The 41,064-nt window shown below is 71.9% G+C and carries 44 protein-coding genes and 1 tRNA gene; 21 read left to right on the top strand and 24 right to left on the bottom strand.

Annotated features, from left to right (window positions below; all coding sequences use genetic code 11):
- The 3 genes from A6Q81_RS08535 to A6Q81_RS08525 all read right to left on the bottom strand — a co-directional run.
- On the bottom strand, nt 1-261 hold a 261-nt coding region (locus A6Q81_RS08535; RefSeq protein ID WP_286690186.1), incomplete at its 3' end, for a hypothetical protein.
- A gap of 4 nt (nt 262-265) precedes the next feature.
- Nucleotides 266-2,233 (bottom strand): acetoacetate--CoA ligase, encoded by a 1,968-nt coding sequence (locus A6Q81_RS08530; protein ID WP_286690185.1) that lies wholly within the window; start codon nt 2,231-2,233, stop codon nt 266-268.
- A gap of 35 nt (nt 2,234-2,268) precedes the next feature.
- Entirely contained in the window at nt 2,269-3,066 is a 798-nt protein-coding gene (locus tag A6Q81_RS08525) for a hypothetical protein (protein WP_286690184.1), read from the bottom strand.
- Nucleotides 3,067-3,262: 196 nt separating this feature from the next.
- On the opposite strand from A6Q81_RS08525, the gene A6Q81_RS08520 reads away from it, so the two are divergent.
- The 5 genes from A6Q81_RS08520 to A6Q81_RS08500 are packed head-to-tail and all read left to right on the top strand — an operon-like array spanning nt 3,263 to nt 8,406.
- Entirely contained in the window at nt 3,263-3,922 is a 660-nt protein-coding gene (locus A6Q81_RS08520) for an HAD family hydrolase (RefSeq protein WP_286690183.1), read from the top strand.
- A gap of 16 nt (nt 3,923-3,938) precedes the next feature.
- Entirely contained in the window at nt 3,939-5,165 is a 1,227-nt protein-coding gene (locus A6Q81_RS08515; RefSeq protein ID WP_286690182.1) for a sedoheptulose 7-phosphate cyclase, read from the top strand.
- Complete coding sequence (locus A6Q81_RS08510) at nt 5,162-6,016, top strand: O-methyltransferase (protein ID WP_286690181.1); 855 nt, start codon at nt 5,162-5,164, stop codon at nt 6,014-6,016. Before A6Q81_RS08515 ends, A6Q81_RS08510 begins: the two co-directional genes overlap by 4 nt.
- The gene (locus A6Q81_RS08505) at nt 6,009-7,349 is read left to right on the top strand and encodes an ATP-grasp domain-containing protein (protein ID WP_286690180.1); all 1,341 of its coding nucleotides are present in this window, start codon (nt 6,009-6,011) and stop codon (nt 7,347-7,349) included. The genes A6Q81_RS08510 and A6Q81_RS08505 overlap by 8 nt, the downstream gene beginning before the upstream one ends.
- Nucleotides 7,342-8,406, top strand: a complete 1,065-nt coding sequence (locus A6Q81_RS08500) for a D-alanine--D-alanine ligase family protein (protein ID WP_286690179.1) — start codon at nt 7,342-7,344, stop codon at nt 8,404-8,406. The genes A6Q81_RS08505 and A6Q81_RS08500 overlap by 8 nt, the downstream gene beginning before the upstream one ends.
- Before the next feature lie 42 nt (nt 8,407-8,448).
- Here the strand turns inward: A6Q81_RS08500 and A6Q81_RS08495 are convergent, their stop codons facing one another.
- From A6Q81_RS08495 to A6Q81_RS08485, 3 genes are all read right to left on the bottom strand, one after another.
- On the bottom strand, nt 8,449-8,847 hold the full coding sequence (locus A6Q81_RS08495; protein WP_286690178.1) for a hypothetical protein: 399 nt from the start codon (nt 8,845-8,847) through the stop codon (nt 8,449-8,451).
- 10 nt (nt 8,848-8,857) lie between these two features.
- Nucleotides 8,858-8,934, bottom strand: a tRNA-Pro gene (locus tag A6Q81_RS08490).
- A 10-nt stretch (nt 8,935-8,944) separates the two neighbouring features.
- Nucleotides 8,945-9,886 (bottom strand): metallophosphoesterase, encoded by a 942-nt coding sequence (locus tag A6Q81_RS08485; RefSeq protein ID WP_286690177.1) that lies wholly within the window; start codon nt 9,884-9,886, stop codon nt 8,945-8,947.
- A gap of 57 nt (nt 9,887-9,943) precedes the next feature.
- Between A6Q81_RS08485 and A6Q81_RS08480 the strand changes: the two genes are divergently transcribed.
- A complete protein-coding gene (locus tag A6Q81_RS08480; protein WP_067853804.1) occupies nt 9,944-10,405 on the top strand; it encodes a GatB/YqeY domain-containing protein in 462 nt (153 codons plus the stop codon).
- 63 nt (nt 10,406-10,468) lie between these two features.
- On the opposite strand, the gene A6Q81_RS08475 is transcribed toward A6Q81_RS08480, so the two are convergent.
- Nucleotides 10,469-12,697 carry a transglycosylase domain-containing protein gene (locus A6Q81_RS08475; protein WP_067853807.1) on the bottom strand — a complete coding sequence of 743 codons (2,229 nt, stop codon included), beginning with the start codon at nt 12,695-12,697 and terminating at the stop codon, nt 10,469-10,471.
- 217 nt (nt 12,698-12,914) lie between these two features.
- On the opposite strand from A6Q81_RS08475, the gene A6Q81_RS08470 reads away from it, so the two are divergent.
- A complete protein-coding gene (locus tag A6Q81_RS08470; RefSeq protein ID WP_067853809.1) occupies nt 12,915-13,172 on the top strand; it encodes a WhiB family transcriptional regulator in 258 nt (85 codons plus the stop codon).
- An 18-nt stretch (nt 13,173-13,190) separates the two neighbouring features.
- Here A6Q81_RS08470 and bagB read toward each other — a convergent pair whose 3' ends face one another.
- From bagB to A6Q81_RS08450, 4 genes are all read right to left on the bottom strand, one after another.
- Nucleotides 13,191-14,396 carry an ArsA family ATPase gene (gene bagB, locus A6Q81_RS08465; protein WP_286690176.1) on the bottom strand — a complete coding sequence of 402 codons (1,206 nt, stop codon included), beginning with the start codon at nt 14,394-14,396 and terminating at the stop codon, nt 13,191-13,193.
- The gene (locus A6Q81_RS08460) at nt 14,393-14,845 is read right to left on the bottom strand and encodes an ArsA family ATPase (protein WP_286690175.1); all 453 of its coding nucleotides are present in this window, start codon (nt 14,843-14,845) and stop codon (nt 14,393-14,395) included. The genes bagB and A6Q81_RS08460 overlap by 4 nt, the downstream gene beginning before the upstream one ends.
- A 110-nt stretch (nt 14,846-14,955) precedes the next feature.
- Entirely contained in the window at nt 14,956-15,348 is a 393-nt protein-coding gene (locus tag A6Q81_RS08455) for an ArsA-related P-loop ATPase (protein ID WP_286690174.1), read from the bottom strand.
- A 73-nt stretch (nt 15,349-15,421) separates the two neighbouring features.
- Nucleotides 15,422-15,967: a hypothetical protein gene (locus A6Q81_RS08450; RefSeq protein ID WP_286690173.1), complete on the bottom strand. Its 546-nt coding sequence runs from the start codon at nt 15,965-15,967 to the stop codon at nt 15,422-15,424.
- 102 nt (nt 15,968-16,069) lie between these two features.
- Here A6Q81_RS08450 and sp36 point away from each other — a divergent pair, with 102 nt between their 5' ends.
- From sp36 to A6Q81_RS08430, 4 genes are read left to right on the top strand one after another with little or no spacing between them, the layout of a single operon-like run.
- Nucleotides 16,070-16,228 carry a Sp36 family protein gene (gene sp36 / locus A6Q81_RS08445; protein WP_144433633.1) on the top strand — a complete coding sequence of 53 codons (159 nt, stop codon included), beginning with the start codon at nt 16,070-16,072 and terminating at the stop codon, nt 16,226-16,228.
- Nucleotides 16,225-16,692: a RidA family protein gene (locus tag A6Q81_RS08440; protein WP_286690172.1), complete on the top strand. Its 468-nt coding sequence runs from the start codon at nt 16,225-16,227 to the stop codon at nt 16,690-16,692. Before sp36 ends, A6Q81_RS08440 begins: the two co-directional genes overlap by 4 nt.
- 8 nt (nt 16,693-16,700) lie before the next feature.
- Nucleotides 16,701-17,516, top strand: a complete 816-nt coding sequence (locus A6Q81_RS08435) for an NUDIX hydrolase (RefSeq protein WP_286690171.1) — start codon at nt 16,701-16,703, stop codon at nt 17,514-17,516.
- The gene (locus tag A6Q81_RS08430; RefSeq protein ID WP_286690170.1) at nt 17,509-18,279 is read left to right on the top strand and encodes an MBL fold metallo-hydrolase; all 771 of its coding nucleotides are present in this window, start codon (nt 17,509-17,511) and stop codon (nt 18,277-18,279) included. The genes A6Q81_RS08435 and A6Q81_RS08430 overlap by 8 nt, the downstream gene beginning before the upstream one ends.
- Nucleotides 18,280-18,417: 138 nt before the next feature.
- Here the strand turns inward: A6Q81_RS08430 and typA are convergent, their stop codons facing one another.
- Nucleotides 18,418-20,289, bottom strand: a complete 1,872-nt coding sequence (typA, locus tag A6Q81_RS08425) for a translational GTPase TypA (RefSeq protein WP_286690169.1) — start codon at nt 20,287-20,289, stop codon at nt 18,418-18,420.
- 194 nt (nt 20,290-20,483) lie between these two features.
- Here typA and A6Q81_RS08420 point away from each other — a divergent pair, with 194 nt between their 5' ends.
- Nucleotides 20,484-20,951 carry a MarR family winged helix-turn-helix transcriptional regulator gene (locus tag A6Q81_RS08420; protein WP_286690168.1) on the top strand — a complete coding sequence of 156 codons (468 nt, stop codon included), beginning with the start codon at nt 20,484-20,486 and terminating at the stop codon, nt 20,949-20,951.
- Nucleotides 20,944-22,527 carry a DHA2 family efflux MFS transporter permease subunit gene (locus tag A6Q81_RS08415; RefSeq protein WP_286690167.1) on the top strand — a complete coding sequence of 528 codons (1,584 nt, stop codon included), beginning with the start codon at nt 20,944-20,946 and terminating at the stop codon, nt 22,525-22,527. Before A6Q81_RS08420 ends, A6Q81_RS08415 begins: the two co-directional genes overlap by 8 nt.
- A gap of 81 nt (nt 22,528-22,608) precedes the next feature.
- Here A6Q81_RS08415 and A6Q81_RS08410 read toward each other — a convergent pair whose 3' ends face one another.
- The gene (locus tag A6Q81_RS08410) at nt 22,609-23,373 is read right to left on the bottom strand and encodes an SDR family NAD(P)-dependent oxidoreductase (RefSeq protein ID WP_286690166.1); all 765 of its coding nucleotides are present in this window, start codon (nt 23,371-23,373) and stop codon (nt 22,609-22,611) included.
- Nucleotides 23,374-23,468: 95 nt separating this feature from the next.
- Here A6Q81_RS08410 and mshA point away from each other — a divergent pair, with 95 nt between their 5' ends.
- Both mshA and A6Q81_RS08400 read left to right on the top strand, forming a co-directional pair.
- On the top strand, nt 23,469-24,740 hold the full coding sequence (gene mshA / locus A6Q81_RS08405) for a D-inositol-3-phosphate glycosyltransferase (protein WP_502692808.1): 1,272 nt from the start codon (nt 23,469-23,471) through the stop codon (nt 24,738-24,740).
- Between the two features lie 6 nt (nt 24,741-24,746).
- On the top strand, nt 24,747-25,256 hold the full coding sequence (locus tag A6Q81_RS08400; protein ID WP_286690165.1) for a type III secretion system chaperone family protein: 510 nt from the start codon (nt 24,747-24,749) through the stop codon (nt 25,254-25,256).
- A 312-nt stretch (nt 25,257-25,568) separates the two neighbouring features.
- On the opposite strand, the gene A6Q81_RS08395 is transcribed toward A6Q81_RS08400, so the two are convergent.
- The 4 genes from A6Q81_RS08395 to A6Q81_RS08380 all read right to left on the bottom strand — a co-directional run bounded on the left by A6Q81_RS08395 (nt 25,569) and on the right by A6Q81_RS08380 (nt 29,782).
- The gene (locus A6Q81_RS08395; RefSeq protein ID WP_286690164.1) at nt 25,569-26,351 is read right to left on the bottom strand and encodes an ABC transporter ATP-binding protein; all 783 of its coding nucleotides are present in this window, start codon (nt 26,349-26,351) and stop codon (nt 25,569-25,571) included.
- Nucleotides 26,344-27,414: a taurine ABC transporter substrate-binding protein gene (locus tag A6Q81_RS08390; RefSeq protein WP_286690163.1), complete on the bottom strand. Its 1,071-nt coding sequence runs from the start codon at nt 27,412-27,414 to the stop codon at nt 26,344-26,346. The genes A6Q81_RS08395 and A6Q81_RS08390 overlap by 8 nt, the downstream gene beginning before the upstream one ends.
- A 1-nt stretch (nt 27,415) precedes the next feature.
- Nucleotides 27,416-28,234 carry an ABC transporter permease gene (locus A6Q81_RS08385; protein WP_286690162.1) on the bottom strand — a complete coding sequence of 273 codons (819 nt, stop codon included), beginning with the start codon at nt 28,232-28,234 and terminating at the stop codon, nt 27,416-27,418.
- A 132-nt stretch (nt 28,235-28,366) separates the two neighbouring features.
- Nucleotides 28,367-29,782, bottom strand: a complete 1,416-nt coding sequence (locus tag A6Q81_RS08380) for a sunset domain-containing protein (protein WP_286690161.1) — start codon at nt 29,780-29,782, stop codon at nt 28,367-28,369.
- Nucleotides 29,783-30,060: 278 nt separating this feature from the next.
- Here A6Q81_RS08380 and A6Q81_RS08375 point away from each other — a divergent pair, with 278 nt between their 5' ends.
- The gene (locus A6Q81_RS08375) at nt 30,061-30,720 is read left to right on the top strand and encodes a DsbA family oxidoreductase (protein WP_286690160.1); all 660 of its coding nucleotides are present in this window, start codon (nt 30,061-30,063) and stop codon (nt 30,718-30,720) included.
- Between the two features lie 74 nt (nt 30,721-30,794).
- The gene (locus A6Q81_RS08370) at nt 30,795-31,541 is read left to right on the top strand and encodes a phosphoglyceromutase (protein WP_286690159.1); all 747 of its coding nucleotides are present in this window, start codon (nt 30,795-30,797) and stop codon (nt 31,539-31,541) included.
- Between the two features lie 91 nt (nt 31,542-31,632).
- Here the strand turns inward: A6Q81_RS08370 and A6Q81_RS08365 are convergent, their stop codons facing one another.
- Genes A6Q81_RS08365 through A6Q81_RS08355 form a run of 3 tightly spaced genes read right to left on the bottom strand, consistent with a single transcriptional unit; the run spans nt 31,633 to nt 33,831 of the window.
- Entirely contained in the window at nt 31,633-31,977 is a 345-nt protein-coding gene (locus A6Q81_RS08365) for a hypothetical protein (RefSeq protein ID WP_286690158.1), read from the bottom strand.
- Between the two features lie 37 nt (nt 31,978-32,014).
- A complete protein-coding gene (locus A6Q81_RS08360; RefSeq protein ID WP_286690157.1) occupies nt 32,015-32,695 on the bottom strand; it encodes a response regulator in 681 nt (226 codons plus the stop codon).
- Nucleotides 32,692-33,831 carry a sensor histidine kinase gene (locus A6Q81_RS08355; RefSeq protein ID WP_067853865.1) on the bottom strand — a complete coding sequence of 380 codons (1,140 nt, stop codon included), beginning with the start codon at nt 33,829-33,831 and terminating at the stop codon, nt 32,692-32,694. Before A6Q81_RS08355 ends, A6Q81_RS08360 begins: the two co-directional genes overlap by 4 nt.
- A 133-nt stretch (nt 33,832-33,964) precedes the next feature.
- Between A6Q81_RS08355 and phoU the strand changes: the two genes are divergently transcribed.
- Entirely contained in the window at nt 33,965-34,615 is a 651-nt protein-coding gene (gene phoU, locus A6Q81_RS08350) for a phosphate signaling complex protein PhoU (protein ID WP_067853868.1), read from the top strand.
- 108 nt (nt 34,616-34,723) lie between these two features.
- Here phoU and A6Q81_RS08345 read toward each other — a convergent pair whose 3' ends face one another.
- Nucleotides 34,724-35,284: a hypothetical protein gene (locus A6Q81_RS08345; RefSeq protein WP_067853871.1), complete on the bottom strand. Its 561-nt coding sequence runs from the start codon at nt 35,282-35,284 to the stop codon at nt 34,724-34,726.
- Nucleotides 35,285-35,466: 182 nt separating this feature from the next.
- On the opposite strand from A6Q81_RS08345, the gene A6Q81_RS08340 reads away from it, so the two are divergent.
- A complete protein-coding gene (locus A6Q81_RS08340; RefSeq protein WP_067853874.1) occupies nt 35,467-35,952 on the top strand; it encodes a CarD family transcriptional regulator in 486 nt (161 codons plus the stop codon).
- Between the two features lie 98 nt (nt 35,953-36,050).
- Here A6Q81_RS08340 and ispF read toward each other — a convergent pair whose 3' ends face one another.
- A complete protein-coding gene (gene ispF, locus A6Q81_RS08335) occupies nt 36,051-36,533 on the bottom strand; it encodes a 2-C-methyl-D-erythritol 2,4-cyclodiphosphate synthase (RefSeq protein ID WP_286690156.1) in 483 nt (160 codons plus the stop codon).
- 17 nt (nt 36,534-36,550) lie between these two features.
- Entirely contained in the window at nt 36,551-37,810 is a 1,260-nt protein-coding gene (locus A6Q81_RS08330; RefSeq protein ID WP_067853877.1) for a C39 family peptidase, read from the bottom strand.
- Nucleotides 37,811-37,902: 92 nt separating this feature from the next.
- On the opposite strand from A6Q81_RS08330, the gene cysS reads away from it, so the two are divergent.
- Both cysS and rlmB read left to right on the top strand, forming a co-directional pair.
- Complete coding sequence (cysS, locus tag A6Q81_RS08325; protein WP_286690155.1) at nt 37,903-39,354, top strand: cysteine--tRNA ligase; 1,452 nt, start codon at nt 37,903-37,905, stop codon at nt 39,352-39,354.
- A 3-nt stretch (nt 39,355-39,357) separates the two neighbouring features.
- The gene (gene rlmB / locus A6Q81_RS08320) at nt 39,358-40,305 is read left to right on the top strand and encodes a 23S rRNA (guanosine(2251)-2'-O)-methyltransferase RlmB (protein WP_286690154.1); all 948 of its coding nucleotides are present in this window, start codon (nt 39,358-39,360) and stop codon (nt 40,303-40,305) included.
- A 300-nt stretch (nt 40,306-40,605) separates the two neighbouring features.
- Here the strand turns inward: rlmB and A6Q81_RS08315 are convergent.
- A partial coding sequence (locus A6Q81_RS08315; protein ID WP_286690153.1) for a GDP-mannose 4,6-dehydratase occupies nt 40,606-41,064 on the bottom strand: 459 nt, incomplete at its 5' end.

Below are 41,064 nucleotides of genomic sequence, written 5' to 3'. Positions count from 1 at the left end.
GAGCAGCACCGCCGCCGCGACGGCGAGCCACTGGACCAGCGGGCTGCCGTGGACCGTCGTCGTGCCCCCGTCGCGGGACACCTCCGGTGGTCGCGTCGCCGGTCGCAGGAGCGGGAGGGGCAGCAGGGCGAGCAGGCCGCCGAGGAGGAGGGTCGCGCCGAGCAGCCGGACGCCGGGGTCGGGGTCGCTGAGCGCCATGGCCGCGCCCACGGGCACGAGGAAGCCGGCGAGCAGCACGCAGGAGACGAGGCCACCGGTCATGGGCTCACCGCTCCCGGGCGATCGCGGCGACGTCGTCGAGCGCCGTGGGGTTCTCGAGCGCGCCGCGGGTGGCGGCCTCGTCGACCGGCACGCCCCGCAGGATCTTCTTCACCGGCACCTCGAGCTTCTTGCCCGACAGCGTGCGTGGCAGGGCACGCACCACGTGGAGCTCGTCGGGCACGTGGCGCGGCGAGAGCCGCTCGCGCAGCTCGCGGGCGACCGTGCGGCGCAGGTCGTCGACGTCGGTGCCGTCGGGGTCGGTGAGGGTGACGAAGAGGAGCAGCGTGCCTGCGCCGTCGCCGCGGTCGTCGTCGGCGGTGTCCTCGAGGTGCACCACGAGGCTGTCGGCCACCTCGGGGAGGCTCTCGACGACGGTGTAGAACTCGCTCGTGCCGAGGCGCACGCCACCGCGGTTGAGGGTCGCGTCGCTGCGCCCGGTGATGGTGCACGTGCCGCGCTCGGTGATCGTGATCCAGTCGCCGTGGCGCCACACGCCGGGAATGTCCTCGAAGTACGCGGCGCGGTACCGCGAGTCGTCGGTGTCGCCCCAGAAGCCGACGGGCATCGACGGCAGCGGAGCGGTGATCACCAGCTCGCCCAGGGAGCCGACGACCGGCTGCGCGTGCTCGTCGTACGCCTCGACGGCGGCGCCGAGGCTGCGGCACGAGATCTCGCCGGCGTACACCGGGACGGTGGGGGAGGCGCCGACGAACGCCGAGCAGACGTCGGTCCCGCCGGAGACGGACTGCAGGTGGACGTGCTCGCCGACCGCGTCGTGGACCCACCGGAAGCCCTCGGCCGGGAGCGGCGCGCCGGTGGAGCCGACCGCTCGCAGTGTCGACGTGTCGACAATGTCCCGGGGTCGCAGTTCCTGCTTGCGGCACTGCAGGAGGTAGGGCGCGGAGGTGCCGAAGTAGGTCACCCCGAGCTCTGCTGCGTCGCGCCAGAGGCGGTCGAGGCCCGGGTGCGCGGGGTTGCCGTCCCAGAGCAGGACGGTGGAGCCCGTCAGCAGGCCCGACACCAGCAGGTTCCACATCATCCAGCCAGTCGTGGAGAACCACAGGAAGACGTCGTCGGGGCCGAGGTCGTGCTGCAGGCCGAGCGCCTTGAGGTGCTCCACGGTGATGCCGCCGTGGCCGTGGACGATCGGCTTCGGCAGGCCGGTCGTGCCCGAGGAGTAGAGCACGTACAGCGGCGCGTCGAAGGGCAGGCGCTCGAACGCGAGCTCGCCGGGCTCGGCGAGGAGCGCGTCCCAGGTGGTCGCGCCGGTGGGCGCGGGCGCGTCGGGGTCGAGGTAGGGCAGCCAGACGAGCGTGCGCACGCTGGGCAGCGCCTCGACGATCCGCTCGACCTCGGCCCGGCGCTCGACGGTCTTGGCGCCGTAGCGGTAGCCGTCGACGGCGAGCACGAGCACGGGCTCCGTCTGCTGCCAGCGGTCGACGACGCTCTGCACGCCGAACTCCGGTGCGCAGGAGCTGAAGACCGCGCCCAGGCTGGCCGCGGCGAGGAGCAGGACCAGCGTCTCGGGCACGTTGGGTGCGTAGGCGGCGACCCGGTCGCCCCGACCGACGCCGGCCCGGAGGAGCCCGGCCCGCGCCCGCGCGACCTGGTCGCGCAGCTGGGCGGCGGTCAGCCGGACGTCGTCCCGCGACTGCGACCGCCCGACGACGACCACGTCGTCGTCGGCGCGACCGGGCAGCCGCAGCGCCGCCTCGGCGTAGTTGAGGCGGACGTCGGGGAACCACACGGCCCCGGGCATCGACGCGTCGGCGAGGGCCGGCGACGGTGACCCGTCTCCCGGGACGTCGAAGAACCGCCAGACGGCCTGCCAGAACGCGTCGGGCTCGTCGACCGACCAGCGCCAGAGGGCGTCGTAGTCGCGTGGGTCGATCCCCACCGACGTGGCGAACGACGCGATGCGCGGGGTGGCGGTGGGGTCGGGGCTCCAGAGCACCTCGGGGGTCTCGGGCATGACGGCGCGGCCTCCTGGACGGCGGACGGGTCGGGTCAGCGGTGGGCGTCGTCGGGCGGCACGTCGGTGGCCGCCCAGACGAGCAGCCGCTGCACGAGCGGCACGGTGACGACCATGAGGCCCGGGACGATCAGCCACGCCCAGGGCCCGTCGACGGGCTCGAGGAACGCGAGCATGACCACGATCGCCACGAGCAGCACCGACAGCGCCAGGACAGGACGCGCCTGCTGGACCCCGAACGCGCGGAGCAGTCGCGCGCCCAGCTCGCCGGCCACGCCGACGACGACCAGGACGGCGAGCAGGCCCCAGAACGCGCCGCCCGCCGACGTGCCGCGGACGGCGCTGAACAGCTCGAGGCACAGCCAGCCGCCGGCGGTCACCAGCAGACCGGCCACCAGCCCGGTGACGACGGACGCCCCGAGCGGCGGGACGGTGGGGACGCGGTAGTCGCGGACGGCCCAGACGGCGTCCTCCCCGCGGTCGCGGACGGCGAAGCCGAGCCGACGGGCGAGCTCGCCGGTGCTGTGGACGGCGTCGCCCACCCGGTCGCGGGCGCGGGCGAGCCCCGCGCCGACGTCGACGGTGGTGCGGGGGCCACGCGGTGCCGCCGGGCTCGGGGGAGCGGGGGCGTCCGCCGGGGCGGCCGCCTTCGCGTCCTTGCCCTTCAGGCGCGAGACGGCGGTCGCGCGCGGCGGGGCGGGACGGGCCTCCCGCGGTGCCGGGGCGGACGGCGCGACGGGCCGCACGACCGTCTTCTTGACGACCTTCTTGACCACGCGCGGCTGGCTGCTGCTGCGCGCCTCGTCCGCCGGGGTCGTGCCCTCCTCGACCATGGCGCCAGTGTGTCACAGGACACCTCCACGGGGGTCCGGCGTCCGCCGTCGAGGACGTCCGGCGCCGACGCGCACATTCGCCCGACCTGTGCCAAGGTCGAGGCATTCCATGCCTCACGGCCCCCGGTAGCCCCAGATGCCGACCGTGGTGCGCTGCCCCGCGCACGTCCGTACTCCCACCCTCCTTAGGACAGGTATGTCTGCGATCCTCTTCGGTTCCATCAGCACGCTCGTCGACAGCTCCGAGCTGCAGCGTCGGGCCTTCAACACCGCCTTCTCCCAGCACGGCCTCGACTGGTCGTGGGACCAGGAGGAGTACGCCGCGCTCCTCACCGGCAACGGCGGGCAGGACCGCGTCGCCGCCTACGCCGAGCAGCGGGGCGACGACGTCGACGCCGCGGCCGTGCACGCCACCAAGTCCGAGGTCTTCCGGACCCTGCTCGCAGAGGAGGCGCCGGAGCCCCGCGCCGGTGTCGTCGAGACGATCCGCGCGGCGAAGGAGGCCGGGCACCGGCTGGGCTTCGTGACCACGACCTCGGCCGACAATGTGGCTGCGGTCCTGAAGGTGCCCGGTCTGTCGGCCGCCGACTTCGACGTGGTCGTCGACGCCGACGACGTCGACGAGCCCAAGCCGGCCGCCGAGGCGTACCGGCACGCGCTGGCCGCCCTGGGCGAGCACGCGTCGGACGCGGTCGCCGTCGAGGACAACACCGGAGGGGTCGCGTCGGCGCGCGCCGCGGGCCTGCCCGTCGTCGCGTTCCCGAACACGAACACCGCCGACCACGACTGGTCCGAGGCGACCGAGCGCGTCGTCGCGCTCGAGCTCGACGACCTGCTGCGGAACGTCGGACGTTGAGGACGGGGAGGACACGATGAGCACCGAGCCCGCCACCCTCAGCGCCACGCCCACCTCCTTCGAGGTGCACGCCACCCAGCGGATCGACTACACGCTGACCTACGTCGACGGGGTGTTCGACCCCGCCCGGCCCGAGCTGGCCGACCACTACCGCGAGTGGGGACGCGCCCTCATGGTCGTCGACGCGGAGGTCCACGCGCTGTACGGCGACGACGCCGCGGCCTACTTCGCCCACCACGACATCGAGCTGACCGTCCACCCCATCGCGATCGGCGAGAAGAACAAGAAGTGGTCGACGGTCGAGGGCATCGTCGACGCGTTCGCCGACTTCGGCCTGCTCCGCAAGGAGCCGGTCCTCGTGGTCGGGGGTGGTTTGACGACCGACGTGGCGGGGTTCGCGTGCGCCGCGTTCCGCCGGTCGACGCCCTACATCCGCATCCCCACGACGCTGATCGGGCTGATCGACGCGAGCGTGTCGATCAAGGTGGCCGTGAACCACGGCAAGCACAAGAACCGGCTCGGGGCGTACCACGCGTCGAGCGACGTGCTGCTCGACTTCTCCTTCCTGCGCACGCTGCCGGAGGCGGAGGTGCGCAACGGCATGGCCGAGCTGGTGAAGATCACGACGGTCGCCGACGCCGCCACCTTCGACCTGCTGGAGCAGCACGCCGAGGAGCTTCTGGAGACCCGCTTCGGGCACCTCGGGGGCACGCCGGAGCTGCGTCAGGTCGCCGACCGGATCACATACGAGTCCATCAAGGTCATGCTCGAGCTCGAGACGCCCAACCTGCTCGAGCTCGACCTCGATCGCGTCATCGCGTTCGGGCACACGTGGAGCCCGACGCTCGAGCTCGCCCCGGCCGACCCGTACTACCACGGTCACGCCATCGCGATCGACATGGCGTTCTCGGCCACGGTCGCGGAGGCGCGCGGGCACGTCAGCGCGGCGGACCGCGACCGGGTGCACGGGCTGTTCAGCGCGCTCGGCCTGTCGCTCGACAGCGACGACCTGACGCCCGACCTGGTGCGCCGCGCGACCGCGTCGATCCTGCAGACGCGCGACGGTCTGCTGCGTGCGGCGGTCCCGTCGCCGATCGGCACGTGCGCGTTCCTCAACGACCTCGCCGACGACGAGGTCGACGCGCTGCTGGCCACGCACAAGATGCTCGTCGCGGCGTACCCGCGCGAGGGTCGGGGTGTCGACGCGCACGTCTCGGCCGCGGCCGTGCCCGTGCCGGCATGACCTCGGCGGTCCACCGACCGGCAGGGGGTGACGGGTCGCAGGCGCTGCGGCCCGTCACGCCCGTCGGCATCGCCGCGCAGGAGGTCGCGCTCGTCCTCGACGGGCTCGACGTTGGCGTCCCGGTCGACGACGAGGTCCTGGACCGGCTCCGCCGGGCGCACACGCTGCTGGCCGGTCTGGACCCGTACGTCGCGGCCAGCACCTCGCCCGAGTCGGCGCAGCTCGCCGAGCTCGCGCGCGCGACGGCCGGGCACCGGTGGGGCGAGCACCCGCCGGGTGCTGCCCAGCTGGAGCCGGAGATGGTCAGCGGACACGTCGAGGCGGCGCTGCTGCAGCTGCTCGTGCGGCTCAGCGGCGCGCGTCGTGTGCTGGAGATCGGCACGTTCACCGGCTACGCGGCGCTCGCGGTGGCCGAGGCGCTGCCGGCCGACGGCGTCGTGGTCACGTGCGAGGCGGACCCGCGTGCCGCGGCCGTGGCCCGTGAGGCGTTCGGCCGCTCCGACGACGGAGGTCGGGTCGAGCTGCTCGAGGGCCCGGCGCTGGCGTCGCTGGAACGGCTCGAGGAGCCGTTCGACCTCGTGTTCATCGACGCCGACAAGGAGGGCTACACGGCCTACCTCGACCTGCTCCTCGAGCGCGGGCTGCTGGCCGACGGTGCTCTGGTGGCCGTCGACAACACCCTGATGCAGGGCGTCGCGTACGGGGCTCCGCCCCGGTCGGAGCGCGAGGCGGAGCAGGGTCGGGTGATCGCCGCGTTCAACGAGCGGGTCGCGTCCGACCCGTCGCTCGTGCAGGTGGTCCTGCCGGTCCGCGACGGACTCACCCTGCTGCAACGGAGGGTCGATGGCTGACGTGCGGGCGGCGGCGAAGTCACTCGGCGCGCTCGGACTGCTGGCCCTGGCAGCGCCCGTGGCGGCTGCGGCTACGACCGGAGCGGCGCTCCTCGGACGTGCGCGGCAGCAGGACGAGCGGCGGGCCGTCCGGTCCGGTCCGCCGCTGACCGTCATGGTCAGCGGCGGCAAGATGACGAAGGCCCTCGCGCTGTGCCGCGCCTTCCACGCCGCGGGGCACCGCGTGGTGCTGGTCGAGGCGGAGAAGTACCGCTGGACGGGACACCGCGCGTCGCGCAGCGTCGAGGTGTTCCGCACGATCCCGGGGCCGGACGACCCCGACTACGCGCAGGCGCTCCTGCGGGTCGTCGAGGAGGAGGGCGTCGACGTCTACGTGCCGGTCTGCGCGCCGGCGACCGCCATCGCGGACGCCCGCGCGAAGGCCGTGCTCGAGGCCCGTTGCCGCGTCCTGCACCTCGAGCCCGACGAGGTCGTGATGCTCGACGACAAGGCGGCGTTCGCGCGCCGCGCGGCCGCCCTGGGCCTGAGCGTGCCGGAGACGCACGAGGTGCACCACGTCGAGGACGTCATGGCCTTCGACTTCGCGAGCCGCTCGCGCCCTTTCATCCTCAAGAGCATCGCCTACGACCCGGTGCACCGGCTCGACCTCACACCCTTCCCGTTCGGCCCGACCGCGGAGGACCGCGAGGCGATGCGTCGGCACGTGGCGGCGCTGCCGATCTCGCCGTCGAACCCGTGGATCCTGCAGGAGCTCGTGGAGGGCGAGGAGCTGTGCACCCACGGCACGGTGGTCGACGGGCGCCTGCGGGTGCACCTGTGCTGCCCGTCGTCGGCGTTCCAGGTGAACTACGCGATGGTCGAGCGGCCGCGCGTGCGGGAGTGGGTCGAGCGCTTCGTCGGAGAGCTCGGGCTGACCGGCCAGGTCTCCTTCGACTTCATCGAGGCCGCCGATGGCACGCCCTACGCCATCGAGTGCAACCCGCGGACCCACTCGGCGATCACGATGCTCGACGGCCATCCCGGCCTCGCCGACGCGTACCTCGGGCCCGACCACGAGGGCGAGCCGTTGCAGCCGCTCCCCGGCAGCCGCCCGACGTACTGGCTGTACCACGAGCTCTGGCGGCTCCTGGTGCGCGAGCGTCCGCGACGGAGCACGGTGCGCGTCGTGCTCGAGGGTCGCGACGCCATCTGGTCGGTGCGCGACCCGTGGCCGTTCCTGCTGGAGCACCACCGCCAGGTCCCGGTGCTGCTGGCGCGCAGCCTGGTGCGGGGTCGCGACTGGATCCGCATCGACTTCAACATCGGCAAGCTCGTGGAGGCCGCCGGTGACTGAGCGACGCACGGTGCTGCACCTCGTCGGGTCGCCCACCGACGAGTTCTTCGCCGACCTCTCCCGTCTGTACGCCACGGGTTGCCTCGAGGCGCTCGCCGACGTCCCCGGCTACGACCACGTGGTGGTGTGGGTCGGGCCCGACGGTCGGTGGCGCTTCCCCGCCGACCTGAGCCGAGAGGCGATCGAGGCGGCGGAGCCGGTGGAGCTGGCGGAGGCCGTGAGCCTGGTCCGGGGGATCGCCCCCGACGTGGCGCTGCCCCAGCTGTTCTGCATCGCCGGCATGACGACCTACCGCGCGCTGCTCGACGTGCTGGGGGTGCCGTTCGTCGGGAACCCCGCCGACGTGATGGCACTCGCGGCGCACAAGGAGCGCACGAGGGCGGTGGTGGCGGCCGCCGGTGTCGACGTGCCCCCGGGCCGGGTCGTGCGCGGCCACCCGGACGTCGACGAGCGTCTCCTCGACGACGCGGTGGAGGCGGTCGGCCTGCCCGTGGTGGTCAAGCCGGTCGACGCCGACAACTCCACCGGCGTCGCCCTCGTCCGCGACCGCGCCGACCTGCGGTCCGCCGTCGTCGAAGCAGCCCGCGAGACGTCCGTCGGCGACGTGCTGGTGGAGCGCTTCGTGCCGCTGGGCCGAGAGGTGCGCTGCGCGGTGCTGGAGACGGACGACGGCCTGCGCGCACTCCCGTTGGAGGAGTACGCGGTCGATGCGCAGCACAAGCCGATCCGCGACCGCGCCGACAAGCTCGCCGGATCGGGCGACGACCTCGCGCTCGTCGCCAAGACCCACGACCACGCCTGGATGGTGGCCGACGACGACCCCGTCGTGCCCGCGGTGCAGGAGGCCGCAGCGCTCGCGTTCCGTGCGCTCGGCTGCCGCGACTACGGCCTGTTCGACTTCCGCGTGGATCCCGAGGGCCGCCCGTGGTTCCTCGAGGCCGGCCTCTACTGCTCGTTCGCCCCGTCGAGCGTCGTGGTGATGATGGCGGCCGCCGGGGGCACGCCGCTGCCCGAGCTGTTCGTGTCCGCGGTCGAGCGGACCCTCGCCCGCGGGTGAGGCTGTTCAGCCTGCTGTGACGACAGGACGGTCGTCGACCCCTCACTGACGCCCGGCCAGTTTGTCGTCCGGTCCGACGTGGGACCCATCGTCCGAGGGAATCTGCGAGGTGAGCTCGACTGCGCTCTCGAGGCTGACAACGGTCGGCTGCAGATCGCTTTCGGCTACGACCTCTACATGTACGTCGCGGCCGACGTTCCGTGCGAGACAGCCGTTGCCGCTGCTCAAGAGGACGGCCTCTGGTTCGATACAGGCGCTCCCCTTCTGTTGTGGGGGGAAGACGACGACGCATGACCGACGTGCGCCGACGACGAGCGCGCGGTCCGGACCCAGCGGCGCGGACGGCTCGGCGTCTGCGTCGAGGTGGTTGAACGTCCTGACGAGCACCTGCCCTGAGAGACGAAGAACCTCGAACCTCGTGATGAGGTCCGAGGTTCTCACGTCGAACTGATGGTCGGGGTGACAGGATTTGAACCTGCGGCCTCGTCGTCCCGAACGACGCGCGCTACCAAGCTGCGCCACACCCCGGCCGTCATCCTCAGCGGGAGGACGACCTCGACGAGTCTACCCCAGTGAGGGTGAGCAGGGTGGCCTCGGGTCGGCACGCGAACCGCACGGGGGCGAAGGGCGACGTGCCGAGCCCGCCGGACACGTGCAGCCAGGAGGGTTCGGAGCCGGCGGCCTGGTGCGTGCTGAGGCCCTTCACGCGTCGGCGGTCGAGGTCGCAGTTCGTGGCGAGCGCACCGTAGAACGGGACGCACAGCTGGCCGCCGTGGGTGTGGCCGGCCAGTACGAGCGGGTAGCCCTGGCTCGACGCGCGGTCGAGCACCCGCAGGTACGGCGCGTGGGCCACCGCGACCGCGAGCTCGGCGTCGGGGCCGAGCTCGGCCGCCGGAGGGATCGCGTCGAGGTCGTCGAGCTCGAGGTGCGGGTCGTCCACCCCCGCGAACGCGAGGGTGCGTCCGCCGACGTCGAGGTGGCCCGTGGTGTTGTTCAGGTCGAGCCAGCCGGACCCGACGAGCCCCGAGCGCAGCTCCTCGAACGGCAGCGTCGGCTCCCGGTTCCACGAACCGCCCGCCTGCGTGCCCGTGCCGCCGACGAGGTAGCGCAGCGGGTTCTTCGGCACCGGCGCGAAGTAGTCGTTCGAGCCGAACACGAACACGCCGGGGCGCTCGAGCAGCTCGCCGTAGGACTCGAGCAGTGGCGGCACCGCGTCGTGGTGGGCCAGGTGGTCACCGGTGCTGACGACCAGGTCGGGCTCCAGGTCGGCCAGCCCGCGCAGCCAGTCGCGCTTGCGTCCCTGGCTCGGCGTCAGGTGCGCGTCGGACAGGTGGAGGATCGTCAGCGGGTCGGCGCCCGGCGCCAGCACCGGCACCGACACGTGCCGCAGCGCGAACCAGCGCGCCTCCAGCCAGCCGTACCCCACGCCGGCTGCGCCAGCACCGACCAGCCCCAGCGGTACCGCCACCGTCGCCCTCATGCCATAAGCCTAGGTCGGGACGGGGAGCCCCGGCGAGGTCGGTGAGAGGATGGCGCCATGGCAGCGCTCAAGGACCGACTCCGTACCGACCTCACCGCAGCGATGAAGGCCCGCGACTCCCTGCGCGCCGGCACGCTGCGCATGGTGCTCACGGCCGTCACCAACGCCGAGGTCGCGGGCAAGCAGGCGCGCGAGCTCAGCGACGACGACGTCCTCGGCGTGCTCACCTCCGAGGCCAAGAAGCGCCGAGAGGCGGCCGAGGCGTTCGACGCCGGCCAGCGTCCGGAGCTGGCGCAGAAGGAGCGCGACGAGGCCGCGATCCTCGCCGAGTACCTGCCCGAGCAGCTCACCGCCGAGGAGGTCCGCGAGCTCGTGACGGCCACCATCGACCAGCTCGGCGTGGCCGGCGACGGCATGAAGGCGATGGGCCGCGTCATGGGCGCGCTGCAGCCGCAGGTCAAGGGTCGCGCCGACGGTGGCGTCGTGGCGGCCGAGGTGAAGAAGGCGCTCGGCGCCTGAGTCGTCCGGCCACGTCGTCCGGTCGGGCCCCGGTGGCCCGACCGGACGACGAAGTGCGTCTGCTCAGCGACCGGGGCGGTCGCCCCCATTGCCGCCGCCGCGGGCCTGGTCGCCGCCGCCACGGTTGCCGCCGCGCGGCTGGGCATCGCGGGGCTGGTCGCCGCCGCGCTGGGTGCCGCCCGTCGCGGCCGCTGGCGGGGCGGCTGCGGGCTGGCGCTGCGGCGGTGCGTCGAACGTGCGCGCCGGCAGGTAGGTCTGGATGACGCCCATGGCGTCCTTCCACATCGGGCCCGACAGCGACGAACCGCCGGCCTGCGAGAAGTTGACGGGCACGCCGTTCAGCGTCACGCCCACCAGGCTGGCCGGGTTGTCGGCGCTGTTGACGCCGGAGATCATCGCCGCGGCCGAGAGCGTCGGGGTGTAGCCGACGTACCAGACGGACTGCGCGCTGTTCGTCGTACCGGTCTTGGCGGCCGAGTCGATGTTCAGCGCGGTGCCGTTCTGGAAGCCGAAGCCGCCCGGCTGCTGCACACCCCGGAGGATGTCGTTGACCTGGGCCGCGACCTCGCGGCTCATGACGCGCTTGCAGCTGTCGGGGTACTTCTTCAGCACCTCGCCGTTCGCGCTGAGGATCTCATCGACCGGGCGCGGCGTGCAGTAGGTGCCGCCGGACGCCGCGGTGGCGTAGGCGGCGGCCATCTCCAGGGTGCTGACGTAGGTCGAGCCGAGGGTGAAGGGGCCGACGACGTCGCGCTCGGGCACCTTGATGCCCATGTCGCGGGCGGCCTTCACCGTGTTGCACAGGCCTGCGTCACGCTCGAGCTGGGAGAAGTAGGTGTTCACCGACCGACGCAGGCCCGTGTACATGTTGAACGTGCCCTGGCCCGTCGAGTTCTTGAGCGGCCAGGCGCCGACGCCGCGACCCTGGCAGTCGAAGTAGGTGCCGGCGGGCATCGTCATCGACTGCGGCGAGTTGTAGGTCTTCCCGACCGGGATGCCGCTCTTGAGCGCGGCCACGGTCGTGAACATCTTGAACGTCGACCCGCCCTGGAAGCCGCTGGACTGGCCGAACTCCGTCGGCACCGAGAAGTTCAGGAACGTCTGTCCGCGCTTCTCGTCGCGACCCATCGGTCGCGACTGCGCGACGCCGCGGACGTTGCCCGTGCCGGGCTCGACCAGCGCCATCGAGCCGACCGCGCGGTCACGCGCGCCGACCCGCTTCGTGACGGCCGCGTTGATGGCCTTCTGCATGCGCACGTCGATGGTCGACTTGATGGTCAGGCCGCCCTTCTCGAGCAGCGTGCGGCGCTCGTCGACGGTCTTGCCGAGCGCCTCGTCCTCGAGGAGGTACTGACGGATGTAGTCGCACGAGAACGCGGCGACGGACTCGACGCAGCCGTTCGGGAAGCGCGTGAGCTTGAGGTCGAGCGGCGAGGCGATCAGCTTGTCAGCCTCGGCCTGGCTGATCTTGCCCTGCGTCGCCATGACCTGGATGACCGTGTTGCGGCGCTGGAGCGCCCGCTCGGGGTAGATGCGCGGGTTGAACTGCTCGGGGTTCTTCACGAGGCCGGCCAGCGTGGCGGCCTGCTTGACCGACAGCTTCTCCGGCGGGACCGAGAAGTAGTGGTAGGCGGCGGCGTTGATGCCGTACGCGCTGTCGCCGAAGTAGGCGATGTTGAGGTAGCGCTCCAGGATGTCCTTCTTGGAGTGCTCCTCCTCGTACTTGATGGCGAGCTTGAGCTCACGCACCTTGCGGGCCGTCGACTTCTCGGTGGCGGCCTTGATCTGCTCGCGCGTGGTGGCCTGCTGCACCAGCGACAGCTTCACCAGCTGCTGCGTGATGGTCGAGCCACCCTGGGTCTGGCCGTCGGAGGCGTTGTTGACGAGGGCGCGCAGCGTGCCCTTGAGGTCGAGTGCCCCGTGCTCGTAGAAGCGGTTGTCCTCGATCGAGACGATCGCCTCCTGCATCGTCTTGGCGATGCTGTCGAGGGGGACGTCCTGGCGGTTCTCCTCGTAGAAGTACGCCAGGAGGCTGCCGTCGGCCGCGTACAGACGCGTGGTCTGCGGGTTCGGCGCGTCGTCGAGCTCGAGCGGCAGGTCGACGACGTCGCGCGTGACGTCGTTGGCCGTGGCTGCGAAGAAGGCGGTGCCGGGGATGACCACGGCCGCGGAGAGCACGCCGGCAGCCACGGCTAGCACGATCATGGTGCCGATCAGCGAGGCGCGGCTGGACGTGCGCGGCGGTGTCTGGGCGATCCGCCGGACGTTGTCGGTGAGGTCGTCCCAAGGCATACGCCCCAGGATACGGGCCGATCCTGAGGATCGACGGAGGCGCGGAGGGGTGCCTGCGCCGGTGCGGCCTCCCGGGACGGCCCAGGACCATAGTCCCTTCGAACCATGTGAAGTTGGGCACTGTGGAGTCTGCCGCCGGATCAGCCGGATCCTTAGCGTTCTCTTTGTTAGAGAAACCTTGTCGGCCTCGGGGCCGGCTCTCGGGAGGTTGATCACCATGGGGTGGAACGAGAACTGGGCGGGTCAAGCCGCCTGCCGTGGCAAGTCCGACGCGCTGTTCGTCAAGGGCGCCGAGCAGAACCGCGCCAAGCAGGTCTGCGGATCGTGCAACGTCCGGGCCGAGTGCCTGGCCGAGGCGCTCGACAACCGCATCGAGTGGGGCGTCTGGGGCGGCATGACCGAGCGCGAGCGTCGCGCCCTGCTGCGTCGTCGCCCGAACGTGGCTGCCTGGCGCAGCGTCCTGCAGACCGCCTGACGTCCTGGCGCCGGACGCTCAGCGTCCGGCGATGAGGTCGCCGATGCGGCGCAGCCCGTCGAGGTCGTGGACGTCGGTCGGCAGCGCCGCGACGGGCACGGTCGGCACCGTCGGGTGGCTGCCGGTGAACCGGCGCTGCACCTTCTCCTCGCGCGCGGCGACGCGCTCGCGGTCGGCGTGCACGTCGAGCAGCTCGGCGACCGACTCCTCGTCGGCGGCCCGCAGCCGGGTCGCGCCGCTCTCGGCGTCGGCGGCGGTGAGCCCGCCGGCGGCGCGCTCGTGCACGCGGTTGACGACGAGCCCGGCCAGGGGCATGTCCTCCGCGGCGAGCCGCTCGACGAAGTAGGCGGCCTCGCGCATGGCGTCGGCCTCCGGCGCGGCGACGACCAGGAACGCGGTGCCGTCGGCCTGCAGGAGCGAGTAGGTGGCCTCAGCGCGCTGGCGGAACCCGCCGAAGAGCGTGTCGAAGGCGGCCACGAACGTCTGCACGTCGGACAGCACCTGGGCGCCAAGCACCTTGTTGAGGGCGCTCGTGACGATGCCGAACCCGGCGCTCAGCAGTCGTGCCGGACCCTTCGCGGGCGCGAGCAGCAGCTTGATGAAGCGGCCGTCGAGCAGGCTCGACAGCCGCTCGGGCGCGTCGAGGAAGTCGAGCGCCGACCGTGAGGGCGGTGTGTCGACGACGATCAGGTCCCAGTCGGGGACGTCGGGGTCGTCGCTCGCGGCGGCGTGCAGCTGCCCGAGCTTCTCCATCGCCATGTACTCCTGCGTGCCCGCGAAGGAGCTCGACAGGGCGACGTAGAACGGGTTCTGCAGGATCTGCTGCGCCTTCTCGGGCGTCGCGTGCGCCTCGACGACCTCGTCGAAGGTGCGCTTCATGTCGAGCATCATCGCGTCGAGCGACCCACCGGCCGACGTGTCGACGTCGGCCACCGGGCGCGGCACGTTGTCGAGCTCGGTCAGGCCCATCGACTGAGCGAGACGGCGCGCGGGGTCGATGGTGAGGACGCACACGTGTCGCCCCTGCTCGGCGGCGCGCAACGCGAGCGCGGCGGACGTCGTGGTCTTGCCGACACCGCCCGAGCCGCAGCAGACGATGATCTGGGTGCCGCGGTCGGCCAGCAGCGCGTCGACGTCGACACGTCCGGCCTCCGACCCGGGCAGGCCGCGCGCGGGCGTGCGCGAACGACGGCCGGTGGCGGCGGTGGCGGGACGCTTGCTCATCGCGCGGTCTCCTGGGTCGGGGTGCCGATCGTGTCGCGCAGCACGCGCGCCAGCTCGAACAGCGCCCCCTGGTCGACGCCGTCGCCCAGCAGCGGGAGCTCGACGACCGGACGGCCGCAGTCGCCGATCACCTCGCGCTGCTGCTCCTGCAGCACCTGCCGCTCGACGTGGGCGCGGGCCTGGGCGAGCAGGGGGCCGGCAGCGTCGGAGGACAGCGAGACCGACCGCAGCGCCGCGGCCACGGCCGTCTCGTCGAGGCTGCCCGCGTCGAGCGCGTCGCGGGTCGGGGCCGTCACGAGCTCGGGTCGCACGAGGTTGAGCAGCACGCGACCGACCGGCAGGTCGGCCGCCTCCAGCTCCGCGATGCCGTCGAGGGTCTCCTGCACCGGCATCTCCTCGAGCACGGTGACCAGGTGCACCTGCGTGCTGGGGGCGCGCATGAGCTGCATGATCGACTGCTGACACGGGTAACGCTACCGCTGCTGCTCCCAGCGTTGGGTGCGGCCGCCGGGCTTTCCATCGCACTGTCGATGGGTGAGCTGGGCGCAACGGTCATGGTCTACTCGGCGACATGGAAGACCTTGCCGGTCAGCAGCACGTCGCGCACGCCCGGGGCGATGGTCGTGGCGAAGTCGATGATGCCGAACTTGTCGAGCGCCTTCCCGGCCCGACCGAGCCGGTAGAACATCTGCAGGTACTCCAGCAGCGCAGCCTCGGGGTCGATGGCCAGCGCGTGCACGGCCCCGCCGTCCAGGCCGTTGGCGATGCGGCGCTCCTCGTACGGCAGCGGCGCGACGTCGAAGAGCTGAGCGATGCCCTGACGACCCTCGACCTCGCACAGCAGCACCCTTCGGCCGCGGGCGGCGAGCGAGGTGGCCAGCGCGGCGGCCACCGTGGTCTTGCCGGTGCCTCCCTTGCCGGTCACGACGTGCAGCGGGGTCCAGAGGGTCACACGTCGAGGGTATCGACGCGTCGCGGAGGTGCGAGCCGAACGACGGTGAGGAGGCCCACGCCCGACGGCGGGGTCAGCTGGCCCGGCGCCGTGTGGCGGACGAGCCGCGTGCGGGGGGTGGGGTGCGCTGCGCCGCGGGCCGCGCGCGACCTCCCGACGTGCGCGTCGCTGCCGGGCGGGGCCGTGCGGTGGTGCTGCGCTGGGCAGGAGCCGGACGTCGAGCGGGTGCGGTGCGCTTCGCGCTCGTCGACCGTGGTCGGCCGGCAGAGGCGGTCGCCGTGCGACGCGGCGCCCGGGCCGGGGGCTTCCGGGCGGTGGTCCGTCGCGACCGCCCGGTCTGCCTCGAGCGCGCAGGGCGCGGTCGCGCCAGGAACACCACGACGTCGACGACCACGAGCAGGACGTAGGCGGCAGCCGCCACCGCCAGGAACCAGGTGACCGGGTTGCCGAGTAGGAAGTCGCGGGTCGTCCCGGTGGGCGTCAGCGGAGGCAGCTCGGTGCGCTCGTCGCCCGTCATGGAGACGACCTGCAGGAGGAACGGCAGCACCTTCGTCACCCCGACGAGCACGGCCGAGACCACGAGGGCACGACCGATCCGTGTCGGGGGGAAGATCGACATGGGGCGAGCCTTCCACGACCGTGCGCCTCCTGTCCCGCGAACCGCGAGGATGTGACCACCTCGCCGACACCCGTACGGACCGCGCGCCGCTACAGTCGGTCCATGACGCAGTGGGAGTACCTGACCGCACCGGTGCTGGTGCACGCGACCAAGCAGATCCTCGACAACTTCGGCCGCGACGGCTGGGAGCTCGTGCAGATCGTGCCGGGCATGAACCCCGAGAACCTCGTGGCCTACTTCAAGCGGCCGGTCCAGTCGTGAGCGACGGCACCGTCGAGCAGCGTCTGGCCGACCTCGGCCTGACGCTGCCGGAGGTGGCGGCACCGCTCGCGTCGTACGTGCCCGCGGTGCGCTCCGGTGCCCACGTGTTCACGGCCGGCCAGCTGCCGTTGTCGTCGGGCGAGCTCGTCGCGACCGGCAAGGTCGGCGGCGAGGTGTCCGCCGAGGAGGCCCAGGCTGCCGCGCGCCAGTGCGCCCTGAACGCCCTCGCGGCGGTCAAGTCGGTCGTCGGCTCGCTCGACGCCGTGCGCCAGGTCGTCAAGGTCACCGTGTTCGTGGCCAGCACCCCCGACTTCACCGGCCAGCCCATGGTGGCGAACGGGGCCAGCGAGCTGCTCGGCGACGTGTTCGGCGACGCCGGACGGCACGCTCGCAGTGCCGTGGGCGTGCCCGTGCTGCCGATCGACGCACCCGTCGAGGTCGAGCTCGTCGTCGAGGTCGACTGACCGTGCGGGTGCCGATCCCGGACGTGTTCCGCGACCGCGTCGCCACGTGGGACGGCACCCCGGCGCCGACGCGCGCCGCGGCGACCATCGCCCTCGTGCGACCCGGCGTCGGCGGGCCCGAGACCTACCTGCTGCGTCGTCAGCAGACGATGGCGTTCGCGCCCGGCATGTACGTCTTCCCGGGCGGAGGTCTGCAGGAGTCCGACCGCGAGGTGGTCGGCTGGGTCGGCCCGTCGTCGAGCCAGTGGGGCGAGCGGCTCGGCTGCGACCCCGACACCGCGCGCGCCCTCGTCGTCGCGGCGGTGCGGGAGACGTTCGAGGAGTCCGGGATCCTGTTCGCGGGCGCCGACGAGCACTCCGTCGTCGCCGACACCTCCTCGCCCGAGCTGCAGAAGGCCCGGCTCGACCTCGACGCCGGCGAGCTGAGCTTCGGCGACTTCCTCGGCGCGCGCGACCTGGTGCTGCGCTCGGACCTCCTCGGCGCGTGGTCGCACTGGATCACCCCGGCGTTCGAGCCGCGCCGCTACGACACCCGCTTCTTCGTGGCTGCCGTGCCGCGGGGGCAGAGCGTCGGCACGCTGCCGGGCGAGGCCGACCGCGCGACGTGGGCGTCGATCGCGTCAGTCCTCGAGGCGGTCAAGGCGGGCGAGGCGGCCATGCTGCCGCCCACCTGGATCACCTGCCGTGAGCTGGCGCAGGCCGACCCGGCCACGCTCGTCGACGATGCACGGGCCCGCGAGGTCCGCCCGATCGAGCCCCGGCTGGTCAAGGTCGACGGCGAGTGGTTCCTGGACAACCCGATCGAGGAGGAGACCCATGGCTGAGCCGGTCGAGGTCACCGAGCGCGCCAGCGTGGTGCGCGCGGACAACCCGGGCATCATGACGCTCGAGGGGACCAACACGTGGATCCTGCGAGAGCCCGGTGCGCGTCGGTCGGTCGTGGTCGACCCCGGCCCCGACGATCCCGCCCACCTCGACGCGGTGCTGGCGGCGGCGGGCGAGGTCGGGCTGGTGCTGTACACGCACCACCACGGCGACCACACCGACGCCTTCGACACCATGCGCGAGCGCACGGGTGCGCCGGCCCGGGCGGTGACCGACCGGTTCTGCGCCGACGCGATGCCGCTGACCGACGGCGAGGAGCTCGAGGTCGACGGGCTGCGGCTCGTGGTGCTGCTGACGCCGGGCCACACGCGCGACTCGGCCTGCCTGCGCCTGGCCGACGAGGCCACCGTGCTCACCGGCGACACCGTGCTCGGTCGCGGCACGACGGTGGTGGCCCACCCCGACGGGCAGCTGGGCCCCTACCTCGACTCCCTGGCGCAGCTGCGCCAGCTCGTGGAGGAGGGCTGCGCCGACCGCATCCTCCCCGGCCACGGTCCGGTCGTCGACGACCCGGGCGCGGTGCTCGACCACTACCTCGACCACCGCGAGGAGCGCCTCGACCAGGTGCGCGCGGCGGTCGCGGCAGGTCACGACACCCCCCGCGCCGTCGTCGAGCACGTCTACGCCGACGTCGACCCGGTCCTCTGGGACGCCGCCGAGCTCAGCGTCCGCGCCCAGCTCGAGTACCTGCAGCAGTCCTAGTCCCTGCGTTTCGGACACTTCCGGGTCGTCCGACGCGCCTCCGGTGCCCCGCAACTGTCCAAAACTCGTGGGCGGAGCGGCACTGACGCCGACGGGGCGCCTCTCGGGTGGGAGACGCCCCGTCGAGGGTGGTGCGGGTCAGCGGCGCGACTTCGCGGCGCGGGCGCGCTCGGAGACGTTGAGGATGACCTTGCGGATACGCACGTGCGAGGGGGTCACCTCGACGCACTCGTCCTCGCGGCAGAACTCCAGGCACTGCTCGAGCGACAGCTTCTTCGGGGGGATGACCTTCTCGAAGTTGTCCGACGTCGCCGAGCGGATGTTGGTCTGCTTCTTCTCCTTGGTGATGTTGACGTCCATGTCGTCGTCACGGGAGTTCTCGCCGACGATCATGCCCTCGTAGACCTCGGTCGCAGGCTCGACGAACAGCACGCCGCGCTCCTGCAGGTTGGTCATCGCGAACGCCGTGACCGCGCCGGCGCGGTCGGCGACCAGCGAGCCCGACGGGCGGGTCGAGATGTCGCCGAACCACGGCTCGTAGCCCTCGGAGATGTGGTGGGCGATGCCCGTGCCGCGGGTGTCGGTGAGGAACTCGGTGCGGAAGCCGATGAGCCCGCGCGCCGGGACCAGGAACTCCATCCGGACCCAGCCGGTGCCGTGGTTGATCATCTGCTCCATGCGACCCTTGCGGACCGCGAGCAGCTGCGTGATGGTGCCGAGGTACTCCTCGGGCGCGTCGATGGTCAGGCGCTCGACCGGCTCGTGGAGCTTGCCGTCGATCTCCTTCGTGACCACCTGCGGCTTGCCGACCGTGAGCTCGTAGCCCTCACGACGCATCTGCTCGACGAGGATCGCGAGGGCCAGCTCACCGCGACCCTGGACCTCCCAGGCGTCGGGACGGTCGGTCGGGAGCACCCGGATCGAGACGTTGCCGATGAGCTCGGAGTCGAGACGGTCCTTGACGAGCCGGGCGGTGACCTTCGTGCCCTTCTCGCGGCCGGCGAGCGGCGACGTGTTCGTGCCGATCGTCATCGAGATGGCCGGCTCGTCGACGTGGATGAGCGGCAGCGCGACCGGGTTCTCCGGGTCGGCCAGCGTCTCGCCGATGTTGATGTCGGCGATGCCCGCGATGGCGACGATGTCGCCGGGGCCGGCCGACTCGCCGGGCTTGCGCTCGAGCGCCTCCGTGACGAGTAGCTCGGTGATCTTGACCCGCTCGGTCGAGCCGTCACGCTTCATCCACGCGACCTGCTGACCCTTCTTCAGCGTGCCCTCCTTGACGCGCACGAGCGCCAGGCGGCCGAGGAACGGCGAGGAGTCGAGGTTGGTCACGTGCGCCTGCAGCGGCGCGCCCTCGGTGTACTCCGGGGCGGGCACGGCGTCGAGGATCGTCTGGAACAGCGGGACCAGGTTGTCGTTGTCGGGCAGGCCGCCGTCGGCGGGCTGCTCGAGGGACGCGCGGCCGGCCTTCGCCGACGCGTACACGACGGGGAAGTCGAGGGCGTCGTCGCCGGCGTCGTCGGGCAGGAGGTCGAGGAACAGGTCGTAGGTCTCGTCGACGACCTCGGCGATGCGCGAGTCGGGACGGTCGACCTTGTTGACGACCAGGATCACCGGCATCTTCGCGGCGAGCGCCTTGCGCAGCACGAAGCGGGTCTGCGGCAGCGGGCCCTCGGACGCGTCGACGAGGAGCACGACGGCGTCGACCATGGACAGGCCGCGCTCGACCTCGCCACCGAAGTCGGCGTGGCCGGGGGTGTCGATGATGTTGATGACGACACCGCCCTCGGGGGCGCCGGGGCCCTCGTAGCGGACGGCGGTGTTCTTCGCGAGGATGGTGATGCCCTTCTCGCGCTCGAGGTCGCCGGAGTCCATGACTCGGTCGGTGACCTCCTGGTGCTCGGCGTAGGCGCCCTGCTGCTGGAGCATGGCGTCGACGAGCGTGGTCTTGCCGTGGTCGACGTGGGCGACGATCGCGACGTTGCGCAGATCGTGACGGCGGGTGGACATGCGGAACTTCCTCGCGCTGGATGATCAGGAGCGCTCGGACCGAGCGCGACGGGCCTGGCACGGAGTGCGGCCTCGAGAAGTCTAGTCGTGCCGTGGCCGTGCTCCTGCCACCTGGACGCTCGCAGCCCCGAAACTAGATGCAGGTCACAATCATCGCGTTGCTGCAATGGTTGCGTGTGCGTTAGCATCGACCGGTGACCACCGACCGGAACGACGTGTACGAGCGGCTCGAGCTGTTCGTCCAGCGCCTCATGAGCTGCGTGCACGCGGAGGGGCTCGACCAGCTGGTCGAGCTCGACCTCTCCATGTCGCAGGCGCGCGCCATGTTCACCGTCGCGCTCGCCGACCGACCCCTCGCGATCAACGAGATCGCGACGTCCATCGGCCTGTCGGTCGCGGCCGCAGGCCGCACCGTCGACCAACTGGTGAAGCTCGGCTGCCTGGAGCGTCACGAGAGCCCCGACGACCGTCGCGTCAAGCTCGTCGCCCTGACGAAGCGCGGCTTCGACGCCGTCGACCAGCAGATGGAGCACAAGCGGCGCGCCCTGCGGGTCGTCGCCGAGCAGCTCCAGCCCGACCACGCCGAGGACCTGCACCGGGTCCTCGGCCAGATCCTCGAGAGCGATGCTCTGCGAGTACCGGAGAAGGAAGACCATGTCTGACCAGACCACCGTCGATGCCTCGACGTCCGTCCCGGACGACGACCGCATCACGCCCGAGATCCTGAAGGTCGCCGGTGTCGTCGTGCTCGGCGCCATCATGTCGATCCTCGACATCACCGTCGTCAACGTCGCGCTGCCGACGTTCCAGAAGGCCTTCGACGTCACCGAGCTGTCCACGGTCGCGTGGTCGGTCACCGGCTACACGCTCGCGCTCGCGGCCGTCATCCCGCTGACCGGTTGGGCGGCCGACCGCTTCGGCACCAAGCGGCTCTACATGACCGCGATCGCGCTGTTCACGATCGGCTCGGTCCTCTGCGCCTCCGCCTGGAGCATCGAGTCGCTCGTCGCGTTCCGCGTGCTGCAGGGGCTCGGCGGCGGCATGCTGATGCCGCTCGGCATGACGATCATGACCCGGGCCGCGGGCCCGCACCGCATGGGCCGCCTCATGGCGATCCTCGGCATCCCGATGCTGCTCGGCCCGATCATGGGCCCGATCCTCGGCGGCTGGCTCATCGAGATCGCCTCGTGGCACTGGATCTTCCTCATCAACCTGCCGCTCGGCATCGCCGCGTTCGTCTACGCGCTGGTCATCCTGCCGAAGGACCACGCCGAGCCCAGCGAGTCCTTCGACGTCGTCGGCATGCTGCTCATGTCGCCCGGCCTCGCGCTGTTCCTGTTCGGTGTCTCCTCCATCCCGGAGACCGGCACCGTCGAGTCGACGCGTGTGCTGCTGCCCTCGATCGTGGGCGCGCTGCTCATCGTCGGCTTCGTGTTCTGGGCCTTCAAGCCCCAGCACCCGCTGCTCGACCTGCGCCTGTTCAAGGACCGCAACCTCGCCGTCGCGACCATCACGATGTTCCTGTTCGTCGGCGCGTTCTTCGGTGCCCTGCTGCTCGTCCCCACCTACTTCCAGCAGGTGCGTGGCGAGAGCGTCCTGAAGGCCGGCCTGCTCGTCGCCCCGCAGGGCATCGGCGCCATGCTGACCATGCCGATCGCCGGCACGCTCGTCGACCGCATGCCGGTCGGCCGCATCGTCCCGTTCGGCTTCGTCGGCATCATCGTCGGCGTCACCGGCCTGGCGTTCAGCACCGACCCGAGCACGCCGGTCTGGCACATCATGGCCTGGCTGTTCATCATGGGCCTCGGCATGGGCGGCACGATGATGCCGATCTTCACGTCGGCGCTGAAGACGCTCAAGGCCCACGACGTGGCCCGCGGCTCGACGCTGATCAACGTCGTGCAGCAGGTGGCCAGCTCCATCGGCGTCGCGATCATGACGGTGCTGCTCACCAACGGCATCAAGAACTCGGCCGCCGCCAGCGCCGCCCAGGAGATCGGGACGGCCCAGGCCGCCGGTCAGCAGCCGCCGGCCGACGCCGCCGAGACCGCGCAGCGCCTCGGTGACAGCTTCCTGCCGACGGTCCTGCAGGACACGGCCGACGCCTTCCACCACACCTACCTGGTGGCGCTCGCGCTGATCGTCGTCGCCCTCGTGCCCGTGGCGTTCATGCCTCGCAAGCGCGAGGCGTCGCACCTGCTCGACGACGAGGGCCGTCCGCCCGTCGTCGTGCACTGAGCACCACGTCTGACGTCTGACGTACGAGGGCCCCGCACCGCTCGGTGCGGGGCCCTCGTGCGTCGTGACCTGGGAGCTCGGTCAGGAGGTGCGGTGCACCTTGTGCTGCGAGGCCTGCGCGATCGGCTTGACGACCACGAGGTCGACGTTGACGTGCTGCGGGCGCGTGGCCACCCAGGCGACCACGTCGGCGACGTCGTCGGCCGTGAGCGGCTCGTCGACGCCCCGGTAGACGGCGTCGGCGCGCTCGGTGTCGCCGTCGAAACGGGTCAGCGCGAACTCCTCCGTGCGCACCATGCCGGGTGCGACCTCGCACACCCGCACGGGCCGGCCGAGGAGCTCGAGGCGCAGCGTCTCGGTCATGACGGCCACGCCGTGCTTCGCGGCCGTGTACCCACCGCCGCCCTCGTAGGCGATGCGGCCGGCGGTCGAGCCGATGTTGAGCACCGTGCCGGCGCCGCTCGCCTCGAGCGCCGGGAGCAGGGCTCGGGTGACCTGCAGCGTGCCGATGACGTTCGTCTCGTACATGGAGCGCCAGTCGTCGGGGTCGGCCGACTCGACCGGATCGAGGCCGATCGCCCCGCCGGCGTTGTTCACCAGCAGGCTCACGGCCGGGCCCGCGGCCTCGGCCAGCGCGGCCACCTGCTCGGCGTCGGTGACGTCGCACGGCACGGCCAGGCCGTCGATCTCGGCGGCCAGTGCCTCGATCCGCTCGACCCGACGCGCCGCGCACACCACGCGGTAGCCGGCGCGGGCCAGCTGACGGGCCGACGCGGCGCCGATGCCGCTGCTGGCACCGGTGACGACGGCGACGGGACGGGCGGTGCTCGGGTTCGACTCGACCATGCGCCCATCGTCGCACCCGCCCGGACGCCCGGCGCGACACCCGTCGGCGGAGGGGGAGCGCTGCGCCGCTGGGCGGCCCGGGCCAAGATGGTGCGGTGCCCTCCCTCCCGCTGCCGCGCCGCGTGGCCATGCTCTCGGCGCACACGTCGCCGCTGGAGCAGCCTGGCAGCGGCGACGCCGGCGGGATGAACGTGTACGTGCTCGAGCTCTCCCGACGCCTCGCGGCGCGCGGGGTCGAGGTCGAGGTGTTCACGCGGGCCACGTCGCGGCACCTGCCGCCGGCGGTCGAGGCGTCGCCCGGCGTCGTCGTGCGGCACGTGACCGCCGGGCCGTTCGAGGGGCTCACCAAGGACGACCTGCCGAGCCAGCTCTGCGGGTTCGTGCGCGACGTGCTGCGCGCCGAGGTCGAGCAGGGGCCCCACCACTTCGACCTCGTGCACAGCCACTACTGGCTCTCCGGGCAGGTCGGCACCGTCGCCGCCGAGCGGTGGTCCGTCCCGCTCGTGCACACCATGCACACGATGGCCAAGGTCAAGAACGCCCACCTCGCCGAGGGCGACCGCGCCGAGCCGATCGGTCGCGTCGTCGGGGAGGAGGAGATCGTGCGCATCGCCGACCGGCTCGTCGCGAACACCGAGGAGGAGCGTCGCGAGCTGCTCGACCTCTACGCCGCCGACCCGTCGCGGGTCGACGTCGTGCACCCCGGCGTCGACCTCGAACGCTTCCGCCCCGGCAGTCGCGACGACGCGCGCCAGGCCCTCGACCTGCCCGCCGACGCTGCCGTGCTGCTCTTCGCCGGTCGCATCCAGCCGCTGAAGGCGCCCGACGTGGTGCTCAAGGCCGCGGCCGACCTCCTCGCCCGCGACCCCGCGCTGCGCGAGCGGCTCCAGGTGGTCGTGGTCGGTGGGGCGTCCGGCAGCGGCCTCGACCGGCCGACGTCGCTCGCCGACCTCGCCGCCGAGCTGGGCATCACCGACGTCGTGCGCCTCGAGCCGGCGGTGACGCAAGACGTGCTCGCCACCTGGTACGCCGCGGCCGACGTCGTGTGCGTGCCGTCGCACAACGAGTCGTTCGGGCTCGTCGCCATCGAGGCGCAGGCCTGCGGGACGCCCGTCGTCGCCGCCCGCGTCGGAGGGCTGTCGACCGCCGTCGCCGACGGTGTCAGCGGCGTCCTCGTCGACGGGCACGACCCGCACGACTACGCCGACGCGCTGCACCCGTTGCTGACCGACCGCGCGCTGCGCGACGAGCTCGGCGCCAAGGCCGTCGCCCACGCCTCGGGCTTCGGCTGGGACGCCACGGTCGACCGGGTGCTCGAGGTGTACGCGCGCGCCGTCGCGGCCCGCGCCGAAGGGAAGGACGGGTGAGCCCGCGTGAGTGACGACCTGACGAGTGACCAGCGGCACGCGCTCGAGGTGATCCTCGACGCCGTCGCCCAGGCCGGGCTCGACCACGTGCGCCACGGGCTCACCGTCGTCGAGGTCGACCTTCCGGGCGAGCGGAAGCTGAAGACCACCACCCGCCTCGAGGTCAACCGGCACTCCCTCGGCGTGCACGCGTTCGTCGCCCGCAACCCCGACGAGAACCACGAGGGCGTCTACCGCTGGCTGCTCGAGCGCAACCTCAAGCTCTACGGCGTCGCGTTCGCGATCGACTCCGCCGGCGACATCTACCTCGACGGCCGCCTCCCCCTCGTCTCCGTCACCCACGACGAGGTCGACCGGCTCCTCGGGTCGGTGCTCGCCGCCTCCGACGACTCCTTCAACACCATCCTCGAGCTCGGCTTCGCCTCCTCCATCCGCAAGGAGTGGGAGTGGCGCGAGTCGCGCGGGGAGTCGACGGCGAACCTCGCCGCGTTCGCGCACCTGCGGCCGAAGGGCTGACGTCCTGCTGGTGCGCCGCGTTGCTGGTGCGCTGCCGCAGGGGGCGTGTGCTTGCTGGTGCGCTGCCTCGGCTCGCGCTGGGTGCGGCCTCCGAAAAAGCCACCCGGGCGGTAGGTAGCGCGCGGAAAGCGGCCCTGTTTCCGCGCGTCACCTACCTCCCACCGGGCAGGTAGCGCGCCTCACCTACCTCCCACCGGGCAGGTAGCGCGCGTCACCTACCTCCCCCACGCCTGACCCCGCCACAGCCCGGGGACCCGGCCCAACCATCGCGCCGGCGGGTCGACGCCCCCGCATGCCGACAGCGCCCCGGTGTCAGGGGTGGGAGATCGCCTCGCGGACCTTCGTCGTCAGGGCGGTGAACTCCGGCAGGGCGCGCAGGTCGGCGGGGGCGACCTGGCGGGCGTGGGTGGAGAAGCGAGCGGGCTCGTCGAGCACGATCCGGCCCGGTCGGGGACTCATCACCAGCACGCGGGAGCCGAGGAAGACGGCCTCGTCGACACCGTGCGTGATGAACAGGATCGTCTTGCCCGTCTCGCGCCAGATGGTCAGCAGCTCCTCCTGCAGACGCTCGCGGGTGAGCGCGTCCAGGGCGCCGAACGGCTCGTCCATCAGCACGATCTCGGGGTCGTTCGTCAGCACCCGCGCGATCTGGGCGCGCTGCTGCATGCCACCGGACAGCTCGTACGGTCGCAGCCCCGCGACGTCGGCCAGCCCGACGAGCTCGAGGTAGCGCTCCGCCGTGCGGTACCGCTCCGCCTTCGCGACGCCGCGCACCTTCGGGCCCAGGGCCACGTTGTCGCGGACGTCGAGCCAGGGGTACAGCGTCGGCTGCTGGAACACGACGCCCCGCTCGCGACCCGGTCCGCGGACCGGCCTCCCACCGACCTCGACGGTGCCCCGCGTCGGCTCCACGAAGCCGGCCAGGATGCGGAGCAGCGTCGTCTTCCCGCACCCCGACGGTCCGGCCAGCGTGACGAGCTCGCCCGGCTCGATCGTCAGGTCGATGCCGTCGAGGGCGCGCACGACGCCGTCGCGGGCCCGGAACTCCTGCTCCAGGCCCGCGACGGTGACCGCGAGGTCGTGACGCTCACTCACCCGCGGCGGCCTTCGCCGGTCCGGGGTCGACGCCGTCGGCGTACGTCGACTCGGGCGCGACCTTGGCGATGCCGTCCTGCGTCAGCAGGAACTGCGCCGTCGAGAAGAGGTCCTGGCCGAGCTTCCCGCCAAGCCAGTCGGCGCCCGCCTGCTGCGTCGCGTCGAGGAACGTGAAGCCGGCGAACTGCTTCTCGGCGTCGGCGGCGCTGACGCCGATCTCCACGGCCGCGCTCTGGGCGGCCTTGGCCGGGTCGTCCTTGATCTGCTTGACCGCGTAGTCCTGCGCCTTCGCCCAGACGGCCAGCACCTTCGGGTTGTCCTTGACGAACGTGCGGTCGGCGATGGCGAGGTCGAACGTCGGCTTGCCGGCCTTGGCGGTGTCCTCGCTGGTCAGCACGACCTTGCCGCCGTCCTTCACGAGGGTGCTCAGCGTCGGGTCCCAGATCCAGGCGGCGTCGATGTCGCCGCGCGACCACGCCGGCGCGATCTGCTCCGGCTCGGTGTTGACGATCGTGTAGTCCGACGGGTCCTCGCCGGCGTCGGCGATGGCCTGCAGCAGCGAGAAGTGCGCGGTCGAGCCGAACGGGGTGGCGATCGTCTTGCCCTTGAGTCCCTTGATGTCGGTGGCCTCGCCGTCGCGCACGACCAGCGACTCTGCGGAACCGATGACGTCGTGGATCCAGATGACCGACACGGGCAGGTCGAGCGGCGCCGACAGCGCCTTCGTGCTGGGCGAGGAGCCCGCGAGCCCGATGTCGAGGCTCTTGCCGCCGAACGCCTGCACGACGTCGCCGCCGGACGCGAAGTTGCTCCACTCGATCGTGGCGTTGGGCAGGCAGTTCTCGAGGATCTTCTGGTCCTTGACGACGACGTCGCCGTTGGGGATCTTCTGGTAGCCGATGCGCACCGTCGTGTCGACGGACTCGTCGGCCTGGAACGGGCACGCGTCGGCCGAGGCCTGCTCGGTGTCGCCGCCGACGCCGCAGGCGCTGAGCCCGAGGGCGGCGGTGGCTGCGACGACGGCCGCGAGGGCACGCGCGCGGGTCAGGTGGGGGAGGGTCATGTCAGGCCTTTCCTCGCCAGGGGACGAGCTTCTTCTCGAGGGTGCGGATGATCAGGTCGAGGACGATCGCGGTCAGGCCGATGACGATGATGCAGGCCACCGAGAGCGCGAGCTTGTTCTGCGTCCCCGACAGGTACGCCAGGCCCCCGATGCCCGGCAGTCCGTTGACGAGCTCGGCGGCCACGACGGTGGTCCACGCGAACCCGACGGCGACCCGCAGGCCGCTGAGGATGTCGGGCAGCGTCGCGGGCAGGACGACCGTGGTGATCGTCTGGCGGCGCGACGCCCCGAGGGAGCGGACGGCGTTCAGCTGGTCCTCGCGGATCCCGCGCACCCCGTTGAGGGTGGCGAGCGCGATGGGAGGGAACGCCGCCAGGAAGAGGAGCGCGACCTTCGACGTGTCGCCGATGCCGAACCACGCCACGAGGAACCCGAGGTAGGCGAGCGGCGGCAGGGAGCGCAGGAAGTCGACGTAGGGGCCGACGACGCGCTCGAACCAGCCGACCGTGCCCATCGCGAGTCCGAGCGGCACGGCGACGATGATCGCCAGCGCGAGCCCACCGCCGATGCGCTGCAGGCTCACCACCAGGTGCTCCCACAGGTAGTAGCCCTCCTCGCCGCGCACGACCCGGTCGACGCCACCGCCGACCGCGTGGTTCGTGTTCGCGCGCAAGAACGCGTCCCACACCTCGAGCGGGCTGGGCGCGAGGTACGCGGGCTGGACGACGCCGGACGCGGACACCGCGCTCCAGGCCGCCAGCACCACGACGAGCGTCACGACGGGCGGGAGCCAGCGCGACGGGGCGGGGGGACGGATCACGAGGTGTGACCGTAGGGGAGCGGCGATGCTCGTGGAGCCGGTCCCAGCATGCGGATGGCGCGTGGTGAGACTCGCGGCACGCAAGGACGGGGGGCGGTCATGGCCATCGGGCCGCCCCCCGCCGCGCGGCAGTCAGACTTTCGAACGCCGGTAGCCGGCTCGCACGGCTGCCGGCTCGTTGGCGAAGCACTCCTCGGGCTGCGTCCTGTCGTAGAACCTCTGCCCTGGCACGTGATAGATGCCCGAGTCCGCGTTGCCCTTGATGGGCGCCCAGGAAGGGCAGTCCCATGTCGAGATCGGGCCGGTCTGCTCCGGCAGGGTGATCGGACTCGATGACCCTGTCCGGGACGTGAAGGTGGCGAACCCGGGTCGCGAGCCGCGGACGGTGGCGCTCAAGCGCTTGCCCTTCCAGGACGGCTTGACGGTGATCGACGACCCTGTCGCTCCAGCGACCGCCTTGCCGTCGAGAGCCCAGCGGTAGGTGAACCGGGTGCCCGACGTCCAGCGACCGGGAGCGACCCTCATGCGGTGCGTGGCGAGAGGTCGCCCGGACAGTGCGGCGCGGCCTACGCGCTGCACACGTTGGGTCGCCCGCGAGTTCTTCGCGATCGTCGCGAACCCAGACCGGCTCCCGGTCGCACGGACGCTGATCCGTTTCCCGAGCGCGTTGGACGGGACGGTCAGCGTCGAACGGGTGCCACCTGCGAGCGGCTTGCCATCGGCATACCACCGGTAGCGCACCCTGACTCCACGCGTCCACGTGCCTCGCACCGCCCGGAGCGTGCGACCGGCGGCGGGAGAGCCCTTGATACGTGGTGTCGCTGCCGCCGTCATGACCCGCAGGCTGTTGCGGGACGCTGACGTGACGACCGGATATCCCGCGAGTCGGCCAGTGACTTCGACCCTGATGCGTTTCGCGCCCTGGCCGCGGGTGAGGCGGAGGGTGCGGCCCGTCGCTCGGGGGATGGCCCGTCCCGATGCGAACCAGCGATAGGAGTGGCGTGTGCCGGTCACCCACCGGCCCGGGTCGGCCCTGAGCGTCGCGCCGACGAGAAGGGTGCCCGAGACGCTGGGGGTGGCCCGCGACTGCACCCGCAGGGTCTCTTCAGAAGCCTCCGTCACCGTGCCGTAGCCGGCGAGGGAGCCGGTGACGTGTGCAGACAAAGTGTGTCCCACCAGGTCGGGGGTGAGTGTCAAGCGACCGCCAGTTGCGACGGGCTCGGTCCCGTCGGCGAACCACTCGACCTCGTGCGTCGTCCCGGTGCTCCAGCCGGACAGCGAGACGGACAGTGTCCTCCCGACTGCCGGTGTGCCCGCGACTACGGGGACAGCGGTCCGGAGCACGCGGGGCGTTGCGGCGGAGCGGACGACTGCAGCGGGAATGTCCGTCGGCGGCGTCGAGATCTCCACCGAAAGCGCCTTTTCGACGTCGGGCGTGCTCACCGTGTAGGTGGGACCGCTGCCGGCAGCTGCCGGTGCATCATCGACGAACCATCGGAAAGTCGAACCGTCGGGCGGGGTACTGCCGTCAAGCTGTGCCGTCAGCACGGTCCCCAGCGTGAGGTCGCCGTCGTAGTGCACTGAGGCGGTAGGAGAGGCAGGTTCCGCGATGGCCGCTGCGGGCAAGGACGCGAGCCCGAGGGCCAGGATGAAGAGCAGGACGAGGGGGCGGAGGCGGGTTCTGGGGTCCACGGAAGGTCCTTGGTCGGAGGGTCGGCGACGCCACACTAGGGTGCGAACGAGCAAAACGTACGAAGAACGTCTCGATCGACGTCGATGTGCGGACGAGCGGCTGGGCGCCGCTCGTACTCGCGTACGTTGGTCGGGTGAAGGCGACCGTGTTCTGCGACGTGACCGATCCGTGGTCGTACGTGGGTGCGACCCGCTTCGAGCGTGCGGCCGGCATGTTCACGATCCTCGTCGGCGAGCCCGTCGAGGTCGCGTTCCGTGCCCGCCTGCTCGACCCCGACGCACCTAGCTCGGGGCGCCCGCTGCGTGAGGTGCAGGCCGAGCGGCTCGGCGGCGAGGACAAGGTCGACCTCGTCGACGCCCAGGTGACGGCGGCCGCGCGGATCAGTGGCATCGAGCTGAACCTCGTCGAGGCGGTGGAGGCGAACAGCCTCGACGCCTGGCGTCTGCTGACGTGGGCCGACGAGGCCGCGCCGGGCGCGCAGCGCGAGCTCATCCACCAGCTCTGGCGGGCCCATTTCCTCGAGGGCGCCGACGTCGCCGACCCGCTGGTGCTCGCCAGCCGAGCGGCGCTCGTCGGGCTCGACCTCGAGACGGCCGACGCCCTGCTCGCCAGCGAGGAGTACGCCGACGCCGTGCGCACGCAGGACGAGACCGCCCGGTCGTTGGGGATCACCCAGCTCCCCTACGTCGTGGTCGAGCACCGCTGGACCCTCGCCGGCCCGCAGTCGCAGGACGACTACGTCCAGGCGCTGCACCAGATCCACCAGGAGTGGCGCTCCGACTCGCCGTCCTGACGGTTTACCACGGTCCCGTGGTAAACCGTGGGCGTGGCGGCGGGCGCGGCCTGAGCGACCACTAGGCTGGCGGCATGACCTACACGCTCGTCCTCCTGCGTCACGGCCACAGCGAGTGGAACGCGAAGAACCTGTTCACCGGCTGGGTCGACGTCGACCTCAACGAGCAGGGCGTCGAGGAGGCGGGTCGCGGGGCCAGGCTGCTCGCCGAGGCTGGGATCGCGCCCGACGTGTCGCACACGTCGCTGCTGCGCCGCGCGATCCGCACGTCGCAGATCGTGCTCGACGGCATCGACCGGCACTGGATCCCGGTGAAGCGGTCGTGGCGGCTGAACGAGCGGCACTACGGCGCACTGCAGGGCAAGGACAAGAAGGCCACGCTGGAGGAGTTCGGCGAGGAGCAGTTCATGACCTGGCGCCGCTCCTACAGCACGCCCCCGCCGGCCCTCGCGGACGACGCGGAGTTCTCGCAGGCCGGGGACCCGCGCTACGCGTCGCTACCCGACGAGCTGCTGCCGCGCACCGAGTGCCTGGCCGACGTGCTCGACCGGATGCTGCCCTACTGGTACGACAGCATCGTCCCCGACCTGCTCGACGGCCGCACGGTCCTGGTGACCGCCCACGGCAACTCCCTGCGCGCGCTCGTCAAGCACCTCGACGGCCTCGGTGAGGACGAGGTCGTCGGCCTCAACATCCCCACCGGCATCCCGCTCGTCTACGAGCTCGACGCCAACCTCAAGCCCGTCACGAAGGGCGGCCAGTACCTCGACCCCGACGCCGCCGCCGACGCCATCGCCGCGGTCGCGAACCAGGGTCGCTGACGCCCCCTCCCGCGTTGTGAGGACTTCGGGTCGGTCTGTCGGCGACAGATCGACCCGACGTCGTCACGACGCAGGGGAGTGCAGACGCAGCTCAGCGCTGGTCCGCTCCCTCCAGGTCGGCGAGCAGCGCGCCGATCGAGCCTCGCGCGCGCACCCAGAGTCGGTCGGTGAGGTAGGCGACGGGCGCGGTGACGAGGGCCAGCAGGACGGCGAACCACACGAGGAACGGAGTCGTCACGACCCCGACTGCGGCCACGGCGAGCAGCAGCACCCCGATCGTCACCCAGGCGCCGACGACGAAAGGCCGCCCCGTCCGCAGCAGCGTGGCGCGTCGCCGCACCACGGGCAGCCAGCGCTGACGGTCGAGCCCGGCCGGCGCCTGCCCCGTCCGCATCGCCCGTCGGAACAGCCGGGCCTGGTCCCGCGTCTCGGACATACGGGCAGGTTAGCGGCCGCCGGACGGACGGACGGCCTCAGGCGTCGAGCTTGTACCCCAGCCCGCGCACGGTCGTGAGGGTGATCGGGTTGCCCGGGTCGGGCTCGATCTTCGCGCGCAGCCGCTTCACGTGGACGTCGAGCGTCTTCGTGTCGCCCACGTAGTCGGCGCCCCACACACGGTCGATGAGCTGGCCGCGGGTCAGCACCCGGCCCGGGTTGCGCAGGAAGAACTCGAGCAGCTCGAACTCCTTCAGCGGCAGCTTGACCGTGTCGCCGTCGACCGACACCAGGTGGCGCTCGACGTCCATGCGCACGCGGCCGGCCTCGAGGACGCCGTCCTCGTCGACCTCCTCGACCGCGCCGCGGCGCAGCACCGCACGGATGCGGGCCACCAGCTCGCGCGGCGAGTACGGCTTCGTCACGTAGTCGTCGGCGCCGAGCTCGAGGCCCACCACCTTGTCGACCTCGGTGTCCTTCGCGCTGACCATGATGATCGGCACGCTCGACGTCTGGCGCAGCTGACGGCACACCTCGGTCCCCGGCAGCCCGGGCAGCATGAGGTCGAGCAGCACGATGTCGGCGCCGCCGCGCTCGAACTCGATCAAGGCGTCGGGCCCGGTCTCGGCGATCGCGACGTCGAAGCCCTCCTTGCGCAGGACGTACGACAGCGCCTCGCTGTAGCTGGTCTCGTCCTCGACGACCAACACTCGTGTCACAGGATCTCCTCATCGAGGTCGTGCTGGAAGCGGGGGAGCACCAGCGTGAAGGTGGAGCCAGCGCCGGGCTCGCTCCACACGTCGACGGTGCCGCCGTTGCTGGCGGCCACGTGCTTGACGATGGACAGGCCGAGCCCCGTGCCGCCCGTGGCGCGGGCGCGGGCGGGGTCGACCCGGTAGAAGCGCTCGAAGATCCGCTCGAGCTCGGGGCCGGCGATGCCGATGCCGTTGTCGGCCACGCTGATGCGCACGTCGTCGCCGGCGAGCGCGGCCGTGACGACGACGCGCGAGCCCTCCGGGCTGTACGTCACGGCGTTCTCGACCAGGTTGCTCACGGCCGCGTGCAGTTGGGCGCGGTCGCCGTGCACGAGCAGGTCGGGCTCGACCGTGCGCGAGATCTCGATGCGCTTGCGCTCGGACTCCGTGGCCGAGTGCTCGCAGGCCTCAGCGACGAGCTCGTCGACCTTGACCGTCGTGGCGTCGTCGCTGGCCACGTCGTTCTGCAGCCGGGACAGGTCGATGATCTGCTGCACGAGCCGGGTGAGGCGCTCGCTCTCGGTCTGCATGCGCGAGGCGAACCGCACGACCGACTCGGGGTCGTCCTTCGCCTCGGCGACGGCCTCCGCGAGCAGGTTCAGGGCGCCCACCGGCGTCTTCAGCTCGTGGCTGACGTTGGCGACGAAGTCGCGGCGGATGTTCTCGACGCGCTGCTGGTCGGTCCGGTCGAGGGCCAGCACGATCACCAGGCGCGACGTCAGCGGGGCGACGCGCACCGACACGTGTGCCGGGAGGCCGCGGCGGCGCTGCAGCGTCAGGTTCGACTCGCGCACCTGGCCGTCGCGACGCACCTGCTGCACCATCGCGCGGATCTCGTCGGGCTCGATCCGGCGGTCGCGCACGATCCCGAGGGCCACCGCCTGGGCCGAGGCCTCGAGGACGGTGTCGGAGGAGTCGAGCAGGACGGTGGTCGACGACAGCACCGAGAGCACCGCCTGAGCACCGGGCGGCACGAGCGGCGCGGGCTCCTCGGGCACCGCGTTCTGGCGCCGTTCACTGAACAGCCAGACGAACGTCACCGTGGCGCCGACGGCCGCGCCGACGGCGCCGGCGATCAGGTAGGCCGCGTCGATGTCCACACCGCGATGCTAGGCCCACCGTTCACCCAGGTCCGAGCGCGAACCCCCTCTGACGTGCGGCTTTCCGCGGCTGTTCACGGTTCGTTCACCGGGGGTCGCTCATCGTTCACCGGTTTCTTCTAGGGTCTGGGGCATGCGTGATGCGTACTACGAGCAGCTCGACACCATCGTCGACGACCTGGTCCAGCTGACCGGGACCGTCCGCAAGGCCGTCGCTGCCTCCACCGCCGCCCTCCTCAACGCCGACGCCCCGCTCGCCGAGCAGGTGATCGACGGCGACAAGCAGATCGACGAGACGACGGAGGAGATCGAGGAGCGCGCCCTGCTGCTGCTCGCCACCCAGCAGCCGGTCGCCACCGACCTGCGCCAGCTGGTCGCGACGCTGCGCATGCTCACCGACCTGCAGCGCATGGGCGACCTCTCCGTGCACGTGGCCAAGGTCGCCCGGCTGCGCATGCCCGACGTCGCCGTCCCGGTCTCCATCCAGCCGACGATCATGGCCATGGCGTCCGTCGCCGACCAGATGATCCACGCGGCGTCGCGGATCGTCGCCAACCGCGACGTCGACGCGGCCAGCCGCCTCGAGGACACTGACGACGAGATGGACCGGCTGCGCAAGGACCTCTTCCGCGCGCTGCTCGGCGGCACCTGGGAGCACGGCATCGAGCCGGCGATCGACCTGGCGCTCCTCGGTCGCTACTACGAGCGCATCGGCGACCACGCGGTCTCCATGGCGCGTCGCGTCGTCTACCTGGTGACCGGCGAGATCGCTCCCGGCGCCTGAGCCACGCCTCGTCGCACGACGAAGGGCCGTCCACGATCCGTGAGGATCGGGACGGCCCTTCGTGCGTCCGTGTCGGACCTGGCGACGTCGCCGCCAGGTCCGCCGGGGTCAGCTGCCGGCGGTGGGGCTGGGGCTCGCGCTCGGCGTCGGGGTGGCCGACGACTCCGGGCTCACCGGCTTCTCGGCGACGTCGGAGTAGGTCGACGTGCGGGCGACGATCGGCGCCTCGATCTCGACCTCGTCGCCACCGGAGAAGGTGAGCGTGAGGCGGGCGTAGCGGCCCAGCTCGACCGACGAGCCGTCGATGTCGGCGACCTCGCCCTGGCGACCCAGCGTGTACAGCTGGCGGGGCTGCAGCTCGACGGGCAGGGCCGGCTCGGCCGTGACCGAGCCGGAGCCCTCCAGTGGGCGGACGGTGACCGACTCGAGCGTCTGCTCCTCGTCGGTGGTGTTCAGCAGACCGACGGACAGCGCGTAGGTGTCGTCGGTGTTGGCCACCAGGAGCGCGTTGTACAGGCGCACGTCGCCCGTGCGCACGTTCGCGCCGATGCCGGGCTGGTACTGCTGGTTCGTCTGGGTGCTTCCACCGGTGCCGCAGGCGGTGAGCCCGAGGGCGGCGGTGAGCATCAGGGTGGCGGCCGTGAGACGGCGCGTGCGAACGGTGGACACCGGGCACCTGCTTCTACGTCGAGGAGGGTCGTCGTGCGGAGCATATCGGAGGGCATCGCGGCGGCGGGGTGCGGGCCGGGCCCCTAGGCGGGGGCGGAACCTACCGTCCGACCCCGAGGAACGGCTGAAAAGGCCGTCCGTGGCGCGTGTTAAACTGGTCACCTACGAAAGGTGCCGCGTTTATGACTTTCACTGTCGGCGAGACGGTTGTGTACCCGAACCACGGGGCCGCAGTCATCGAAGACATCGAGAAGCGGACGATCAAGGGGGAAGAGCGCGACTACCTGGTCCTGCGCATCGTCGCCCAGAACGACCTGGTCGTCCGTGTGCCCGCCTGCAACGTCGACCTGGTCGGCGTCCGTGACGTCGTCGACGCCGACGGCCTCGAGCGTGTGTTCAGCGTCCTGCGCGCCGAGCACGTCGAGGAGCCGACCAACTGGTCGCGTCGCTACAAGGCGAACCTCGAGAAGCTGCACTCCGGTGACGTGCTCAAGGTGGCCGAGGTCGTGCGCGACCTCTGGCGCCGCGACCACGAGCGTGGCCTGTCCGCCGGCGAGAAGCGGATGCTGGCCAAGGCGCGCCAGATCCTGGTCTCCGAGCTCGCCCTCGCGGAGAAGACCAACGAGGACAAGGCCGAGTTGCGGCTCGACGAGGTCCTCGCCTCCTGACCCGAGCCGGTCCGACGGCCCCCGCCCCCTCCGGGCGGGGGCCCTCGTCGTTCCTGGGGGCCTGTCGTTCCCGGGGGCTCGCCTGACGGGACAGCAGGTCAGCGTCGTGCGACGAGCGCGGTGGCCACCGCCGCCACGCCCTCGCCGCGGCCGGTCAGGCCGAGACCGTCCGTGGTCGTCGCGGAGATGCTCACGGGGGCGCCGACGACGGACGTCAGCAGCTCCTGTGCCTCGTCGCGACGGGGGCCGAGGCGTGGCGCGTTGCCGATCACCTGCACCGCCACGTTGAGCACGGCGAAGCCCGCCTCGTCGAGCAGGCGCACCGTCTCGGTCAGGAACGTCGTGCCGGAGGCGCCGGCGAGTCGTGGGTCGGCGGTGCCGAAGCGTGACCCGATGTCGCCGAGGCCGGCTGCGGAGAGCAGAGCGTCGACCATCGCGTGGCACGCGGCGTCGCCGTCGGAGTGACCCTCCAGGCCCGCGTCCTCGCCCGGCCACTCCAGACCGGCGAGCCACATCGGCCGTCCGCGCACGAGGCGGTGGACGTCGGTGCCGATGCCGGTGCGCAGGTCGGGCCAGGTCATGGCTGCATCCTGCCCGACTACCAGCGCGGGCTGTCCTTCGGCAGGGCCTTGCTGCCCGGCCGGATGACGTAGACGATGCCGCCGCTGCCGCCGAGCCACGCGCGCTCGAACTGCGCGCGGTCGTAGGTACGACGCACGGCGGCGTTCGTGGCGCCGGCAGGGTCGTTGGCGATGACGCGACCGTCGCGCGTGAAGCCGCTGATGACCATCAGGTGTCCCGGCGTCGAGGAGATCGGGGCGCCGCTCAGCTCTCCGCGGCCGAAGGCGACCGAGGCGACGAGCGGGATGCCCGCCTTGATGAACTGCTCGGCCTCGCGCAGGTCGTACAGGCGCGTCACGAACGTGTCGAGCCCGTAGGTGCTCGCGTACGCGGCGCTCATGGGCCAGTTGCCGGTGCCCTGGTAGCGGTAGTCGTAGGAGTAGCGCGCGGCGTGGTCGACCTGGCGGTCGGCGCCCCTCGCCCAGCTCAGCTCGCGCGACGTCGGCCCGGAGCCGAAGTAGCGCAGGATCATCGACACCGACGTCGGCGAGCACCAGGCCTCGCCCCCGCCTCCCCACTCGGGGTGGTGCCCGCGGTGCGTCATCTGCGAGTAGGTCGGCACCGACAACGTGGTCGTGCGCGTCATCGTCGTGCGGCTCGTGGCGATGCGTCGGGTCGTGTACGACGACGCGGCGCCGCCGACGGACTCCACGCGGGGCGTCGCACGCGACGTCGGGCGGCGCAGCAGCTCGACCTGCACCTGCCACTGGCTGAACGTGCTCGAGCCGTTGGCGCGCACCGTGTCGGTGTCGAGCCGGGCGAGGTCGTCGGTCTGCGACGGGCCCGACGTGCGGTAGACGCCGCTCTCGCCCTTGGCCCAGATGGCGACGGTGTCCCAGCTGCCGACCTTCGACCCCTGGCGCACGCGGGCCTTGACCCGTAGCCACGTGTCGTCGGGCGTGCGAGCGCTCCACGACGGCACCAGGGCGCGCGCGGAGTAGCCCGTCGACGACCACGGCGACGTCCAGGTGCCGTACGCCCATGTGGCGGTGCGGCCCTTGTACGGGTCGCGGTAGGTCTGGCGGCGCTTCGGCGAGTCGAGCACGAGCGCGGAGCCGGAGACCCGGACGCCGTCGAACGAGCCCTTCTGGAGCTGGGCCGCGCTGACCCAGCGGACGGTGCTCGCCGACTGCGACGCGGCCTGCGCGGGCGCGGTCGGGACGAGCAGCGACGCGAGCAGGACGGCGGCGACGGCAGGAACGGTGCGGCGCGGTGCATGCCGACGGGGAAGAGGCATTCTTCGAGGGTAGGTGACGTCAGGGGCTCGTGGGGCGGTTGGGACGAATCGGTCTGGTCGGGGCCGGGGTCGCGGACCGTTAGGATTCCGGGGTGAGCCTGCGCCTGTACGACACCGCCACCCGGCAGCAGCGCGACCTCGACCCGGTCGTGCCCGGCAAGGTCGGCATCTACCACTGCGGGCTCACCGTGCAGGGACCGCCGCACGTCGGGCACATCCGCAAGGAGGTCGTCTTCGACGTCCTGCGACGCTGGCTCGAGCGCGCCGGCTACGAGGTCACCATCGTCGCGAACGTCACCGACATCGACGACAAGATCCTCGCCAAGGGTCGCGAGCAGGGTCGGCCCTGGTTCGCGGTGGCCTACGAGAACGAGCGCGCCCTGCATGCCGCGTACGAGGTGCTCGGCTGCCGGCCGCCCACGTACGAGCCGCGTGCGACGGGCGTCGTGCCCGAGATGATCGAGCTCATGGAGACGCTGATCGAGCGCGGTCACGCCTACCCGGCGGAGAACGGCTCGGGCGACGTCTACTTCGACGTCCGGTCCTGGCCCGCGTACGGCGAGCTCAGCAACCAGCACGTCGACGACATGCAGGCCGCGCCCGACGCGCCGGCCGACGGCAAGCGCGACCCGCGCGACTTCGCCCTGTGGAAGGGCCACAAGGAAGGCGACCCGGAGTCGGCGTCGTGGCCGACGCCGTGGGGCCGGGGTCGCCCCGGGTGGCACCTCGAGTGCTCGGCGATGGCCGCGAAGTACCTCGGCACCGAGTTCGACATCCACGGTGGCGGCCTCGACCTGCGCTTCCCGCACCACGAGAACGAGATCGCCCAGTCGCGCGCTGCCGGCCAGCCGTTCGCGCGGCTCTGGATGCACAACGCGATGCTCAACCTGAGCGGCGCGAAGATGTCGAAGAGCGTCGGCAACACGCTGATGGTCAGCGAGGTCGTCAAGCGGGTGCCGGCCATCGCGCTGCGGTACTACCTCGTGGCCGCGCACTACCGCTCGATCATCGAGTTCACGGAGGAGTCGCTGCAGGAGGCCGCGGTCGCGTTCGAGCGCATCGAGGGCTTCGTGCGGCGCGCTCACGAGGTCGTCGGTAGCGACGGTCTGGGCGAGATTCCGGACGACTTCGCGGTGGCGATGGACGATGATCTCGGCGTACCCGCAGCCCTTGCTGCGCTGCAGAAGTACGTGAGCATCGGTAACGCGAATCTCAATGAGTTTCTGCACCTCAGTGGAGATGACGAGTTCGCCCGACGTGCTGCAAATAATCGCAAGGCGGTTCAAGGAACGCTTGGCTCAGTTCGCGCCATGCTCGACGTGCTTGGGCTCGACCCGCTCTCCGACCACTGGGCGGCGACGACGACGTCGGCCGCCGACGACGCGCTCGCGCCGCTCGTGGAGGCCCTGCTCGCGCAGCGCCAGGAGGCGCGCGCCGCGAAGGACTTCGCCACCGCGGACCGCGTCCGCGACCAGCTGGCCGCGGCCGGCATCGACATCGAGGACACGGCGCAAGGTCCGCGCTGGTCCGTGAAGGGAACCTGACCGATGGCAGGCAACAGCCAGCGCCGAGGCGCGATCAAGAAGACCGGCAAGGGCAACCCCACGGCCGGGTCCGGCGGACGTCGCCGCAAGGGTCTGGAGGGCAAGGGTCCGACGCCGCGCGCGGAGGAGCGCCCCAACCACAAGGCGTACAAGATGGCGCGCGCCGCCGACAAGCGCGAGGCCGCGCGGCCGAAGCGCAAGGGCGGCGACGGCGGACCCGAGTGGGTGGCCGGACGCAACAGCGTCGTCGAGCTGCTGCGCGCGAACGTGCCCGTCGCCGGCCTGTACATCGCTGAGGGCGCGGAGCGCGACGAGCGCATCCGTGAGATCTTCCGGCTCTCCGCGGAGCAGCACGTGTCGCTGCTCGAGATCGGGCGGGTCGAGATGGACAAGCTCACCGGTGGCGCCGTGCACCAGGGCGTCGCAGCCAAGCTCGACGCCTACGACTACGCCCACCCCGACGACCTGCTCGCGCGCGCAGAGGAGGAGGGTGTGCCGCCGCTCGTCGTCATGCTCGACGGCGTGACCGACCCGCGGAACCTCGGCGCGGTCGTGCGCTCGGCGTCGGGCTTCGGCGCGCACGGCGTGGTGATCCCCGAGCGTCGGTCGGCGCAGATGACCGCGTCGGCCTGGAAGACGTCGGCGGGTGCCGCCGCGCGGGTCCCGGTCGCGCGGACCACGAACCTGACGCGTCAGCTGAAGGCGTACCAGGAGGCGGGCCTCATGGTCGTCGGCCTGGCCGCCGACGGCGACGTCTCCCTTCCCGACCTCGACCTCGCCGACGGACCGCTCGTCGTCGTCATCGGCAGCGAGGGCAAGGGCATCTCCCGCCTCGTCGGCGAGACCTGCGACCAGATCGTCTCCATCCCCATGGCCTCCAGCCTGGAGTCGCTCAACGCCGGCGTCGCCGCGGGCATCGCGCTGTACCAGATCGCGCAGCGTCGGGTCTGAGTCGTACGCGGCTGCGGCCCTCGCGGGCCTGCGGCTGCGCTGCCGCGGCCTCTCGTGGGGGCGGCCTCCGAGAGGCCTCCGCATCGTCAGTGCTGAGGAATTGGACGGTTCCGGGGCGATTTGTGCGGCTGAGTCACCCGGAAGTGACCGAAACTGCGGATGCGGTCCGGGGGGCTCGGGTGGGGCGCTGGTGCTGTTGCGGCTGGGCCTGGACGCTTGCTGGGTCTCGATACAGCGGGACGCCTGCGGCGTGCACCACTCGACCCGCCTGAACCGTTCCCTCGCTGCGCTCGGTCAGGTTCAGGCGTCGTACCCCTGGGGGTTCTGCGACTGCCAGGTCCACGTGTCGCGACACATGTCGTCGACGGTGCGCGAGGTGCGCCAGCCGAGCTCCTGCTCAGCCTTCGTAGGGTCGGCCCAGAACGCCGGGAGGTCGCCCGGGCGACGGTCGACGACCTCGTACGGGATCTCGCGACCGCTGGCGCGCTCGAACGCGTGGATCATCTCCAGCACCGACGTGCCCTGACCGCTGCCGAGGTTCCACACGCGCACGCCGGCGTCGCCGCCGACGATCGCGTCGAGCGCGACCACGTGCCCCTCCGCGACGTCCTGCACGTGGATGTAGTCGCGCTCCGCGGTGCCGTCGGCCGTCGGGTAGTCGCCGCCGAAGACCGACAGCCGATCGCGACGGCCCACCGCGACCTGCGCGATGAACGGCACGAGGTTGTTCGGGATGCCCTGCGGGTCCTCGCCGATCCG

Origin of the sequence: Aeromicrobium sp. REDSEA-S38_B2, assembly GCF_001628525.1 — a bacterium.
In the GTDB taxonomy this organism is placed as follows: domain Bacteria; phylum Actinomycetota; class Actinomycetes; order Propionibacteriales; family Nocardioidaceae; genus Aeromicrobium; species Aeromicrobium erythreum.
The sequence above is the reverse complement of the archived record's forward strand: the minus strand, read 5'-3'. Positions and strand labels throughout refer to the sequence as shown.

What these genes read in the sequence shown, in the direction of transcription:
- A6Q81_RS08510 (WP_286690181.1), top strand. Translation starts at nt 5,162, where the DNA reads ATGACCTCGGCGGTCCACCGACCGGCAGGGGGTGACGGGTCGCAGGCG.
- ispF (WP_286690156.1), bottom strand. Translation starts at nt 36,533, where the DNA reads ATGACCTGGCCCGACCTGCGCACCGGCATCGGCACCGACGTCCACCGC.
- A6Q81_RS08390 (WP_286690163.1), bottom strand. Translation starts at nt 27,414, where the DNA reads ATGACCCTCCCCCACCTGACCCGCGCGCGTGCCCTCGCGGCCGTCGTC.
- bagB (WP_286690176.1), bottom strand. Translation starts at nt 14,396, where the DNA reads ATGAGCAAGCGTCCCGCCACCGCCGCCACCGGCCGTCGTTCGCGCACG.
- A6Q81_RS08475 (WP_067853807.1), bottom strand. Translation starts at nt 12,697, where the DNA reads ATGCCTTGGGACGACCTCACCGACAACGTCCGGCGGATCGCCCAGACA.
- A6Q81_RS08365 (WP_286690158.1), bottom strand. Translation starts at nt 31,977, where the DNA reads ATGTCCGAGACGCGGGACCAGGCCCGGCTGTTCCGACGGGCGATGCGG.
- A6Q81_RS08515 (WP_286690182.1), top strand. Translation starts at nt 3,939, where the DNA reads ATGAGCACCGAGCCCGCCACCCTCAGCGCCACGCCCACCTCCTTCGAG.
- sp36 (WP_144433633.1), top strand. Translation starts at nt 16,070, where the DNA reads ATGACGCAGTGGGAGTACCTGACCGCACCGGTGCTGGTGCACGCGACC.
- A6Q81_RS08430 (WP_286690170.1), top strand. Translation starts at nt 17,509, where the DNA reads ATGGCTGAGCCGGTCGAGGTCACCGAGCGCGCCAGCGTGGTGCGCGCG.
- A6Q81_RS08505 (WP_286690180.1), top strand. Translation starts at nt 6,009, where the DNA reads ATGGCTGACGTGCGGGCGGCGGCGAAGTCACTCGGCGCGCTCGGACTG.
- A6Q81_RS08470 (WP_067853809.1), top strand. Translation starts at nt 12,915, where the DNA reads ATGGGGTGGAACGAGAACTGGGCGGGTCAAGCCGCCTGCCGTGGCAAG.
- A6Q81_RS08530 (WP_286690185.1), bottom strand. Translation starts at nt 2,233, where the DNA reads ATGCCCGAGACCCCCGAGGTGCTCTGGAGCCCCGACCCCACCGCCACC.
- A6Q81_RS08370 (WP_286690159.1), top strand. Translation starts at nt 30,795, where the DNA reads ATGACCTACACGCTCGTCCTCCTGCGTCACGGCCACAGCGAGTGGAAC.
- A6Q81_RS08460 (WP_286690175.1), bottom strand. Translation starts at nt 14,845, where the DNA reads ATGCAGCTCATGCGCGCCCCCAGCACGCAGGTGCACCTGGTCACCGTG.
- A6Q81_RS08480 (WP_067853804.1), top strand. Translation starts at nt 9,944, where the DNA reads ATGGCAGCGCTCAAGGACCGACTCCGTACCGACCTCACCGCAGCGATG.
- A6Q81_RS08520 (WP_286690183.1), top strand. Translation starts at nt 3,263, where the DNA reads ATGTCTGCGATCCTCTTCGGTTCCATCAGCACGCTCGTCGACAGCTCC.
- phoU (WP_067853868.1), top strand. Translation starts at nt 33,965, where the DNA reads ATGCGTGATGCGTACTACGAGCAGCTCGACACCATCGTCGACGACCTG.
- rlmB (WP_286690154.1), top strand. Translation starts at nt 39,358, where the DNA reads ATGGCAGGCAACAGCCAGCGCCGAGGCGCGATCAAGAAGACCGGCAAG.
- A6Q81_RS08410 (WP_286690166.1), bottom strand. Translation starts at nt 23,373, where the DNA reads ATGGTCGAGTCGAACCCGAGCACCGCCCGTCCCGTCGCCGTCGTCACC.
- A6Q81_RS08485 (WP_286690177.1), bottom strand. Translation starts at nt 9,886, where the DNA reads ATGAGGGCGACGGTGGCGGTACCGCTGGGGCTGGTCGGTGCTGGCGCA.
- A6Q81_RS08450 (WP_286690173.1), bottom strand. Translation starts at nt 15,967, where the DNA reads ATGTCGATCTTCCCCCCGACACGGATCGGTCGTGCCCTCGTGGTCTCG.
- A6Q81_RS08415 (WP_286690167.1), top strand. Translation starts at nt 20,944, where the DNA reads ATGTCTGACCAGACCACCGTCGATGCCTCGACGTCCGTCCCGGACGAC.
- A6Q81_RS08340 (WP_067853874.1), top strand. Translation starts at nt 35,467, where the DNA reads ATGACTTTCACTGTCGGCGAGACGGTTGTGTACCCGAACCACGGGGCC.
- A6Q81_RS08330 (WP_067853877.1), bottom strand. Translation starts at nt 37,810, where the DNA reads ATGCCTCTTCCCCGTCGGCATGCACCGCGCCGCACCGTTCCTGCCGTC.
- A6Q81_RS08525 (WP_286690184.1), bottom strand. Translation starts at nt 3,066, where the DNA reads ATGGTCGAGGAGGGCACGACCCCGGCGGACGAGGCGCGCAGCAGCAGC.
- typA (WP_286690169.1), bottom strand. Translation starts at nt 20,289, where the DNA reads ATGTCCACCCGCCGTCACGATCTGCGCAACGTCGCGATCGTCGCCCAC.